The organism is Chromatocurvus halotolerans (assembly GCF_004340525.1).
GTDB classification, from domain to species: Bacteria; Pseudomonadota; Gammaproteobacteria; order Pseudomonadales; family Halieaceae; genus Chromatocurvus; species Chromatocurvus halotolerans.
Genome location: NZ_SLWX01000002.1, coordinates 285415 through 342877 on the forward strand (window position 1 = coordinate 285415; position 57463 = coordinate 342877).

General features: G+C 60.2%; 56 protein-coding genes and 3 tRNA genes (2 of these 59 running past the window's edge). 40 read left to right on the plus strand and 19 right to left on the minus strand.

Annotated elements, in window-relative coordinates; genetic code table 11:
• The 9 genes from ccmI to hisC form a co-directional block, all read left to right on the plus strand.
• On the plus strand, positions 1-345 hold the 3' portion of the coding sequence (ccmI, locus tag EV688_RS03470; RefSeq protein ID WP_117314667.1) for a c-type cytochrome biogenesis protein CcmI. 894 nt of this gene lie to the left of the window's left edge; 345 of the gene's 1239 nt are visible here — the last part of the coding sequence; its start codon lies off the left edge, out of view; the stop codon is at positions 343-345.
• A gap of 159 nt (positions 346-504) precedes the next feature.
• Positions 505-4002: a chromosome segregation protein SMC gene (gene smc / locus EV688_RS03475; protein WP_117314668.1), complete on the plus strand. Its 3498-nt coding sequence runs from the start codon at positions 505-507 to the stop codon at positions 4000-4002.
• 17 nt (positions 4003-4019) lie between these two features.
• The gene (gene zipA, locus EV688_RS03480) at positions 4020-5009 is read left to right on the plus strand and encodes a cell division protein ZipA (protein WP_240624202.1); all 990 of its coding nucleotides are present in this window, start codon (positions 4020-4022) and stop codon (positions 5007-5009) included.
• A 7-nt stretch (positions 5010-5016) separates the two neighbouring features.
• Positions 5017-7065 carry an NAD-dependent DNA ligase LigA gene (ligA, locus tag EV688_RS03485; RefSeq protein ID WP_117314790.1) on the plus strand — a complete coding sequence of 683 codons (2049 nt, stop codon included), beginning with the start codon at positions 5017-5019 and terminating at the stop codon, positions 7063-7065.
• Complete coding sequence (locus tag EV688_RS03490; RefSeq protein ID WP_117314669.1) at positions 7059-7679, plus strand: transglycosylase SLT domain-containing protein; 621 nt, start codon at positions 7059-7061, stop codon at positions 7677-7679. Before ligA ends, EV688_RS03490 begins: the two co-directional genes overlap by 7 nt.
• A gap of 92 nt (positions 7680-7771) precedes the next feature.
• Complete coding sequence (gene phoB / locus EV688_RS03495) at positions 7772-8482, plus strand: phosphate regulon transcriptional regulator PhoB (protein ID WP_117314670.1); 711 nt, start codon at positions 7772-7774, stop codon at positions 8480-8482.
• The gene (gene phoR / locus EV688_RS03500; protein ID WP_117314671.1) at positions 8479-9756 is read left to right on the plus strand and encodes a phosphate regulon sensor histidine kinase PhoR; all 1278 of its coding nucleotides are present in this window, start codon (positions 8479-8481) and stop codon (positions 9754-9756) included. Before phoB ends, phoR begins: the two co-directional genes overlap by 4 nt.
• 140 nt (positions 9757-9896) lie before the next feature.
• A complete protein-coding gene (phoU, locus tag EV688_RS03505; RefSeq protein WP_117314672.1) occupies positions 9897-10640 on the plus strand; it encodes a phosphate signaling complex protein PhoU in 744 nt (247 codons plus the stop codon).
• Positions 10637-11689, plus strand: a complete 1053-nt coding sequence (gene hisC / locus EV688_RS03510; protein ID WP_117314673.1) for a histidinol-phosphate transaminase — start codon at positions 10637-10639, stop codon at positions 11687-11689. The genes phoU and hisC overlap by 4 nt, the downstream gene beginning before the upstream one ends.
• 61 nt (positions 11690-11750) lie before the next feature.
• Here hisC and EV688_RS03515 read toward each other — a convergent pair whose 3' ends face one another.
• A complete protein-coding gene (locus EV688_RS03515; RefSeq protein WP_117314674.1) occupies positions 11751-12872 on the minus strand; it encodes a beta-ketoacyl-ACP synthase III in 1122 nt (373 codons plus the stop codon).
• A gap of 36 nt (positions 12873-12908) precedes the next feature.
• Positions 12909-14198, minus strand: coding sequence for a citrate synthase (gene gltA / locus EV688_RS03520; protein WP_117314675.1), 1290 nt, complete (start codon positions 14196-14198; stop codon positions 12909-12911).
• A 288-nt stretch (positions 14199-14486) separates the two neighbouring features.
• Here gltA and sdhC point away from each other — a divergent pair, with 288 nt between their 5' ends.
• The 12 genes from sdhC to EV688_RS03580 all read left to right on the plus strand — a co-directional run bounded on the left by sdhC (position 14487) and on the right by EV688_RS03580 (position 28828).
• Positions 14487-14861, plus strand: a complete 375-nt coding sequence (gene sdhC, locus EV688_RS03525) for a succinate dehydrogenase, cytochrome b556 subunit (RefSeq protein WP_117314676.1) — start codon at positions 14487-14489, stop codon at positions 14859-14861.
• A 5-nt stretch (positions 14862-14866) separates the two neighbouring features.
• Complete coding sequence (sdhD, locus tag EV688_RS03530) at positions 14867-15217, plus strand: succinate dehydrogenase, hydrophobic membrane anchor protein (RefSeq protein WP_338065915.1); 351 nt, start codon at positions 14867-14869, stop codon at positions 15215-15217.
• A gap of 10 nt (positions 15218-15227) precedes the next feature.
• Entirely contained in the window at positions 15228-17000 is a 1773-nt protein-coding gene (gene sdhA, locus EV688_RS03535; protein WP_117314678.1) for a succinate dehydrogenase flavoprotein subunit, read from the plus strand.
• A gap of 11 nt (positions 17001-17011) precedes the next feature.
• The gene (locus EV688_RS03540) at positions 17012-17719 is read left to right on the plus strand and encodes a succinate dehydrogenase iron-sulfur subunit (protein WP_117314679.1); all 708 of its coding nucleotides are present in this window, start codon (positions 17012-17014) and stop codon (positions 17717-17719) included.
• Positions 17720-17829: 110 nt separating this feature from the next.
• Positions 17830-20685 carry a 2-oxoglutarate dehydrogenase E1 component gene (locus EV688_RS03545; protein WP_205686457.1) on the plus strand — a complete coding sequence of 952 codons (2856 nt, stop codon included), beginning with the start codon at positions 17830-17832 and terminating at the stop codon, positions 20683-20685.
• Positions 20686-20709: 24 nt separating this feature from the next.
• Entirely contained in the window at positions 20710-21969 is a 1260-nt protein-coding gene (gene odhB, locus EV688_RS03550) for a 2-oxoglutarate dehydrogenase complex dihydrolipoyllysine-residue succinyltransferase (RefSeq protein ID WP_117314680.1), read from the plus strand.
• Between the two features lie 21 nt (positions 21970-21990).
• The gene (gene lpdA / locus EV688_RS03555; protein WP_117314681.1) at positions 21991-23427 is read left to right on the plus strand and encodes a dihydrolipoyl dehydrogenase; all 1437 of its coding nucleotides are present in this window, start codon (positions 21991-21993) and stop codon (positions 23425-23427) included.
• Positions 23428-23513: 86 nt separating this feature from the next.
• Positions 23514-24683, plus strand: a complete 1170-nt coding sequence (sucC, locus tag EV688_RS03560) for an ADP-forming succinate--CoA ligase subunit beta (RefSeq protein WP_117314682.1) — start codon at positions 23514-23516, stop codon at positions 24681-24683.
• Entirely contained in the window at positions 24683-25555 is an 873-nt protein-coding gene (gene sucD / locus EV688_RS03565) for a succinate--CoA ligase subunit alpha (RefSeq protein ID WP_117314683.1), read from the plus strand. Before sucC ends, sucD begins: the two co-directional genes overlap by 1 nt.
• 227 nt (positions 25556-25782) lie before the next feature.
• Positions 25783-27708: a molecular chaperone HtpG gene (gene htpG / locus EV688_RS03570; protein WP_117314684.1), complete on the plus strand. Its 1926-nt coding sequence runs from the start codon at positions 25783-25785 to the stop codon at positions 27706-27708.
• 4 nt (positions 27709-27712) lie between these two features.
• Positions 27713-28201, plus strand: coding sequence for a SixA phosphatase family protein (locus EV688_RS03575; protein WP_117314685.1), 489 nt, complete (start codon positions 27713-27715; stop codon positions 28199-28201).
• 132 nt (positions 28202-28333) lie between these two features.
• Complete coding sequence (locus EV688_RS03580) at positions 28334-28828, plus strand: DUF4892 domain-containing protein (RefSeq protein WP_240624203.1); 495 nt, start codon at positions 28334-28336, stop codon at positions 28826-28828.
• 20 nt (positions 28829-28848) lie between these two features.
• Here EV688_RS03580 and folE read toward each other — a convergent pair whose 3' ends face one another.
• A complete protein-coding gene (folE, locus tag EV688_RS03585; RefSeq protein WP_117314687.1) occupies positions 28849-29397 on the minus strand; it encodes a GTP cyclohydrolase I FolE in 549 nt (182 codons plus the stop codon).
• Positions 29398-29491: 94 nt separating this feature from the next.
• Here folE and prmB point away from each other — a divergent pair, with 94 nt between their 5' ends.
• From prmB to EV688_RS03625, 8 genes are all read left to right on the plus strand, one after another.
• Positions 29492-30391 (plus strand): 50S ribosomal protein L3 N(5)-glutamine methyltransferase, encoded by a 900-nt coding sequence (gene prmB, locus EV688_RS03590; protein WP_240624204.1) that lies wholly within the window; start codon positions 29492-29494, stop codon positions 30389-30391.
• A 12-nt stretch (positions 30392-30403) separates the two neighbouring features.
• On the plus strand, positions 30404-31516 hold the full coding sequence (gene aroC / locus EV688_RS03595) for a chorismate synthase (protein ID WP_117314689.1): 1113 nt from the start codon (positions 30404-30406) through the stop codon (positions 31514-31516).
• Positions 31516-31752 (plus strand): hypothetical protein, encoded by a 237-nt coding sequence (locus EV688_RS03600; RefSeq protein ID WP_117314690.1) that lies wholly within the window; start codon positions 31516-31518, stop codon positions 31750-31752. Before aroC ends, EV688_RS03600 begins: the two co-directional genes overlap by 1 nt.
• 211 nt (positions 31753-31963) lie before the next feature.
• Entirely contained in the window at positions 31964-32764 is an 801-nt protein-coding gene (locus tag EV688_RS03605; protein WP_117314691.1) for a class I SAM-dependent methyltransferase, read from the plus strand.
• A gap of 3 nt (positions 32765-32767) precedes the next feature.
• Complete coding sequence (locus EV688_RS03610) at positions 32768-33016, plus strand: YheU family protein (protein WP_117314692.1); 249 nt, start codon at positions 32768-32770, stop codon at positions 33014-33016.
• On the plus strand, positions 33013-33267 hold the full coding sequence (tusA, locus tag EV688_RS03615; RefSeq protein ID WP_117314693.1) for a sulfurtransferase TusA: 255 nt from the start codon (positions 33013-33015) through the stop codon (positions 33265-33267). Before EV688_RS03610 ends, tusA begins: the two co-directional genes overlap by 4 nt.
• A complete protein-coding gene (locus EV688_RS03620) occupies positions 33264-33800 on the plus strand; it encodes an elongation factor P hydroxylase (RefSeq protein ID WP_117314694.1) in 537 nt (178 codons plus the stop codon). The genes tusA and EV688_RS03620 overlap by 4 nt, the downstream gene beginning before the upstream one ends.
• Positions 33797-34948, plus strand: a complete 1152-nt coding sequence (locus tag EV688_RS03625) for a 4-phosphoerythronate dehydrogenase (protein WP_117314695.1) — start codon at positions 33797-33799, stop codon at positions 34946-34948. Before EV688_RS03620 ends, EV688_RS03625 begins: the two co-directional genes overlap by 4 nt.
• Positions 34949-34980: 32 nt before the next feature.
• Here the strand turns inward: EV688_RS03625 and EV688_RS03630 are convergent.
• The 3 genes from EV688_RS03630 to EV688_RS17530 form a co-directional block, all read right to left on the minus strand.
• A tRNA-Gly gene (locus EV688_RS03630) sits at positions 34981-35056 on the minus strand.
• 130 nt (positions 35057-35186) lie between these two features.
• Positions 35187-35262: transfer RNA gene (locus EV688_RS03640), tRNA-Glu, on the minus strand.
• A gap of 51 nt (positions 35263-35313) precedes the next feature.
• Positions 35314-35631 (minus strand): PA2817 family protein, encoded by a 318-nt coding sequence (locus tag EV688_RS17530; RefSeq protein ID WP_205686458.1) that lies wholly within the window; start codon positions 35629-35631, stop codon positions 35314-35316.
• Positions 35632-35720: 89 nt separating this feature from the next.
• On the opposite strand from EV688_RS17530, the gene EV688_RS03650 reads away from it, so the two are divergent.
• The 6 genes from EV688_RS03650 (at position 35721) to EV688_RS03675 (ending at position 39601) form a co-directional block, all read left to right on the plus strand.
• Positions 35721-36638 (plus strand): ABC transporter ATP-binding protein, encoded by a 918-nt coding sequence (locus tag EV688_RS03650; protein ID WP_117314792.1) that lies wholly within the window; start codon positions 35721-35723, stop codon positions 36636-36638.
• On the plus strand, positions 36635-37408 hold the full coding sequence (locus EV688_RS03655; protein WP_117314696.1) for an ABC transporter permease: 774 nt from the start codon (positions 36635-36637) through the stop codon (positions 37406-37408). The genes EV688_RS03650 and EV688_RS03655 overlap by 4 nt, the downstream gene beginning before the upstream one ends.
• 1 nt (position 37409) lies before the next feature.
• Complete coding sequence (queF, locus tag EV688_RS03660; RefSeq protein WP_205686459.1) at positions 37410-38246, plus strand: NADPH-dependent 7-cyano-7-deazaguanine reductase QueF; 837 nt, start codon at positions 37410-37412, stop codon at positions 38244-38246.
• A 39-nt stretch (positions 38247-38285) separates the two neighbouring features.
• Positions 38286-38373, plus strand: a tRNA-Ser gene (locus tag EV688_RS03665).
• 284 nt (positions 38374-38657) lie between these two features.
• On the plus strand, positions 38658-38909 hold the full coding sequence (locus tag EV688_RS03670; protein ID WP_117314697.1) for a hypothetical protein: 252 nt from the start codon (positions 38658-38660) through the stop codon (positions 38907-38909).
• Positions 38906-39601: a helix-turn-helix domain-containing protein gene (locus tag EV688_RS03675; protein ID WP_117314698.1), complete on the plus strand. Its 696-nt coding sequence runs from the start codon at positions 38906-38908 to the stop codon at positions 39599-39601. The genes EV688_RS03670 and EV688_RS03675 overlap by 4 nt, the downstream gene beginning before the upstream one ends.
• Positions 39602-39752: 151 nt before the next feature.
• On the opposite strand, the gene EV688_RS03680 is transcribed toward EV688_RS03675, so the two are convergent.
• The gene (locus EV688_RS03680; protein WP_117314699.1) at positions 39753-40013 is read right to left on the minus strand and encodes a hypothetical protein; all 261 of its coding nucleotides are present in this window, start codon (positions 40011-40013) and stop codon (positions 39753-39755) included.
• A gap of 1179 nt (positions 40014-41192) precedes the next feature.
• Between EV688_RS03680 and EV688_RS03685 the strand changes: the two genes are divergently transcribed.
• The 4 genes from EV688_RS03685 (at position 41193) to EV688_RS03700 (ending at position 43663) form a co-directional block, all read left to right on the plus strand.
• Positions 41193-41792: an RNA polymerase sigma factor gene (locus EV688_RS03685; RefSeq protein WP_131917540.1), complete on the plus strand. Its 600-nt coding sequence runs from the start codon at positions 41193-41195 to the stop codon at positions 41790-41792.
• Positions 41786-42598 (plus strand): peroxidase-related enzyme, encoded by an 813-nt coding sequence (locus EV688_RS03690; protein ID WP_117314702.1) that lies wholly within the window; start codon positions 41786-41788, stop codon positions 42596-42598. Before EV688_RS03685 ends, EV688_RS03690 begins: the two co-directional genes overlap by 7 nt.
• Positions 42599-42661: 63 nt before the next feature.
• Complete coding sequence (locus EV688_RS03695; protein WP_117314703.1) at positions 42662-43054, plus strand: hypothetical protein; 393 nt, start codon at positions 42662-42664, stop codon at positions 43052-43054.
• A 39-nt stretch (positions 43055-43093) separates the two neighbouring features.
• Positions 43094-43663, plus strand: coding sequence for a carboxymuconolactone decarboxylase family protein (locus EV688_RS03700; protein WP_117314704.1), 570 nt, complete (start codon positions 43094-43096; stop codon positions 43661-43663).
• A 51-nt stretch (positions 43664-43714) separates the two neighbouring features.
• Here EV688_RS03700 and EV688_RS03705 read toward each other — a convergent pair whose 3' ends face one another.
• The 6 genes from EV688_RS03705 to EV688_RS03730 all read right to left on the minus strand — a co-directional run bounded on the left by EV688_RS03705 (position 43715) and on the right by EV688_RS03730 (position 51408).
• Positions 43715-44350, minus strand: a complete 636-nt coding sequence (locus EV688_RS03705; protein WP_117314705.1) for an ATP-binding cassette domain-containing protein — start codon at positions 44348-44350, stop codon at positions 43715-43717.
• Positions 44343-45971, minus strand: coding sequence for an ABC transporter permease (locus EV688_RS03710; protein WP_205686460.1), 1629 nt, complete (start codon positions 45969-45971; stop codon positions 44343-44345). Before EV688_RS03710 ends, EV688_RS03705 begins: the two co-directional genes overlap by 8 nt.
• A gap of 79 nt (positions 45972-46050) precedes the next feature.
• Positions 46051-47250, minus strand: a complete 1200-nt coding sequence (locus tag EV688_RS03715; RefSeq protein ID WP_117314706.1) for an ABC transporter substrate-binding protein — start codon at positions 47248-47250, stop codon at positions 46051-46053.
• Positions 47251-47262: 12 nt separating this feature from the next.
• A complete protein-coding gene (locus EV688_RS03720) occupies positions 47263-47871 on the minus strand; it encodes a CDP-alcohol phosphatidyltransferase family protein (protein WP_117314707.1) in 609 nt (202 codons plus the stop codon).
• Between the two features lie 72 nt (positions 47872-47943).
• A complete protein-coding gene (locus EV688_RS03725; RefSeq protein WP_117314708.1) occupies positions 47944-48891 on the minus strand; it encodes a DUF3179 domain-containing protein in 948 nt (315 codons plus the stop codon).
• Positions 48892-49125: 234 nt separating this feature from the next.
• Positions 49126-51408 carry a TonB-dependent receptor gene (locus EV688_RS03730; protein WP_117314709.1) on the minus strand — a complete coding sequence of 761 codons (2283 nt, stop codon included), beginning with the start codon at positions 51406-51408 and terminating at the stop codon, positions 49126-49128.
• A gap of 252 nt (positions 51409-51660) precedes the next feature.
• Between EV688_RS03730 and EV688_RS03735 the strand changes: the two genes are divergently transcribed.
• Entirely contained in the window at positions 51661-51891 is a 231-nt protein-coding gene (locus EV688_RS03735) for a hypothetical protein (protein ID WP_131917541.1), read from the plus strand.
• 352 nt (positions 51892-52243) lie between these two features.
• On the opposite strand, the gene EV688_RS03740 is transcribed toward EV688_RS03735, so the two are convergent.
• The 6 genes from EV688_RS03740 to EV688_RS03765 form a co-directional block, all read right to left on the minus strand.
• Complete coding sequence (locus tag EV688_RS03740) at positions 52244-53623, minus strand: esterase/lipase family protein (protein ID WP_117314711.1); 1380 nt, start codon at positions 53621-53623, stop codon at positions 52244-52246.
• Between the two features lie 2 nt (positions 53624-53625).
• Positions 53626-54432 (minus strand): DUF547 domain-containing protein, encoded by an 807-nt coding sequence (locus EV688_RS03745; RefSeq protein ID WP_117314712.1) that lies wholly within the window; start codon positions 54430-54432, stop codon positions 53626-53628.
• The gene (locus EV688_RS03750; RefSeq protein ID WP_117314713.1) at positions 54429-55676 is read right to left on the minus strand and encodes a cation:proton antiporter; all 1248 of its coding nucleotides are present in this window, start codon (positions 55674-55676) and stop codon (positions 54429-54431) included. Before EV688_RS03750 ends, EV688_RS03745 begins: the two co-directional genes overlap by 4 nt.
• A gap of 93 nt (positions 55677-55769) precedes the next feature.
• The gene (locus EV688_RS03755; RefSeq protein ID WP_131917542.1) at positions 55770-56207 is read right to left on the minus strand and encodes a YHS domain-containing (seleno)protein; all 438 of its coding nucleotides are present in this window, start codon (positions 56205-56207) and stop codon (positions 55770-55772) included.
• A gap of 133 nt (positions 56208-56340) precedes the next feature.
• Positions 56341-57231 (minus strand): MBL fold metallo-hydrolase, encoded by an 891-nt coding sequence (locus tag EV688_RS03760; RefSeq protein ID WP_117314715.1) that lies wholly within the window; start codon positions 57229-57231, stop codon positions 56341-56343.
• Positions 57232-57238: 7 nt separating this feature from the next.
• A protein-coding gene (locus EV688_RS03765; RefSeq protein ID WP_117314716.1) for an HvfX family Cu-binding RiPP maturation protein crosses the window boundary here: on the minus strand, positions 57239-57463 show its final stretch. 426 nt of this gene lie beyond the right edge of the window; 225 of the gene's 651 nt are visible here — the last part of the coding sequence; its start codon lies off the right edge, out of view; it ends in the stop codon at positions 57239-57241.

Below are 57463 nucleotides of genomic sequence, written 5' to 3' on the forward strand. Positions count from 1 at the left end.
GGTGTGGCGTTGCTGGTGCGCATCGAGCGACCCGGCGGTGGTGAAATCGCGGATTCAGACACGGTGTTCGTCCTCGCCCGGGGGGCGGAATCCCAGTCGCGCATGCCGATTGCCGTGCAGCGTTTACGCGGCGCTGATCTGCCTGCGACGGTGCGGCTTGATGACAGCAACTCCATGGCCGGCCAGACCCTGGCCGACGCCGGCAGTCTGCGTGTGTTCGTTCAGGTATCGCCCAACGGCGCGCCGGGTGCGGAAAACGCCAGCTTTACCGGCGTGTCAGAGCCGGTGACGGCTGGCGACGACGGCGCCGTCATTGCTATCGAGCTGTCACCGACCGGGCGCTGATCAACGCTCGACACCGGGTCGACTGGCCCGGCTTTCTTCCGCGCTGGCGTAGTGCTCCCCGGTGAAACGGGATACACTACGCCCTGCGCGCGTCACCTCTCGCATTCGACGCATAAATGCAATGAAAAACAATGAGTTGGGAAGTATAGCTAACGTCCTATGCGATTGAAGTCCATCAAGCTCGCCGGCTTTAAATCCTTTGTCGATCCGACGACTGTCAGCCTGCCCAGCAATATGTGTGCAGTTGTCGGCCCCAACGGTTGCGGCAAATCCAACGTGATCGACGCCGTGCGCTGGGTGATGGGCGAGAGTTCCGCCAAGAATCTCCGCGGCGAGTCCATGACCGACGTCATTTTCAACGGCTCGGTGAATCGACAGCCGGTGGGGCAGGCATCCATCGAGCTGGTGTTTGACAACAGCGACGGTGGCGTTGGCGGCGAATACGCCAGCTACGCCGAGATTTCCACGCGACGCCTGGTCACCCGTGAAGGGCAGTCCGAGTATTTCCTCAACGGGACACGCTGCCGTCGCCGTGATATCACCGATATTTTCCTTGGCACGGGCCTGGGTCCACGCAGCTATGCCATTATCGAGCAGGGCATGATTTCGCGCCTGATCGAGTCCAAGCCCGAGGAGCTGCGGGTCTTCATCGAGGAGGCCGCGGGCATTTCCAAGTACAAGGAGCGCCGTCGCGAGACCGAATCACGCATGCGCCGGACGCTGGAGAACCTCGAGCGCCTTACGGATCTGCGTGATGAACTGGAACGCCAGCTACAGCATCTGCAGCGGCAGGCGCAGGCGGCCGAAAAATACCGCGAGTATCGGGCAGAGGAGCGGCGTCTCAAGGCCGAGCTTCAGGCACTGGAATGGCGCAAGCTGACAGAACAGCTGCAGGACAGCGCGCATCGCGTGGGTGAGCTTGAAGTCCAGCTGGAGGCGGTGCTCGCGGAGCATCAGCAGCTGGCTACCGCCATCGAGCAGCATCGTCAGACCCAGGTGGAGCGCAGCGATGTCCTCAATGAGGTGCAGGGCCGCTATTATGCGCTGGGCGCGGAGGTTTCCCGCATCGAGCAGAGCATTCAGCACCAGCAGGAGCGAAGCCGCCAGCTGCGCGAGGATCGAGCGCAGACGGCGATCAATCTCGAGCAGGCGCTTTCGCACCTCGCCGAGGACCGCACTCGCCTGGAAGCCTGGGAAGAGGAGCTGGCGGCGCTGGTGCCGGAGTCGGAACTGCTCGCGGCAAAGGACGAGGAATCAGCCGAGGCTCTGGCCGTCGCCGAAGAGGGCATGCAGACCTGGCAGCAGCGCTGGGACGAGTTCAACCAGCGTGCCGCGGAGCCGCGTCAGCGCGCGGAAGTCCAGCAGTCCCGGATCCAGCATCTGGAGCACGCGCTCAAGCGCCTGCAGAGCCGCGTTGAGCAGCTTGCTGCAGAACAGCAGAATCTGGCCCCGCAGGAAGGCGACGACGATCCGGGCCTGATGCGTGAAGAGCTGGCAGAGGCCGAACTGATTATCGGTGAATACGAGGAGCAGGCCGAAACCCTTGCCGAGAGTGTCGCGCAGACCCGTGAGCAGAGCACGGCGCAGGCAAGCCAGCTCGACGAGGCACGATCCGAACTGCAGCAGCTGCGCGGCCGCTGCGCCTCGCTGGAGGCGCTGCAGCAGGCGGCGGTCGAGGACAGCAGTGACGGGTTTTCCGCCTGGCTGTCCCGAAACGGTCTGCAGGATGCTCCCCGTCTGCTGTCACGCATGACCGTCGAGGACGCGTGGCAGCCCGCCGTGGAGACCGTGCTGGGCAATTACCTGCAGGCTGTCTGCGTGGACAGTATCCAGTCACTGGCGGGTGCGACGGCGGGCTTCGAGCAGGGCTCCCTTGCGCTGGTGGAAAGTGGTGATGACAGGGCTGGCCCTGCAGGCAGCCTGGCATCCCGGGTCAGCAGCAGTGGCTGGCTCGGGAGCCTGTTGCTGCATGTCCGCACCGCGGCGGATGCTGATGCCGCGCACGCGATGCGCGGATCACTTGCAGCGCATGAATCCGTCATCACGCCGGATGGCCTGTGGATGGGTGCCAACTGGTTGTCCCTGTCCCGGGGCGACGATCCGGCGAGTGGCGTGCTGCGACGACAGCAGGAGCTCGAGACCCTTACCGCTTCCATTGACGCGCTGGAAGCACGCGCGCGATCGCTGACCGAGGGCCTCGCATCGCAGGAGGAGGCGCTGCGCCTGGTGGAGACGCAGCGTCAGGATGTGCAGCGCGAACTTCAGGCGGCGACGCGTCGCAGTGCCGATATCGCCGCGCGACTGAAGGCTCAGGAGGCGCGCCAGGAACAGATACAGGCCCGGCGCGACGGTATCGCTCGCGATATCAATGATGCACGTGCGCAGTTTGCCGCCGAGCAGGCTTCCCTGGCCGAGGCCCGGCAGATTCTGGCCGAGGCGATCGAGCAGCTTGAGGCGGATTCCGGCGAGCGCGAGACACTGCTGTCGGCGCGCGATACCACCAGAACGCAGCTCGACCATGCCCGGCAGCAGGCGCGCCACGACCGCGATGCCGCGAATCAGGCTGCCATGCGTCGGCGTGGACTGCAGACCCAGATCGAAACCATCCGCAGCTCTATCGACCGTACCGAGGCCCAGGTTGCACAACTGAGTGAGAGGCAGGCGCAGCTCGATGCCGGGCTGGGTGAGTCTGAGTCACCGGTCCAGGCGCTGCGTGAGGAGCTGGAGCGGCAGCTCGAGCTCCGGCTGGCCTCTGAGGCGGATCTCGGCACGGCGCGGCAGCAGGTGACAGAAGTCGAGCACCAGCTGCGCGAGTCCGAGCAGCAGCGGGCGGCTATCGAGCAGCGTGCCGCCAGTGCCCGGGCGACCCTCGAGCAGGAGCGCCTGCAGCGTCAGACACTGCAGGTGCAGCAGCAGGTTGTGGAGCGCCAGCTTGGCGAGCTGGAGCGCACGCCGCAGGAGGTTCTCGAGAGCACGCCGACAGATGCCAGCAGCGACCTGTGGCAACAGCAGCTGGAGAAAGTGGCTGCGAGAATCGTGCGGCTGGGATCGATCAACCTTGCGGCGATCGATGAATACAGCCAGCAATCGGAGCGCAAGCAGTACCTTGATGCACAGAATGAAGACCTGGTCAGCGCGCTGGATACGCTGGAATCGGCAATACGCAAGATTGACCGGGAAACCCGCAGTCGCTTTCAGGACACCTTCGAGAAGGTGAACGCCGGTTTGCAGGATCTGTTTCCCCGGGTTTTCGGGGGCGGCAGCGCGTCCCTGGAAATGACCGGTGATGACCTGCTCGACACCGGTATTTCCATCATGGCGAGGCCGCCGGGCAAGAAGAACAGCACCATCCATCTGCTCTCCGGCGGCGAAAAGGCCCTGACGGCGATCGCCCTGGTGTTCTCGATATTCCAGCTCAACCCGGCACCTTTCTGTATGCTCGATGAGGTTGACGCGCCACTGGATGATGCCAACACAGGGCGTTATGCTCGGATGGTGAAGGAGATGTCGGACAAGGTGCAGTTCATTTTCATCACGCACAACAAGATCACCATGGAAATGGCGGACCAGCTACTGGGTGTCACCATGCACGAACCCGGCGTGTCGCGCCTTGTCTCCGTGGATGTTGAAGAAGCCGCTGAACTGGCGGCGAGCTGACACGAACCGGACGCGGAATGATGGATCTAACAATTCGGGACTGGATGGTCATCATCGGCGTTGTGCTCATCGCCGCGGTACTTGTGGATGCCTGGCGCCGCGTCCGCAGTGAGCGAAGCGAGCGGGTCCGGGTAAAGATTGCACGCACCGATGACGAACCCGATGGCGAGCCAAATGAGCACCCCTCAGTTCAGCGCGAACTGCCCAACGGTGGTGCCCGCGTCGTTCGACGCGAGGATCTCATGCGGGCAGCACGCGAGCACTCCGAAGAGGTGGCGCGGGCAGATGTCGAGGAACCCCGCGAAGCTGATGGGAAAGAGCGCAGCACTGCGGGCCCCGCCTCTCGGCGGCGAAGCGCCGCGGGCGAGGCCGACGCCAGGAAAGTCCCCCCTGTCAGCGCAAAAGTGTCGCGCCCTGAGCCGGAGCCGGCGGCACAACAGGCTCATGACGATGGTCTGGTCAGCGGCCTGCGCGGTGACCGGCAGGAGCCGGCGAACCTCGACTGGCTTGAGGACCTGCCTCCGGAGTCGGCAGATGACGAGCCCGATGATGAAGGTCGCCTGCCGAGGGATCCCGATCCCGAGGTGTTCATGCTGCACGTTGTCGCCAATAACCCCGCCGGCTTCAGGGGTGAGGACATCATGCACATTCTCCTCGCCTGTGACCTGCGCTTTGGCGACATGGACTTCTTCCATCGGCACGAGCAGGCGGCGGGCCGCGGCCCGATACAGTTCAGCGTGGCGAACATGATGCAGCCCGGGGTATTTGATATCGATCGCATGGCCGAGCTCAATACGCAGGGGCTACTGTTCTTCGTCACGCTGCCGGGCCCGGAAGACATGATGAAGGCTTTCGACTACATGCTGGAAACGGCGCAGGCCGTGGCGCGCAATCTCGGTGGCAGCGTGCTGGACGAAAGCCGCAGTGTGGTCACCCCCCAGACCCTGGAACACAGCCGTCAGCAGATCCGCGAACTTGAAAGGCGGATGCTGGCGCGCGGCCGCTGATTCCGCAGTGAGTCGCGCTACCGAGGCCCCGGCGCGGGCAGAGGCCCTTCGCCAACGGCTGGAGCAATGGAACCACGAGTATTACGTTCTCGATCAGCCAACCGTCACCGACGCTGAATACGATGGGGCCCTGCGGGAACTGCAGGAGCTGGAAGCCGACCACCCGGAACTGCAGCGTCCCGATTCCCCCACCCAGCGCGTCGGGGGCGCGCCGCTTACCGCGTTTGCCGAAGTGCGCCATGACATGCCCATGCTGTCGCTGGAAAACGCCTTCGATGACGAGGAGCTCGCGCGCTTTCACGCCCGGGTGATCGAACGACTCGGGGCAGACGACCCCGACATCGAGTATGTCTGTGAACCCAAGCTGGATGGCGTCGCGGTCAGCGTGCTGTATGAGAATGGCAGCCTCGTTCGTGCGGCAACCCGTGGCGATGGCAGCACCGGTGAAGACATCACGCTGAACGTGCGTACCGTACGCTCCGTTCCCCTGCGTCTGCGCGGGGACGGATACCCGGGAAGACTCGAGGTGAGGGGGGAGATCTACATGCTGCACAGCAGCTTCGAGTCGCTCAACGCATTGGCCCGGGCGCGCGGGGACAAGCCCTTTGTCAATCCGCGCAACGCCGCGGCGGGCAGCCTGCGACAGCTCGACCCGAGAGTAACGGCAACCCGACCGCTGCAGATGTGCTGTTATGGCGTCGGGCATGTGGACAATGGCGCGCTGCCCGATACCCACGAAAAAATCATGCGCAGGCTGGCCGACTGGGGTCTTCGCGTCAGTACGGAGTCTGCCACCGTCAGGGGCATCGAGGGCTGTCTGGCCTATTATCGCGAACTTGCGGCGCGCCGCGATGGCCTGCCCTACGACATTGACGGCATTGTCTACAAGGTCAACGATCTGGCACTTCGTGACACACTGGGCTTTGTTTCCCGGGCGCCGCGCTGGGCCATTGCCCGCAAGTTTCCTGCCCAGGAAGCGATCACGCGCCTGCTGGACGTGGAATTCCAGGTGGGCCGTACCGGCGCTATCACGCCGGTTGCGCGGCTGGCGCCTGTCTTTGTCGGCGGGGTGACCGTGAGCAACGCCACACTTCACAACTTCAATGAAATCACTCGCCTCAATGTGCAGATAGGCGATATTGTCATCGTCCGTCGCGCGGGGGATGTGATACCCCAGGTGGTATCGGTGCGCGAGAAGGCGCCTGAGGGTGCCGGTGTTGAAGTGGTTCTGCCGGATGCCTGTCCTGCCTGTGAGTCTCCGGTGGAGCGAGAGGAGGGTGGCGCGATTTTGCGTTGCCTTGGCGGGCTGGTGTGCCCGGCACAGCGCAAGGCCGCAATCCGACATTTCGCCTCGCGGCGGGCCATGGATATTGACGGTCTGGGTGAGCGCCTCGTCGATCAGCTGGTCGATGCCGGCCTGCTGAATACCGTCGCCGACCTGTATGGCCTGCGCCGGGAACAGCTGCTCGCGCTGGACCGCATGGGGGAAAAGAGCGCTGACAATCTGCTCGCTGCTCTCGAGGCCAGCAAGGCCACCACGCTGGCGCGGTTTCTGTTTGCTCTGGGTGTGCGTGAGGTGGGCGAGGCCACCGCGAGAAGTCTGGCAAGCCATTTTGGTAACTGGCAGGACCTGTCAGCGGCCGACGAGGAGCGCCTTAGGGAGGTGGACGACGTTGGTCCTGTGGTGGCAGATCACCTGCGGCAGTTTTTTGATTCGCCGTCCGCCATGATGGTGGTTTCGCAGCTTCGACAGGCGGGTGTGCACTGGCCTGAACACGCGGCAGTCAGCCGTGCGGACGCGGCTGAGGCGGGCCCTCTCTCGGGGCAGACATGGGTTGTCACCGGCAAGCTGGAACGCCTGACCCGCGATGAGGCCACCGCTGCTTTGCAGTCGCTGGGCGCCCGTGTCTCGGGCAGCGTGTCGGCGAAGACCTCGGTGCTGGTGGCCGGTCCGGGGGCAGGCAGCAAGTTGGCACGTGCCGAGACGCTCGGGGTGATGGTGATTGATGAGTCTGCCCTGCTGTCCCGGCTGCGCGATGAGGGGGTGGCTTGCTGACTGCCGCCCCCGTAAGGTGTGTCCTGTTTCTCCTCACGCTCAGCGTCACTGGCTGTACCACGGCCCCGCCGCGTGATCTCGACAATGTCTGTGCCATATTTCGTGAGAAGAAAGGCTGGTATGCCGACGCGCGTGACGCGCAAAAGACCTGGGGTGGCGATATCGCCATCTCCATGGCCTTCATGCACCAGGAATCCCGCTTCGTTGCCCGCGCGAAGCCGCCGCGCCGGAAAATCCTCTGGGTCATCCCCGGCCCGCGTCCCTCCGATTCCTATGGCTACAGTCAGGCTCTGGGGTCTACCTGGGAAGCCTACAAACGCAGTGCGGGCAGGTACCGCGCGAATCGCGCTCACTTTGACGACGCCGTGGATTTCGTTGGCTGGTATAATCATCAGTCGTTTGTGCGCAGCAGAATTCCGAAAACGGATGCCTATCGCCTCTATCTGGCGTATCACGAAGGACACGGTGGCTACAATCGCGGTACCTACCGCAACAAGAGCTGGCTGCAGTCCGTCGCGAGGAAAGTCGCCGATCGCGCAGCGATGTATCGTGGCCAGCTGGCGTCCTGCGAGTCTTCACTGCGCAGGCGGCGCGGCCTGTTCGGCTGGTTTTAGCGGATAATCCCTGCCGTTTCGCGGTAATGTCATGCTATTGTCACAAACTGTCTGCAACATCTGCCACTTTGGGGCTGTCGGACGAATTGCGCATGACTGAACGAACGGTTTTGGTGGTTGACGATGAGTTTGCTATTCGCGACATGCTGCGAATGGCGCTGGAAATTGTCGATTTCAAGTGCCTCGAAGCGGACAATATCCTCGATGCCCATGCGATTGTTGTGGACCAGCGCCCCGACATCATCCTGCTCGACTGGATGCTGCCCGGCGGCAGCGGTCTGGAGCTGCTGCGCCGGCTCAAGCGGGAAGAGGCAACCCGGGAACTGCCGGTCATCATGCTGACTGCAAAAACCGCGGAGGATAACGTGATTCAGGGCCTCGACGTGGGGGCCGACGATTACATCACCAAGCCGTTTGCGCCGCGCGAACTCATCGCGCGTATCCGGGCGCTGCTGCGGCGCTCGTCGAGTGCCGAGAATACGGATCGCATGCAGGTGTCACTGCTGGTTCTCGACGGCAAGAGCCGTCGTGTCTATCTCGACGAGGCACCGCTGGACATGGGCCCCACGGAATTCAATCTGCTGCAGTTTTTCATGTCGCACCCGGAGCGGGCCTACACAAGAAACCAGCTTCTGGACCAGGTCTGGGGTGCCAATGTGTATGTCGAAGAGCGCACGGTAGACGTGCATATCAGACGCCTGCGAAAGGCGCTGCAGACGAGCGATATGGACTACAGCGGGCTCATACAGACGGTTCGCGGCACCGGCTATCGCTTTTCGTCGAGGGGGGCTCCCACCGGGTGAATCTCGATCGTAGCTGGCGCAGTGAACTTCGCAAGCTGCTGCTGCTGTTGCTGGGCTCCGTGCTTGTCGGCTGGGTGCTGGGGTTCCCGCTGGCGTCTCTGGCCGTAGGCTTCGGCCTCGTCAGCCTGTTCTGGCTGCTGCAGATCTGGCGAATGCGCCGCTGGCTCGAACACCCGGATCAGCTGCCGCCGGAAAGCTCCGGGCTGTGGGGCGTGATCTATTCAACGATTTATCGCCTGCAGAGGGAGAACCGCGAGGCCAGGCTGCGACTGCAGTCGACAGTGGATTACCTGCAGGAGTCCTTTGCCTCGATGCGCGATGGCGTCGTGATTCTCACCCACCGCGGTGCCATTGAATGGAGCAACACCGCGGCGCACCGGCTGCTGCAGCTTGAATACCCGCGGGATCGTGGCCAGCTCATTCTCAACCTCGTCAGGCTCCCGGAATTTCACGATTACTTCCTCGCCCGGGACTTCCACGAGCCACTGCAGGTGCGGATGAAAGGCGGCAGAGTCAGGCACCTGCAGATGGAGATCACGCCCTTCGCCGACGGTGATTTCCTCCTGTTCGTCCGGGATATCACGCGATTGCAGGAGACCGAGCAGATGCGCCGGGATTTCGTCGGCAACGTGTCGCATGAGCTCCGGACACCGCTGACCGTGTTCAAGGGGTATCTGGACACAATGCTCGACAATCGCGATCGCATCGACGAGCGTTTCCACCGGCCCCTGCTGCAGATGGATCTGCAGATACGGCGCATGGAAAGTCTGCTGCACGATCTGCTGTGGCTGTCCCGGATCGAGAGTGAGCGCAGCCAGAAAAAGACAGTCAAGGTCGATATGGTGTCCCTGCTGGAAGAACTGCAGGAGGAATTGTCGCAATCCCACCCGCAGCGCAGCGTTGCGCTGGAAATCGCGTGCCGGGATGCCGTCTACGGTGATTATCAGGAACTGCACAGCGCGGTCTCCAATCTGGTGTTGAACGCGATAAAGTACAGTCCGGACGACACCGTCGTTACGGTGCGCTGGGCAAACGATGGCGATAGCGTGACACTTTCGGTGAGTGATCGTGGCGTCGGCATCCAGGAGGCCCACATTCCCAGGCTCACCGAGCGTTTCTACCGGGTGGATGAAAGCCGTTCGTCGCAGACAGGCGGAACCGGGCTCGGTCTTGCCATCGTCAAGCACGTCGCGGCGTCACATGGCGCTGCCCTGGATATCCAGAGCCAACCGGGCAAGGGCAGTACCTTCTCTCTGTCGTTTTCGGCGTTTTGAGAGGCGGACGCGATAATTCCGCTGAATCCCGGTGCCGTGCATTGGGTAAATTCCGGAAAGGGTATAGACTGATCGATGGCTTGGTGGATTTATCAGAAAAAGGTGGTCACAGGTCGGAGACGACCGGGGGAAAAGGCGCGGTGCAGAGAGACTCGTTCAAACAACACATCTCGGGCCAGTTCAATGCTGAGCTCGAGGCGGTCAAGAATCATCTGCTGGAGATGGGTGGACGCGTAGAGTCCCAGGTCGCCCTTGCCGTAGAGGCGCTCCTGGCGCGCGACAGCGGGCAGGCAGCCGATGTGATCGCGGGCGACGAAGAAGTCAACATCATGCAGGTCAAGATAGACGAGGAGTGCTCGCACATTCTCGCCAGGCGCCAGCCCGCGGCAAGTGACCTCAGGCTGGTGATCGCAGTGGCCAAGGTCACCACGGATCTGGAGCGTATCGGTGACGAGGCGACCAAGATTGCACGGCAGGCCATCACGCTCTCCGAGCAGGCGCAGTCGCGCAGTGGCTCTGCGGAGGTCCGTCAGATCGGACGCCACGTGGGGCTCATGCTTCGCAGCGCGCTGGATTCCTTTGCCCGGCAGGATGAAATCACCGCCGTGGACGTTGTGGTGGATGACGATACCGTGGATTCCGAGTATGCCTCGGCGATGCGCAGCCTTGTGACTTTCATGATGGAGGATCCGCACAACATCGGTCCGGTGCTGAATGAGATGTGGGCACTGCGTGCCCTCGAGCGCGTTGGTGATCACGCCAGCAATGTGGCAGAGCAGGTGATCTATCTGGCCCGGGGTCTGGATGTGCGTCACATGGAGCCCACCGAGTTGAGAGCCCACATTCAGGGCAACCGCAACCCGGAGGATCGGGACACGGAATGAGCCGCTTCTGGAGTGACACTGCGCGCAGGCTTGTGCCCTACGTGCCGGGCGAGCAGCCGCGCGAAACCCTGATCAAGTTGAACACCAATGAGTGCCCTTATCCGCCGTCGCCCCGGGTCATGCGGGCAATACAGGAGGTTGGTGGTGACGAACTGCGGCGCTATCCGAATCCCGAGTCCGATGCCTTGCGGTGTGCTGTCGCGGACTATCACCGAATTGAACCTTCCCAGGTGTTTCCCGGCAATGGCTCTGACGAGGTTCTGGCGCACATTTTTCAGGGCTTGCTGAAGCAGCAGCGACCCCTGGTGTTTCCCGATATCACCTACAGCTTCTATCCCGTATGGTGCGCGCTTTACGACATCGACTACGAGACTCTGCCGTTGACAGAGGATTTCCGTATCGATGTCGGTGCGATTCCGCGGGACAACGGTGGAATCATCTTCCCGAACCCGAATGCCCCGACGGGCTGCCCACTGCCGCTGGCGGAAATCCGTCGCGTCCTGCTCGGTCACCCCGACTCGGTCGTTGTCGTTGATGAAGCCTATGTCGATTTCGGCGCGGAATCCGCCATCCCGCTGATTCGGGATTTCCCGAACCTGGTTGTGGTGCAGACCCTGTCCAAAGCACGATCCCTGGCGGGACTGCGCGTCGGCTTTGCCTTCGCCCAGGCGGAGCTCGTCGAGGCCCTGCTGCGGGTCAAGAATTCCTTCAATTCCTACCCCCTGGATGTCTTCGCCCAGCGCGGCGCTGTGGCCGCATACCAGGATGAGGCCTATTTTCAGGAGTGTCGGGCCCGAGTCATCGCGTCGCGGGAGCAGCTGGCACTTGCCCTGTCAGACCTCGGCTACGACGTACTGCCGTCGGCCGCAAACTTTCTCCTGGTATCTCCGCCGGGGGGTGATGCGGCCGCGCTGTTCGGCCGGCTGCGTGAGCGCGGCATCCTTGTGAGACATTTCTCCCGGCCACGAATAGATCGCTTTCTGCGTATCAGCATTGGCTCGGAAGAGGAGTGCGCAACGCTTCTTGGCGTGCTGAAAGAATTGTCCTGATGGCTTGTTCGCCATCCCGCGAGTGCGTCCCTGGTGGGCCACGCGGTAAGTACGGTAGGGCTCAGCGCCGCTGCAGAATAACGCTGCCAATACTGTAGCCGGCCCCGAAGGAGCACAGTACGCCGGTATCCCCGGGCTCAAAATCAGCATGGTACTTGTGCAGTGCGATGATCGACCCTGCCGAGCTGGTATTGGCGTATTCGTCAAGTATGACCGGAGCCTGTTGCTCGTCGGGATCGTGTCCCAGGACCCGTCGCGCGATCAGCTGATTCATGTTCAGGTTGGCCTGGTGCAGCCAGAGGCGCTTCACTGCGGCTGTCGGTATGGACAATCGTTCGAGCTGCTCGCTGATCTGGGCCACCACGGCGGGGCAGACTTCCTTGAACACCTTGCGGCCTTCCTGCACGAACAGTTTGTCACGGTTGCCGATGCCGCTTTCGTCGGCCCGGTTCAGGAAGCCGAAGTTGTTGCGGATGTTGTTGGAGAAAAGGGTTTGCAGCCGGCTGTCCAGCAGCGTGAACTGCATGGTCGATCGGGCGTGGTCTGCGCGCTGCAGAACAACGGCTGTGCACACATCACCAAAAATGAAGTGTGAATCGCGATCGCGGAAATTCAGATGTCCGGTGCATATCTCCGGGTTGACCATCAGGATGCAGTCCGCGCTGCCGCTGCGGATGCTGTCTGCGGCCTGCTGAATTCCGAAGGTGGCCGAAGAGCAGGCCACATTCATGTCGAAAGCGTGGCCGGCAATGCCCAGGGCCGCCTGCACTTCGACGGCAATGGCGGGATAGGGGCGCTGCATGTTGGATGCGGCCACAATCACGCCATTGATGTCGTCGGGTCCGATACCCGCGCTCGCCATGGCATCACGGGCAGCCGAGACGGCCATCTCACACATAATGGAGGGTTCGTCATTGCCGCGCTCCGGGATGTCCGGCGTCATTCGCTCCGGGTCGAGTATCCCGGATTTGTTGATGACGTAGCGTGACTTGATACCCGATGCCTTCTCGATGAAGGCTACCGAACTGTGCGCCTGCGGCGTGATTTCCCCGCGGGCAATCTGATCGGCATTCTCCGCGTTGAAGCGGTCCGCCCAGGCGTTGAACGCTGTCACCAGCTCCGCGTTGGAGATGGATTCGGCAGGGGTGTACAACCCGGTCCCCGAAATGACTACATCTTTCATGATGCGCTGCTGTCCAGGCCGCCTCGAATCAGGATGTCAGCGCTGCTCCAGCGGAACATAGTCGCGCTTGGGGTGACCCGTGTAGAGCTGCCGCGGTCGACCGATGCGATAACTCCCGGATATCATTTCATTCCAGTGGGCGATCCAGCCCACGGTGCGACCCACTGCGAAGATCACTGTGAACATGCTGGTGGGGATGCCGATGGCCTTGAGGATAATCCCGGAGTAGAAGTCGACGTTCGGATACAGCTTCTTGTCGATGAAATAGTCGTCCTCGAGTGCAATCTGCTCCAGCCGTTTGGCGATAGCCAGCAGGGGATCGTTCTCGATTCCCAGTTCCGCCAGGACCTCGTCGGCTGCCTCTTTCATCACCTTGGCCCGGGGGTCGAAATTCTTGTAGACCCGGTGGCCAAAGCCCATGAGCCTGAACGGATCATTCTTGTCCTTGGCGCGGGCCACGAATTCGTCAATTCGCGAAACATCACCGATTTCCTCGAGCATATCGAGGACTGCCTCGTTGGCGCCTCCGTGTGAGGGACCCCAGAGTGCCGCGATGCCGGCAGCGATGCAGGCAAAGGGGTTGGCGCCGGAGGATCCCGCCAGCCGGACGGTGGAGGTGGATGCGTTCTGCTCGTGATCGGCATGCAGCAGGAAGATACGGTCCATGGCCTTGGCCAGTACAGGGGATATGTTGCTCGGCGCACAGGGGGTGCCGAACATCATGTGCAGAAAGTTCTCCGCGTAGGCAAGGCTGTTGTCCGGATACATGAAGGGCTGGCCGATAGAGAACTTGTAGCTCATGGCGGCAAGGGTGGGCATTTTTGCAATCAGGCGGAACGCCGCTACCTGTCGGTGATGCTCATCCGAGATATCGAGCGAATCGTGATAGAACGCCGACAGGGCGCCAACTACGCCGCACATGATGGCCATGGGATGCGCGTCGCGCCGGAAACCGTTGAAGAAGGTGCGGATCTGTTCGTGCACCATTGTATGGTTGTGCACGGTGCTGACAAATTTCTCGCGCTGTTCGGGTGACGGCAGCTCGCCGTATAAAAGCAGGTAGCAGGTTTCGAGGTAGTTGGAGTTCTCCGCCAGCTGGTCAATGGGATAACCGCGATGCAGCAACATGCCGGCGGCACCATCGATATACGTGATCTGGGACTCGCAGGCCGCGGTGGAAACAAAGCCGGGGTCATAGGTGAACAGGCCCTTTGCCGTGAGAGCACCGACATCGATGACCTGCGGCCCCACGGTGCCCGAGTACACCGGCAGATCGATCGCTTCGTCGATGCCGTCTACTTTGAGGGTGGCTTTCATGTCGGTCATAGGGGGGGTCCTGATCGTCTCCAGCGTTGGGTGCCCAACTATAGAGAGTAACGTCGTTTTGTCAACGCGCTGTGACGCAGCGGATTTCGACGCCGATCCGCAAAAGAAAGGGTTTTCGCAGGCGTTTTAAGCCGGCTTTGCCACGTTCGCCGGGATTTTCCTGCGCGGGGCAACGATGCTGCGAATTGTCATGAATGCGGCGTGGGACTATAATGCGGCGCGCTTTCAGCGGTTCATGCAGACATTGCCGTGACCGCCTCTTTTCACCCGTCAAAATGGACTCTCGCTGTGAAGGATAACCGCCCCGTCAACCTTGACATCGGTTCCATGCGTCTTCCGATTACCGCATGGGCCTCAATCACTCACCGCGCTTCCGGCGTGTTCCTGTTTGTCGCCAGCGTACTGATGCTGTGGGCACTGGACCGGAGCCTGCGATCACCGGAGAGTTTTGCCCGTCTTGCGGAGGTGCTCTCGGGTGGCGCCGTCAGGCTGGTGCTCTGGCTGGTCGCCACCGGCCTGCTCTATCACTCGATTGCCGGTGTGCGCCACCTCATCATGGATGCCGGGATCGGTGAATCCATGGCCGGGGGGGTGCTTGGGGCCCGCCTGGTGATCGCATCCACGTTTGTCCTGTCGCTGATTCTGGGGGTCTGGTTATGGTGAAGGTCGTGACGAGTTTCGGCCGTTCCGGAGTTTCCGACTGGTTGGTGCAGCGCGTCAGTGCCGTTATCCTTCTGGCCTATTTCCTGTTCGTTGCCTGGGTATTGCTCGCAGGCGTGTCATACACGGAATGGAAAGGCCTGTTTGAGGCGACCTGGATGCGTGTCTTCAGCCTGATGGCGCTGCTGTCGCTGGGAGCGCATGCGTGGATTGGAATGTGGTCGGTTCTTACTGACTACCTCACAGAGCGCATGCTTGGCAGCAAGGGTAACGTGCTGCGCATTCTAGCCCAGTTACTTACGACACTGGCGCTGTTTGTCTACGTCGTCTGGGGTGTCCAGATTCTCTGGGGTTACTAGGACTCGATTTATGTCAACGATACGAACCATTTCATTTGACGGCGTGATTGTCGGCGGCGGCGGCGCTGGCATGCGTGCCGCGCTCCAGCTCGCCCAGTCCGGCTACAAGACGGCAGTGATCACAAAGGTGTTCCCCACCCGCTCGCACACGGTGTCTGCACAGGGCGGCATCACCTGCGCCATCGCCAGTGACGATCCGAATGATGACTGGCGCTGGCACATGTATGACACCGTCAAGGGCTCCGACTATATCGGCGACCAGGACGCAATCGAGTACATGACCAGCGTTGGCCCGGAAGCCATATTCGAGCTAGAGCACATGGGGCTGCCGTTCTCCCGTACCGAAGAAGGGCGCATTTATCAGCGGCCATTCGGTGGCCAGTCGAAGAATTTTGGTGAGGGCGGCCAGGCGGCGCGTACCTGTGCCGCAGCGGATCGCACGGGGCATGCCCTGCTGCATACGCTCTACCAGAACAATATGAAGAACAACACGGTCTTCTTTAACGAGTGGTTTGCCACAGACCTGGTGAAAAACAGCGATGGTGCTGTTGTCGGTGTAATGGCCATCTGCATTGAGACTGGTGAGACGGTGTACGTCAAATCCCGGGCAACCGTATTTGCGACCGGCGGTGCAGGGCGGATATACGCGTCCACGACCAACGCCCATATCAATACCGGCGACGGCATCGGCATGGCCCTGCGCGCCGGCTTCCCTGTCCAGGACATGGAAATGTGGCAGTTCCACCCGACCGGTATTTATGGGGCCGGCACGCTGGTGACCGAGGGCTGCCGCGGCGAGGGTGGCTATCTGATCAACAAGGATGGCGAGCGCTTTATGGAACGTTATGCGCCCAACGCCAAGGACCTTGCGGGTCGAGACGTGGTGGCACGTTCCATGGTTCTCGAAATCCTTGAGGGGCGCGGCTGCGGTCCGGAAGGCGACCACGTGTTCCTGAAGCTCGATCATCTGGGAGAGGAGGTGCTGGAAAGCCGACTCCCGGGTATCTGTGAGCTGTCGCGCACCTTCGCGCATGCGGATCCGGTGAAAGAGCCCATTCCGGTGGTACCTACCTGCCACTACATGATGGGGGGTATCCCGACCAACGTGAATGGCCAGGCCATCACGGTGGATGCCGACGGCAATGACCATATCATCCCGGGTCTCTACGCCTGCGGGGAGGTGGCCTGTGTGTCGGTTCACGGTGCCAACCGCCTCGGCGGCAACTCGCTGCTCGACCTCGTGGTCTTTGGCCGCGCTTCCGGGCTGTTCATCGAGAATGCCCTGCGCGAGGGGATCGAGATGCGCGATGCCTCCGCCGATGATATCGACCAGGCGAACCAGATGCTGGCGCGCCTGAACGCGTCCAGCGGCGGTGAAAAGGTCTCAGACCTGCGCAAGGAGCTTCAGAACACCATGCAGAATTATTTCGGCGTGTTCCGCACGGGTGAATTCATGCAGGAGGGTGTGCGCAAGCTTGATGACCTGCGTGGACGCATCGCCAATGTCCATCTTGAGGACAAGTCGCAGGCGTTCAACACCGCCAGAATCGAGTGCCTGGAACTGCAGAACCTGTTTGAGGTGGCCGAGGCAACCGCGATTGCCGCAGAGGCGCGCAATGAAAGCCGTGGCGCTCACGCCCGGGATGACTTCAAGGAGCGCGACGACGTCAACTGGTTGTGCCACTCCATGTATTACCCGGGCGACAAGCGCGTTGGCAAGCGCGATGTCAATTTCACGCCGAAAACAGTCGCTACTTTTGAGCCCAAGGCTCGGACTTACTAAGAGGCAGATCCATGTTGCAAGTCAGTATCTATCGCTACAACCCGGAGACTGATGCAGAGCCGCGCATGCAGGATTTCCAGGTCGACACCGGTGGCAAGGATGTCATGGTTCTCGATGTTCTTGAACAGATCAAGGCGCAGCAGGACAGCACGGTGACCTATCGGCGCTCCTGTCGCGAGGGCGTGTGCGGTTCTGATGGCCTGAATATCAACGGCAAGAACGGCCTCGGCTGCATCACGCCACTGTCGGAAACTGTTCGGGACAACAAACTTGTCATTCGGCCGCTGCCGGGGCTGCCCGTGGTCCGAGACCTGGTTGTCGACATGAGCCTGTTCTATGCCCAGTACGAGAAAGTACAGCCTTATCTGCAGAACAATACGCCTGCACCGGCGATTGAGCGACTGCAGTCCCCGGAGGATCGGGAAAAGCTGGACGGTCTGTACGAGTGTATTCTGTGCGCCTGCTGTTCAAGCAGCTGTCCATCGTTCTGGTGGAATCCGGATCGCTTCATCGGCCCGGCAGGGCTGTTGCAGTCCTACCGCTTCCTCGCCGACAGTCGGGATACGGCCACCGAGGAGCGGCTGTCCCGGCTGGATGATCCGTTCAGTGTTTTCCGCTGCCACGGCATCCAGAATTGCGTCAATGTGTGCCCGAAGGGGCTGAATCCTACGCGGGCCATCGGTCACATACGCAACATGCTGTTATCGCGCGCCGCCTGAAGGCGCGCTTTCCCTTCTAACGACCGCAAGTTGCTGGCATAATATGTGCGCGGCAGCGTGCGCCCCCGCGCGCTGCAAACCCGGCACAATCGACTCATCGGAAGGTCAGGATGCAGCAGAGCACAATGGAGCGCCTCTGGCGTTCGTCCCACATCGCCGGCGGTAATGCTGCCTACGTTGAAGACCTCTACGAAGCCTATCTGAAAGACCCCAACGCGGTGCCCGAGCAGTGGCGCGATTATTTTGACAAGCTGCCGCTTGTGGAGTCGAGCGTATCGCAGCTTAATGATATCCCCCATTCCGCCGTGCGTGACCGCTTTGCTCGCATCAGCAAGATGCGTGTGCGAACAGAGGCAACCGTGGCCCATGACTCGCAGGCCACGGAGCACGAGCGCAAACAGGTGCGCGTGGTCCAGCTTATCTCGGCCTATCGCCAGCGCGGACATCAGAAGGCAAAGCTCGATCCCCTGGGTCTCGCCGCACGTGAGCATGTGGCAGATCTGGAGCTGGGCTTTCACTCACTCTCCGAAGCGGATCTCGACACGGTCTTCCAGGTCGGCAGTCTGCATATCGGCAGCGAGGATGCCACGCTTGGCGAAATCGTCAATGCACTGGAGCGCACCTACTGCCACACGGTGGGTGCCGAATTCATGCACATCGTGGACACCGGACAGCGCCACTGGATCATGACCCGCATGGAGTCCGTGCGCTCGGCACCTGCCTACGGCCCCGATGTTCAGCGGCAGCTCCTGCGCCGGCTGATCAAGGCAGAGGGTCTGGAGAAGTCATTGGCGTCCAAGTATCCCGGCACCAAGCGCTTCGGTCTGGAGGGTGGTGAAAGCCTGATTCCGATGATGGCTGAAATGGTGCAGCGCATCGGATCCTACGGTGCGAAGGAAATCGTTATCGGTCTCGCCCACCGCGGTCGTCTCAATGTCCTGGTCAATATTTTCGGCAAGAAGCCACTCGAGCTGTTTGCCGAGTTCGAGGGGCGCGCGCGCTATGAGAGCTCCGGCGACGTCAAGTATCACCAGGGCTTTTCCTCCAACGTCATGACGCCCGGCGGCGAGGTGCACCTGGCGCTGGCGTTCAACCCGTCCCACCTGGAGATTGTCGCGCCGGTGGTGGAAGGTTCGGTCCGCGCCAGGCAGGATCGTCGCCAGGATCCGCTCGGGGATTCTGTCGTGCCGATCGTGGTGCATGGCGATGCGGCGTTCGCCGGTCAGGGCGTGGTCATGGAGACCTTCCAGATGTCCCAGACCCGCGCCTACAAGACCGGCGGCACGGTCCATATCGTTCTCAATAACCAGGTGGGCTTTACCACACACAAACGCGAGGATGCGCGTTCCACGGAGTACTGTACCGACGTCGCGAAAATGGTCCAGTCGCCGATATTCCATGTCAACGCAGACGACCCTGAAGCCGTGCTGTTCGTCACCCAGCTGGCAATCGACTTTCGCAACGAGTTCAAGCGCGATGTGGTGATCGACCTTATCTGTTACCGCCGCCGCGGTCATAATGAAGCGGATGAGCCCTCGGTCACGCAGCCGCTCATGTACGAAGCGATCCGCAAGCACAAGAGCACCCGGGATCTGTACGCCGAGCATCTGATTGCGGCGGGTGTGGTTACGGCAGAAGAAGACGCCTCTCTGGTCGAGGGCTACCGCGAATCGCTCGACCGCGGTGAGCCGCTGGTCAGTTCGCTGGTCACGGAACCGAACAAGGAGCTGTTCGTCGACTGGACCCCGTATCTTGGCCATCCCTGGACGCTGGAGTGCGACACCGGTATTGACCTGCAACATCTGCAAGCCCTCGCCCAGCGGACCAACCAGGCGCCGGAGAGCTTCCCGCTGCAGCGCCAGGTGGGGAAAATTCTCGAGGACCGCCGCAAGATGGCGGCGGGCGCGATGCCGCTCAACTGGGGTTTCGCGGAGACGCTTGCCTACGCGACTCTGCTTGAGGCCGGTTACCCCGTGCGACTGACGGGTCAGGACGTGGGCCGCGGTACCTTCTCCCACCGCCACGCGGTGCTGCACAACCAGAAGGAGGAGGGTACCTACATACCGCTCCAGCATATCAGCGAATCCCAGGGCAAGTTTGATATCTACGATTCCCTGCTTTCTGAAGAGGCGGTGGTCGCCTTCGAATACGGCTATGCAACAACAGCTCCGACTGGCCTCGTCATCTGGGAGGCGCAGTTTGGCGACTTCGCCAATGGCGCCCAGGTGGTGATTGACCAGTTCATTACCTCGGGCGAGCACAAGTGGAGCAGACTGTGCGGCCTTACTATGCTCCTGCCGCATGGCTACGAGGGCCAGGGGCCGGAGCACTCCTCGGCCCGGCTGGAACGCTTCATGCAGCTTTGTGCCGAGCACAACATACAGGTGTGCGTGCCCACCACCCCGGCGCAGGTTTACCACATGCTGCGCCGCCAGACGATCCGGCCGCTGCGCAAGCCGCTGGTTGTCATGTCACCGAAGAGCCTGCTGCGACACAAGGAAGCGGTATCGACGCTGGAGGACCTGGCGGGTGGCCGCTACTACAACGTCCTCGATGAGACTGACGATCTCGACAAGTCGGCGGTAAAGCGCATTGTCATGTGTGCCGGCAAGGTGTTCTACGATCTGCGCGCCCAGCGGCGTGAGCGCGGTATCGAGGACATCGCCATCATTCGTCTCGAGCAGCTCTATCCCTTCCCGGAGTCGGAGCTGCTGGAGGTGCTGAAACAGTACCCAAACCTTCAGGATGCCGTGTGGTGCCAGGAAGAGCCGATGAACCAGGGCGCCTGGTATTCGAGTCAGCACCATATGCGCCGAGCCATGTACGCACACCTGAAGCGCGTCTATCTGGGCTATGTCGGACGCGATGCCTCGGCCGCGCCTGCGGCGGGCTACATGGCGCTGCATCTCGAGCAGCAGGAGCGATTCATCAACGAAGCCCTCACGCTACCAGCGTCAGTGGCGTGATCCCGGTATTTTTAAGGAACCGAAATGGCAATCGAAATCAAGGCACCCGCTTTTCCTGAATCTGTCGCAGACGGTGAGGTGGCCACTTGGCACAAACAGGAAGGCGATGCGGTCAGCCGCGATGAACTGCTGGTGGAAATCGAAACCGACAAGGTCGTCATGGAGGTTGTTGCGCCCGAGGACGGTGTGCTCGTAAGCATTGATGCGCCGGAGGGCACCACGATCGACAGCGGAGCCCTTCTCGGCACGCTGAAAGCGGGTGCAGCATCCAAAAAACCGGATACAGACAGCGGCAGTGACAGCAGCGGGGCCGGGAAGCCACAGCAGGCCGCCGCGGCAAGCGAGTCAGCCGGGGAGCCGGCCTCTGCGTCCCAGGCAATGGGCCCCGCCGCGCGACAGCTGGTTGACGAGCATCAGCTCGACCCGAAAAAAATTGCCGGTTCCGGCAAGGGTGGGCGCATTACCAAGGAAGATGTGGTCGCACACATGCGCGACGCAGAAACGTCCGCGGCTTCTGCAGCACCGGCAAAGGCGGCATCTGTGCCGGCGGAAATGGATCTCCCCTCCGGCCATAGCGCAGAGCGTGTGGAGAAGCGGGTTCCCATGACGCGCATGCGGGCGCGCATCGCCGAACGCCTGCTTGAAGCGAGCCAGCAGACTGCCATGCTGACCACGTTCAACGAGGTCAACATGGCGCCGGTCATGGCGCTGCGCAACCGCTACAAAGAGCAGTTTGAGAAGACCCACAACGGCACGCGGCTGGGCTTTATGGGCTTTTTCGTCAAGGCCGCCTGCGAGGCGCTGAAGCGTTTTCCCGAGGTGAACGCCTCTATCGACGGCAATGACGTGGTGTATCACGGCTACCAGGATATCGGGGTCGCCGTGTCCACGCCCGGCGGGCTGGTGGTGCCGGTGCTGCGCGACGCCGACTTCATGAGCCTCGCGGACATTGAGGCCGCGGTTTCCGATCTCGGCAAGCGCGCTCGGGACAACAAGCTGAGCATTGATGACATGACCGGGGGAACCTTTACCGTCACCAATGGCGGCGTGTTTGGTTCGCTCCTGTCCACCCCCATCCTGAATCCGCCGCAGACCGGAATTCTTGGCATGCACAAGATACAGGAGCGCCCCATGGCGGTTGACGGCCAGGTCGTGATTCAGCCGATGATGTATCTCGCGCTCTCCTACGACCATCGGCTGATCGATGGCAAGACGGCAGTGCAGTTCCTCGTGGCGGTGAAGGACCTTATTGAGGATCCGGCGCGCATACTGCTCCAACTTTAAACGCAGGCACAGGAATTCATCATGTCAGAGAAATACGATGTCGTAGTGATTGGCGCGGGCCCCGCGGGCTACGTCGGCGCGATACGCGCAGCACAGCTGGGGCTTAAGACCGCGGTGGTCGAACTGTGGACCGGCGACAAGAACAAGTCGATTCTGGGTGGCACCTGCCTGAATACCGGGTGTATCCCTTCCAAGGCCCTGCTCGACAGCAGCCAGAAATTTGCCGATGCGCGTGATCGCCTGTCGACCCACGGTATCGGCATAAAATCACCGACCATTGATGTGGCGGCGATGCAGAAGCGCAAGCAGACCATCGTTGAGCAGCTGACAGGCGGTATTGCCGGGCTGTTCAAACACAATGGCGTTACGGTTATCGAAGGGCGGGGCAAGGTTCTCGCCGGCGCCAAGGTGGAAGTCACCGACAGCAAGGGCAAAGTGAAAGTGGTCGACGCCACGGATGTGATTATCGCAGCCGGTTCCGAGCCTGTGAAAATCCCGCCGGCCCCGGTGGATGACAAGTACATCGTCGATTCCACCGGCGCCCTCGAATTCACCGAGGTTCCCGGCCGTCTGGGCGTGATCGGTGCCGGCGTTATCGGGCTGGAGCTGGGTAGCGTCTGGGGCCGTCTGGGTTCCGAAGTCATTCTGCTCGAGGCGCTGGATACCTTTCTGCCCATGATGGATGCGCAGATCAGCAAGGAATCCGCCAAGATCTTCAAGAAGCAGGACCTGGATATCCGGCTCGGATCCCGGGTCACGGCTACCGAGATCAAGAATGACAAGGTCGAGGTCACGTATGAGTCAGCCGACGGGACGCAGACCGAAGTGTTCGACAAGCTGATCGTTTCCGTGGGCCGCCGACCGCGCAGCGAGGAGCTGCTCGCCAGCGACAGCGGCGTGACGCTGGACGAGCGTGGCTTTATTTACGTCAATGACTTCTGCGCGACCGAGGCGCCGCATGTCTATGCGGTCGGCGACGTGGTGCGTGGACCGATGCTGGCCCATAAGGGCTCGGAAGAGGGTGTGATGGTTGCCGAGCGGATAGCCGGCAAGAAAGTCCAGGTCAATTATGACTGCATTCCCTCCATTATCTACACACATCCGGAAATTGCCGCGGTAGGCAGGACAGAGCAGGAGCTCAAGACAGACGGCGTTGACTACAAGGTGGGTGTATTTCCGTTTGCTGCCAGCGGTCGGGCACTGGCGGCGGACGACAGCGAGGGCATGGTCAAGATCATCGCCGATGCAGAGACAGATCGGATTCTGGGTTGTCATGTCGTTGGGCCATCCGCTGCAGATCTTGTGCAGCAGGTCGTGATTGCGATGGAGTTCGGCTCCAGTGCGGAGGATCTGGCGCTGATGGTGTTCGGGCATCCGACGCTGAGTGAGGCGGTGCATGAAGCCGCACTCGCAGTAGACGGTCACGCCATTCACGTGGCGAACCGCAAGCGCAAGTAAATGCCTCCCGGTAGCGTGCTGAAAACAAGAACAAATCCACGCCCGGGACTGGCGACATTTCCTACAATACATGAACGGAAACCAACATGAATCTTCATGAGTATCAGGGTAAGCAGTTATTTGCCGAGTACGGCCTTCCGGTATCCCAGGGCTACGCGGTGGATTCCCCCCGGGAGGCCGAGGAAGCAGCCGATCTGATCGGCGGTGACATGTGGGTGGTCAAGGCCCAGGTTCACGCCGGCGGTCGGGGCAAGGCGGGCGGCGTCAAGCTGGTCAAGAGCAAGCAGGAAATTGCCGACTTTGCGTCGCATTGGCTGGGCCGGAATCTGGTGACCTACCAGACCGACGAGGGCGGCCAGCCGGTGTCGAAAATTCTGGTGGAGACCTGCACCGACATCGCGGAAGAGCTGTATCTCGGTGCGGTTGTCGATCGTTCCTCGCGACGCATTGTGTTCATGGCGTCCACCGAAGGTGGCGTCGAAATTGAAAAGGTGGCTGAGGAAACACCCGAAAAGATCCTGCGCGTGGCGATTGACCCTCTCGTGGGTGCGCAGCCTTACCAGGGCCGCGAGATGGCGTTCAAGCTGGGGCTCTCCGGCGAGCAGATCAAGCAGTTCGTGAAGATCTTTCTGGGTCTGGCCCGGCTGTTCAAGGAAAAAGACCTGGCGCTCATAGAAATCAACCCGCTGGTAATTACCGATCAGGGCAATCTGCACTGCCTGGACGCCAAAATCGGCGTTGACGGCAATGCACTGTATCGCCAGAACGCCCTGCGCGACATGCACGATCCCAGCCAGGAGGACTCACGCGAAGCGCACGCCGCGCAATGGGAGCTCAACTATGTGGCGCTGGATGGCAACATCGGCTGCATGGTCAATGGTGCCGGTCTGGCGATGGGCACCATGGATATCGTCAAGCTGCACGGTGGCGCACCGGCAAACTTCCTCGACGTCGGCGGTGGTGCAACCAAGGAGCGCGTCTCCGAGGCGTTCAAGATCATTCTCTCTGACAGCAACGTCAAGGCGGTGCTTATCAACATTTTTGGCGGGATCGTGCGCTGTGATCTTATCGCCGAGGGCGTGATCGGTGCCGTTCAGGAAATTGGGGTTGAAGTGCCCGTGGTGGTCCGCCTCGAGGGCAACAACGCCGAGCTCGGCCGCAAGGTCCTGGCCGACAGTGGACTCAACATTATCGCAGCAACAAGCCTGACAGATGCCGCCCAGCAGGCGGTCAAGGCCGCCGGAGGAAACGCCTGATGAGTATTCTGATTGACAAGGAAACCCGCGTCATCTGCCAGGGCTTTACCGGCTCCCAGGGCACCTTCCATTCCGAGCAGGCTATCGAGTACGGCACAAAGATGGTCGGTGGCGTCACGCCAGGCAAGGGCGGCCAGGAGCACCTGGGCCTGCCGGTCTTCAACACGGTGGCAGAGGCCGTTGAGTCGACCGGCGCCGAGGCCTCGGTGATCTATGTGCCCGCGCCCTTCTGCAAGGATTCCATTCTTGAAGCTGCCAATTCGGGCATTCGCCTCGTGGTGTGCATCACCGAAGGCATCCCGACGCTCGACATGCTGGAGGCCAAGGTCAAGTGCGATGAACTGGGTGTTCGCCTGATCGGCCCGAATTGTCCCGGCGTTATCACGCCAGGTGAGTGCAAGATCGGCATCATGCCGGGACATATCCATCTGCCCGGCAAGGTTGGCATCGTATCGCGTTCCGGCACCCTCACCTATGAGGCGGTAAAGCAGACCACGGACGCCGGCTTTGGTCAGTCAACCTGCGTCGGCATTGGTGGCGATCCGATCCCGGGATCCAGCTTCATTGATATCCTGGCGATGTTCGAGCAGGACCCCGGCACCGAGGCGATTGTCATGATCGGTGAAATCGGCGGCACAGCGGAGGAGGAGGCGGCGGCCTACATCAAGGCAAACGTCAGCAAACCGGTGGTGTCGTATATTGCCGGTGTCACCGCCCCCAAGGGCAAGCGGATGGGCCATGCGGGAGCCATTATCTCCGGCGGAAAGGGCACGGCCGATGAAAAGTTTGCGGCCCTGGAGGACGCCGGCGTGAAAACCGTACGTTCCCTGGCGGATATCGGCGCGGGGCTGGCGGACATCACCGGCTGGTGATGCCGCGCGGGCCGCAGGGTCGGCGCGCACGGCCACAGAGCCCCGTCCCTGCGGTCGGGGCTTTTTTGTGTCTGCCGACGGTTACGGCGCGCAGTATCAGGCGGCGACCGACCTTTGGATCCTGGTCGCTACCGGCCGCGTGGCGCGCGGCCCTTGAAATGTCCCTGCTGAGTCCCCACCTCTGGGTGCTGTAATGGCGTATTCGTACCACAGACAGCGAGGACAACATGACCGCGGACGTGAAAAAGGAAACCCTGGGGTTTCAGACAGAAGCCAAGCAACTCCTGCACCTGATGATTCACTCCCTGTACAGCAACCGGGAGATCTTTCTGCGGGAGCTTATCTCCAACGCCTCTGATGCAATCGACAAGCTGCGCTTTGCCGCGCTTGCAGACGACAAGATCCTCGAGGGACAGAGCGACTACCAGATACGCGTAGAGGTGGACAAGGAAGCCGCGACTGTCACGATCACCGATAACGGTATCGGTATGAACCGGGAAGAAGTGATCGATAATCTCGGTACCATTGCAAAATCCGGCACCGCCGCGTTTCTGGCATCGCTGACCGGCGACCAGAAAAAGGATTCACAGCTGATCGGACAGTTTGGCGTGGGATTCTATTCAGCGTTCATCGTGGCAGAGCGCGTGGAAGTGCACACCCGCAAAGCCGGCGAGCCGAAGGAAGCCGGCGTTCTGTGGGAGTCTCAGGGGGAATCGGAGTTTTCCATTGGCGAACTGCCTCGGGACGAGCGCGGAACCAGCATTCGCCTGTTCCTCAAGTCTGACTGCACCGAATTTGCGGACGACTGGCGCGTACGCAGCGTTATCAAGAAGTATTCGGATCATATCTCGGTGCCGGTTCTGATGCTCAAGCAGGAAGCGCCGGGTGAGCACGACGAGTCCGATGACGAAGCGAAGCCGGAAGCCCCGACCTGGGAGACGGTGAACGAGGCCACGGCCCTGTGGACCCGCAGCCGCTCGGACATCAGCGACGACGAATACAAGGCGTTTTATCAGCACGTGTCACACGACTTCGATGAGCCGCTGACCTGGAGTCACAATCGTGTCGAGGGCAAGCTGGAGTACACCAGTCTGCTGTATGTGCCGGGCCGGGCGCCGTTTGATCTCTGGAACCGTGATGCGTCAAAGGGCCTGAAGCTTTACGTTCAGCGAACCTTCATCATGGATGAGGCGGAGCAGTTCCTGCCGCTGTACCTGCGTTTCATTCGCGGCGTGGTGGATTCCAATGATCTGCCGCTTAACGTGTCGCGGGAAATCCTGCAGCAGCATCCCTCCGTGGACAGCATGCGCAGCGCCCTGACCAAACGTGCCCTGGATATGCTGGCGAAGCTCGCGAAATCTGACGCGGACAAGTACGCCACGTTCTGGCGGGAGTTTGGTCAGGTGCTGAAGGAAGGCCCGGCTGAGGATTTTGCCAACAAGGAGAAGATTGCCCGGCTTCTGCGTTTTGCCACAACGCACATGGACAGTGAAACGCAGGATCAGTCGCTCGATGACTATTTGGGCCGTCTTCAGGAAGGGCAGGACAAGATCTACTATGTGGTGGCCGAGAACTTCAACACGGCACGGCGCAGCCCCCATCTGGAGGTATTCCGCAAGCGTGGTATCGAGGTGCTTCTGCTGTCAGACCGTGTGGACGACTGGCTGATGAGCCATCTGCAGGAGTTCGAGGGCAAGAAGTTCCAGGATGTGGCGCGCGGCGAACTGGATATGGAAGACGCCTCTGAGGAAGAAAAGGCAGAGCGTGAGAAGCTGCAGGAGGAAAGTCAGGCGCTGGTGGAGCGAATGAAGCAATCGCTTTCGGACGAGGTTGCTGATGTGAGGGCGACGGCGCGCCTGACAGATTCTCCTGCCTGCCTTGTGGTCGGCGAGTTCGATATGGGCGCCCAGATGCGACGCATCATGGAAGCCGCAGGCCAGCCGGTACCCGAGAGCAAGCCGACGCTGGAAATCAATCCGGGACATCCGCTGATCAGCCTGCTGGATCGGGAGCAGGACGAAGAGCGCTTTGCCGATCTGGCGCACGTTGTGTTCGAACAGGCGCTGCTCGCCGAGGGCGGGCAGTTGAAGGATCCTGCGGCCTATGTCGAGCGCCTCAACAAGCTGCTGCTGAAAATGTCCGCGGCGGGATAGGCGCTTGCTGCTCACGATATGGCGTCATGGTGAGGCCGGCCCAGGATCGCCAGACCAATCGCGCACCCTGACGGAACAGGGGACGCTGGATATAGAGCGTGGCGGCCCGGCATTTGTTGCCGGACTGCAGCGTGCCGGTCTGCCGCTTCCCTCGCTGGTGCTGTTCAGCCGCTGGCTGCGAACCACGCAGACAGCGGAAGGCCTTTGCCGCGCGTTGCCGGGCGTTGCCTCCGACAGGCTGGAGGCGCTGATCCCCGACAGCGACGCTGCCGGCGTCGATGATGCGCTGGTTGATCATGCGGGTATGCAAGCGCATATCGTGCTGGTGTCCCATCAGCCACTGGTCACTGCGCTGATCGATCGCTGCCTGGGAACCCGGGGGGAGGTGCCGGCACTCGCACCCGGTGCCTACGCAGTGCTATCGACACCGCTGGTTGCACCCGGGTGTGCCACGCTGCTGTGGTGGTCGGCGCCACCGGACTATCAGGTTTGAACAGGCGCCCGTTTGCGTCAAACTAACACCGCCGGATACCGGGTGTAACAGGAGTTCATAGTGCCGTTTGGTAGCGTTAAACATGCGATGGTTTGCCTCGCGACCGGGTTGTCGTTGATGGCAGGAGCAGGCGTGGCGCATTCCCAGGAAGATCCCCTGACCCTGTTTGAATGGATCGATACATCCCCCTATGCGGAGCGGGTCAATCAGGTTGATGAGCCGGTTCGTGCCCACCTGATCGGTCTTGGGCGTATCAAGAAGGTGCGCGGAGACTGGAGCCCAGAAAAAGTCGAGCGAGTCAATGGCAGGCTGGTGTCGTCAACCTGGCGGATTACGGATGGAGAGAGTTCTGCCGATATGTTCGACGAAGCCGTTGCTGGCATTGAGGCGCGGGATGATGCCCGCGCGCTGTTTGCCTGCAGCGGTCGCGCCTGTGGTGCCAGTGTGCAGTGGGCCAACATGGTGTTTGGCCAGCGCATTCTTTACGGCACGGAAGCGTCGCAGCATTACAGCGTGTATGCGCTGGGGGCCGAGGGTGAGTCAGGCTATCGGGTTGCCGTGTATGCCGCTGCGCGAACGTCCAAGCGGCAGTATCTGCATACGGAGATTGTCATCCTCGAACCGTGACTCACTGACCGGGAGCCCGGTCAGACCCTCATCTGCAGCAGTGCCAGAAACTCGTCACGGGTTTTCTGATCGTGGCGGAAGTTGCCCAGCATGGACGAGGTCTTCATGACCGAATTCTGCTTTTCGACGCCACGCATCATCATGCACATGTGTCGCGCCTCGATAATCACGCCCACGCCTGCGGCGTTGGTAACCGACATGAGGGTCTCTGCAATCTGTGTTGTCAGTGATTCCTGTATCTGCAGGCGGCGGGCAAACACGTCGACGATACGCGCGACTTTGGACAGGCCAATAACCTGTCCCGTGGGAATATAGGCGACGTGGCATTTTCCGATAAACGGCAGCAGGTGGTGCTCGCACAGGGAATACAGCTCAATGTCCTGCACCAGAACCATCTCGCTGGACTCCGATGGAAACAGCGCGCCATTGACGACTTCGTCCACCGACTGCCGGTAGCCATGAGTCAGGAACTCAAATGCCTTTGCTGCGCGCTCTGGTGTATCGGCGAGACCGGGCCGGGAGAGATCTTCCCCGACTGCCTTGATAATCCCTGCCCAGTGTTCCCGCATAAAAAAATCTCCCGAAGACCCGTGAGCAAAATGATACCATGATGTGATGAATCATGACCTGCAACAACGGTTTGAATTGGACGGGGCGGCGTGTGTGATCGATGCCATAAGGACCTGTGCTGGCGCCCTCGATTCTGCCAGTGTTTGCTGTGGTCATGGCACTGACAATACTTGGGACGAATCCGTTCAGCTGGTCCTCCATGCCCTGGGCCTGCCCCCCGATTCACCCGCGAGTATCGGTGGACAGACGCTCACTCCCGCTGATCGCCGACGTATTGGCGGCCTGCTGCAGCGGCGGATTGATGAACGGATACCCTTGCCCTATCTTACCGGGGAGGCCTGGTTTGCAGGACTGCGGTTCACCTGTGATCATCGTGCCCTGGTGCCTCGCTCGCCAATCGCGGAGCTGGTGCTGTCGGGCTTCCAGCCCTGGTACGCCGGCAGCGAGCCCACATCGATACTCGACCTGTGTTGCGGTGGCGGCGCGATCGGGATCGCCAGTGCCGTCTGTTTTCCAGAGGCCCGCGTGGTGCTCAGTGATATTGATGCAGACGCCCTGGCGCTGGCCGCGGAGAACGTGCGCCAGCATGAAGTGGCTGACAGAGTGCAATGTGTCCAGGGTAATCTTTTCGCGGGTCTGTCGGGCGAGCGCTTCGATATCATTCTCTGTAATCCGCCCTACGTCGATGCCGACGATCTTGCGGCGATGCCCCCGGAATATCGTCGGGAGCCTCCGATCGGGCTCGGTGCGGGGGACGACGGGCTGGACCTGGCGCGGCAGGTTCTCGACGCCGCGGCTGCGCATCTGAATCCCGACGGGCTGCTGCTGCTGGAAGTCGGTAACAGCTGGCTTGCACTTGAGGCCGCGTTTCCGCACGTGGCGTTCACCTGGGTGGAGCTCGAGTCGGGTGGCCACGGCGTACTGGCGATGCAGGCGCAGGAGCTGCGACAGTCAGCGCCATTGCTCGCGTATACTGGCCCAGAGGCTAGTTAATAGAGGCACTGCATGTCTGGAAATACCTTTGGCAAGCTGTTTAGCGTTACCACCTTCGGGGAGAGCCATGGTCCCGCCCTGGGCTGCGTCGTGGATGGCTGTCCTCCCGGCATGGCGCTGGACAGTTCCGACCTGCAGTCTGACCTCGACCGGCGCAAGCCCGGAACGTCGCGTTTCACCACCCAGCGACGGGAACAGGATGAGGTTCGCATTCTGTCAGGGGTGTTTGACGGCCGGACCACGGGCACTCCGATTGGCCTGCTGATCGAAAACACCGATCAGCGCTCGAAAGACTACTCGGATATCCGCGATACCTTCCGGCCGGCACATGCGGACTATACCTATCAGCAGAAGTACGGGTTTCGCGACTATCGTGGCGGTGGTCGTTCATCGGCGCGGGAAACGGCGATGCGTGTTGCCGCGGGAGCCATTGCGAAGAAGTATCTTGCGGAGCACTGCGGCATTCGCGTGCGCGGCTATCTGAAGCAGCTCGGCCCCATTGTTGCAAAGAGACTCGACTGGGACAGCGTGGAGGGCAACCCGTTTTTCTGTCCCGACCCGGATCGGGTGGCGGATATGGAGGCCTACATGGCGGCGCTCAACAAGCGCGGCGATTCTGTTGGCGCGCGCATCAATGTCGTGGCGACCGGCATGATGCCCGGCCTCGGCGAGCCGGTATTCGACCGCCTGGATGCTGATATTGCCGCCGCCATGATGAGCATCAACGCGGTCAAGGGTGTGGAAATAGGAGCTGGATTTGCCAGCGTCGAACAGCAGGGCAGCGAGCACCGGGATGAAATGACGCCGCAGGGCTTTCTCAGCAATCATGCCGGCGGCGTCCTGGGCGGCATCTCCAGTGGCCAGGATATTCTGGTCAGCCTCGCGCTCAAGCCCACATCGAGTATCCGACTGCCGGGCGCCAGTGTCGATACCGCTGGCAATCCCATCGAGGTGGTCACGCGAGGCCGCCACGATCCCTGTGTCGGGATTCGGGCGACACCCATTGCAGAGGCCATGCTGGCACTGGTCCTGATTGACCACCTGATGCGCCATCGGGCACAGAATGCGGGTGTCGACTCGAAAACCCCTGTGTTGCCTGCCTCACCGGCGGGGAGTTCGACCTGATGCTTTTCCGTCGCAAGCGGCGCAGCCATGGGCGTACCGTGTTTCTCGGTCTCTGCGCCATGGGCATATTGCTGTGGGCCTCGGTGTACCGTTTCAACGTACCGGCGGACGTGCTGAAGGAGTACTTTCTCGCAACGCTGGCCGCGATGGGCCTCGTCGTGCTGCTGGCCGCTCTCTGTGCGTTGCTCTTCCTGGGTATCCGGCAGCTCCTGCGTCGACGGCGCGAACAGGATTGAGTACCACCATCACAGGCGGTGTACGGTGGGGTAGACAGTGTCCCGCGCTGTCATACGGCATCCGTATGGACCTCGTGCCGGCGGCGGCCCGGAACGATCATTCGGGACGAAAGTCGAACGTCTGCAGGAATTGCAGTGCTGCCGCTCCACATTGAACGCGCAAGAACGTATATTCAGGCGTGGAATTCATCAACTTCACAAGGTGTCCGTTATGTTGAAAACAGGTTTGATTGCCCTATCACTTGCGCTGGCCGTGCCCGCGCAGGCCGCACTCGACTGGGATGCCGCCTTGAGCGGAGAGCATCGCAGCGAGAAAAACGCCGCGCGTGACGAGTATCGGCATCCCCGTGAAACCCTCGAGTTTTTCGGGCTGCGTGAAGGCATGACCGTAGTGGAGCTTTCACCGGGCGGTGGCTGGTACACCGAGGTGCTCGCGCCGCTGATGGCGGACAACGGGCGCTATTATGCGGCTCACGGCAGCGTCAACGGGGGGGCCTACGCGCGTCGCTCGCTGGGTTCCTACCTGGTCAAGCTGGGCGAGGATGACGATACCTACGGTCGCGTCATGGTATCGGAACTCAGCCCGCCCAACGCCATGGCAATAGCCCCCGAGGGTAGCGCAGACCTGGTTCTGGCATTTCGCAATATCCACACCTGGATGCGTGCCGGCGTGCTCGACGAGGTTCTGGAAAGCGTCTTTGCGGCACTCAAGCCCGGCGGCGTGTTTGGCGTCGTCCAGCACCGGGGTCCCGAGGGCAACAGTATTGACGACATGAAGAACACCGCCTATGTTACTGAAGATTATGTGATTTCTGCAGTCGAGGCGGCCGGGTTCACCCTTGCCGATCGCTCCGAAGTCAACGCGAATCCAAAGGATACAGCGGACTACGAAAACGGCGTATGGACACTGCCACCATCACTGACCCTGGGTGACGAAGACCGTGAGCGTTATCTGGCGATCGGTGAAAGTGATCGTATGACCCTGAAGTTCACCAAGCCTGCGGCGGAGTAGTTGTTGGCCGACTTTGTGCGCGTGCCCCCGGAGCGTCTCCCGCCGGAGACGCTGACGGCATTGCTGGAAGAGTATGCGAGCCGCGACGGCACCGACTACGGGCACTACGATATCAGCCTGGAGGAGAAGCGTGACCAACTGCTGTCACGTCTCTCCGCCGGCGATCTACAGCTACTCTACGACGTGGACAGCGAGCATTGGGATCTGGTGCACAGGGACCGCGCCCGTGAATTGCTGGCAGACGACAAATGAACCGACCCCTGCAAGAAACCCACGACCACCTGCTGGATGCTACCGGTCTACTGTGTCCCGAACCCGTGATGCTGATGCACAATCGCATGCGGGATTTGTCGGTGGACGATATTCTTCTGGTGCTGGCCACGGATCCGTCTACCCGGCGCGATATTCCGGATTTCTGCCGCTTTCTCGGTCACGAACTGCTGGACGAGGAAGAAGTTGATGGCACCTATCGCTATCGGGTGCGCAAGCAAGGAAACGCGTGAACGCCGCCCGGCTGGAATTCCTGTTCGATAACGTATTTGCCACCACCTGCAATACGGTTCTGCGCGGTGGTGCGAAGGAGCCACTGTATGAGCCTGCGTGCGCCGATGCTCCCGCGCAGATCAACTACCGCGACGACTTCGTCTCCAGCGCTCTGCATGAAGTCGCGCACTGGTGCATTGCCGGCGCGGCCCGACGCAGGCAGGTGGACTACGGCTACTGGTACTCGCCGGACGGACGCTCTCGTCAGGAACAGTGGGACTTTGAGCGTGTGGAGGCCCGGCCACAGGCACTTGAGTGGGTATTTTCCCAGTGCTGCGGTGTTCCGTTTGCCCTCAGCCTGGATAATCTCTCCGGTGACGTTGACCCGGCGGACCGGCTGCGCTTTGCCGGTGAGGTCGTACGCCAGGCCGAGACCTTTCTCGCCGTCGGCCTGCCGCCGCGCGCGGACCGTTTCTGTGCCGCAGTGCGAAAAGACATCGGGCAAACTGAACCACGGGAAAGCATGGCGTTCAGCTTGCAGCGTATTCTGTGAGAATTGTTGCCGATGAGAATATTCCCGGTCTCGAGGGCCTCGCCGCAAGCGTCTCTGCAGACCTGCGGCGCCTTCCAGGGCGCAGCATCACTGCGACTGAGGTGCATAATGCCGATGCACTGCTGATTCGCTCCGTGACACGGGTTGACGCGGGCCTGATCGACAGTGCCCCCCGACTGCGCTTTGTCGGTACCGCAACCAGCGGCCATGATCACATTGATCGGCAACGGCTGATGGATCGTGGTATTGCCTTTGCCCATGCTCCCGGCTCGAACGCACGATCGGTGATCGAGTATGTGCTGGCCGCCATCGCCGAGACCGACGACTTTCTCGAACGCCTGTTTGCCGGTGGTCGGGTGGGTATTGTTGGCTACGGAAACATCGGGCAGCGCCTCGGGCGCTGCCTCGACGGCCTGGGCATTGACTGGAGCGTCAGCGATCCGTGGAAGGAGCCGGCGGGAATACCGAACGCGGCACCGCTTGCGCACGTCCTGTCAGCCGATGTCGTTACCCTGCACACCGAGCTTACAGAGGCGATGCCCTTTCCGAGTTGTCACCTGCTGAACCGGCGCACCCTTGCGTGTCTCTCCAGCCGCACACTGCTGATCAACGCCAGCCGAGGCGCGGTCGTGGATAATATAGCGCTACGCGGGCGGCTGGATGCCGTGGATGCGCCGCTTGCCGTGCTGGATGTCTGGGAGAACGAGCCGATGCCCGATACGGATCTGCTGGCGAGGCTGCGCTTTGGCAGTGCGCACATTGCGGGCTACAGCTGGGATGGCAAGCTGCTGGCGACGCGTATGTTGCTGGCGGAAATGGCCGCTGCGCTGTCGATCACGCCGCCGGTATCTCAGTCAGAAGCGGCGCCGGCCCTGGACGTTGCTGCCGGGCACACGGATAGCGCAGGGTTTGTCCGTGCGCTGCTGTCCCAGCGCTATCGTGTTGCGGAGGATGACAGGCTTTTGCGCGAGGCAATGCATGCGGCGCAATCCGCAGAGTCGAAGGGCCGGGCGTTTGACTCGCTGCGTCGCTCTTACCGGCAGCGCAGGGAGCTCGCCGGCAGTGCGGTCGATGGGCGGCGATTCAATAACAACCAGCGCCGACTGGTGACATCGCTTGGGGTGATCATCGAGGATGGGGCTGGATAGACGTGCGGTTAGAGACGGGTGAGTGCGGATGATGGAGCGGGAAACCGGGTTCGAACCGGCGACCTCAACCTTGGCAAGGTTGCGCTCTACCAACTGAGCTATTCCCGCTGAACTGCGTTGTTGCCTATGTCTGCGTGGTCGCCGGTACCCGGCGAGGCTGGGCGCCCCCCCCACAACCTTGGCAAGGTTGCGCTCTACCAACTGAGCTATTCCCGCTGACGTGTTCCCGCGAAAAGAGTGGCGTCCCCTAGGGGGTTCGAACCCCTGTTACCGCCGTGAAAGGGCGGTGTCCTAGGCCACTAGACGAAGGGGACGCAAAGGTCTCTTTCAAGAGCGGCGCATTGTAGAAAAGGCGTCGGGTCTGGTCAAGCGTTATCGGCGAAACGTTGTTCAAATTCTGCAATTTCTTCATCCGGCATGTAATGCAGGCATTCCCCGCCGAAAAACCACAGCAGCTCTCGTGGAAAAGTGGGCGCAAAGTCCGGGTAGGTAGTGAACAGTCGCGACACCAGGGCCGGACCCTCGAGATACCTGTCGCGTTCCCCGCCGGCGATCGCGGCAAAATCCATCGCCAGCTCCCGCAGGCTGTCGTTCGCGGGTAGCTCCCGTGTCCTGGTGGTGAAATCGTCAGCAAAGCTGGACAGCAGGCCCAGGCAGTATTCTCTGTAGTCGCTATCGTTCATAGGCTCCTCGTTGTCAGTGGCGGGCACTGTCGTTACCCCGTGGCTTTGCGGGTACAATGATGCCCTTTGCAGTCTACAAAGGATTTTCCATGGTCGCGGCGCTCAACATCGAAAACCTGCGCAAAGTCTACGGTGATGGTTTTGAAGCCCTGAAGGGAATCAGCATGGAAGTGAAGCAGGGCGACTTCTTCGCGCTGCTCGGCCCCAACGGTGCTGGCAAGTCCACCACCATCGGCATCATCTGCTCCCTGGTCAGCAAAAGCGCCGGTAGCGTATCGGTTTACGGCGTTGACATCGACAAGGATTTCCCCGGCGCGAAAAAGAACCTCGGCGTTGTGCCGCAGGAATTCAATTTCAACATGTTCGAGAAAGTCGGCGATATCCTGGTGAATCAGGCTGGTTATTACGGGCTGCCCCGCGCACTGGCCGCTGAGCGTGCCGAGAAATACCTGCGGGAACTCGGCCTGTGGGAAAAACGCGACTCGCCGTCCCGGATGCTCTCCGGCGGCATGAAGCGGCGCCTGATGATCGCCCGCGCCCTGGTCCATGAGCCGCGACTGCTGATCCTGGACGAGCCCACGGCGGGTGTGGATATCGAGATGCGCCGCAGCATGTGGGACTTCCTTAAGAAGATCAACGAGGCAGGAACCACCATTATTCTCACGACGCATTACCTGGAGGAAGCCGAGGCGCTATGCCGGAATATCGCCATCATCAATAATGGGGATATAGTCGAGCATACGTCCATCAGGGACCTGCTGCGGCGCCTGCATCGCGAGGTTTTCATTTTTGATACTGCCGAGGCCTTGCCCGAGCTTGTCGAAGTCGAGGGTTTCTATGTGCGGCGGGTGGACGACAGCACACTTGAAATCGAAGTCGAGAAGGGACAGCACATCAACGACGTTTTTGCCGGTCTCGATCTGGCGGGTATTCGTGTAACCAGCATGCGCAATCGGGCTAACAGGTTAGAGGAGATGTTTGTCAATCTGGTGGAGGCGGCGGCATGAGTTACGCCGAGCAGTTTGTCGCCCTGATGACGCTTCTGCGCAAGGAAGTGCGGCGCTTCCTGCGTATCTGGCCGCAGACCCTGCTGCCATCGGCTATCACCATGTCCCTTTATTTTGTCATTTTCGGGTCACTGATCGGTGCGCGCATCGGCGAGATGGGTGGTTTCGACTACATGGAATTTGTCGTTCCCGGCCTGATCATGATGGCGATTGTCACCAACTCCTACGCCAACGTGGTGTCTTCTTTTTTCGGGTCCAAGTTCAACCACAGCATTGAAGAACTGTTGGTGTCGCCCACTCCCAACTACATCATTTTGCTCGGCTTCATACTGGGTGGCATCACGCGGGGGCTGCTGGTGGCGTTCATCGTTACCTGCGTGTCGATGTTCTTCACGCGTTTGCCGATCTACAGTGTGGGGATTGTGATTGGCGTGGTTATCTTCACCTCCACGCTGTTCGCGCTGGCGGGTTTTATCAACGGGGTGTTTGCCAACAACTTTGACGATATCAGTATCGTGCCGACCTTCGTGCTGACGCCGCTTACCTATCTTGGTGGCGTTTTCTATTCTCTCGATATGCTGTCCGACTTCTGGGCCGGTGTCTCCCAGCTGAATCCGCTGGTGTATGTCGTCAACGCTTTTCGTTACGGCGTGCTTGGGGTGTCCGATGTCAGCGTCGGTTTTGCGTTTCTGATGATCGGTGGCTTTACGGTAATCGCGTTCTTCTACAGCCTGCACCTGCTCAATAGCGGGAAACGGCTGAGACAGTAGCGTGTCGGGCACACCGGAAGCGCGAGGGGAGCTGCTGCTCGGAAGACAGGTCGAGTACACGGATGTGTACACGCCGCAGCTGTTGCAGCCGATCCCGAGGCAGCAGGGCCGAGCGGCTCTTGGCCTGGAGAGTGGTGCCCTGAGTTTCTACGGCGAGGATGTCTGGCACGCTTACGAGCTGTCCTGGCTCGATCCCGGCGGCAGGCCCCGCGTTGCAGCGGCTCGGCTGGTCATTCCCGCGTTTTCCCCCAACCTTGTGGAGTCGAAGTCGCTCAAGCTGTATCTGAACTCGGTCAATAATACGGTGTTTCGCGATGAAACCGCTCTGCAAAGGACGCTGGCAGACGATATTTCGGCGGCAGTCGGCGCTGCTGTAGAACTGGAGCTGCTGTCCTGCGACGATCCAAACCTTGCGGGCATCCAGGCGCCGGGGGAATGCATCGATGGTGCTGCGTTCTCAGCGCCGGAGGGTGAGCCCAGCGCGAGCCTGTTGCTGCGCTCTACCCCGGAGAGCATCGTCACGCAGGTACTGCATTCACATCTGCTGCGGTCCCTGTGCCCGGTGACGGCGCAGCCGGACTGGGCGACATTGGTCGTCAAATACACGGGTCCTCTGCTGGACCCGGCGTCACTGCTTCAGTATGTCGTGGCGTTCAGGCGCCACCAGGAATTCCACGAGCAGTGCGTGGAGCGGATTTTCTGCGATATCCGCGCTGCACTGTCGCCGGAGGCACTTTCTGTGCACGCGCTGTATACCCGTCGCGGTGGTCTCGATATCTGCCCCTGGCGCAGCACCGAAGGCGGCGCCGCCCCACGTTTTCGGCTCAATCGGCAATAGACGCGGACACCCCATGTTGTGCTATGATTCGCGCCCTACGGTGAGGTGGCCGAGTGGTCGAAGGCGCACGCCTGGAAAGTGTGTAACGGGCAACCGTTCGAGAGTTCGAATCTCTCCCTCACCGCCATTACTTCAATAAAATCAATAAGTTACAATATATAAAATTTCCAGCCTACCAAACTGCCTACCAATAAATAAATAGTACTTTCGCTGATTCGCGCAAAAAAATGATCTTTGTTGGAGCCACTGGCCCACCGACAACTTTTTGAACCGGCGAAACCAGACCAGGTTACGTTAGTCCTGCAGTAATGCCCGAAACTGTGCCCGGGCTGGACTCGGTTATCACGGGTTCACTAAGGCGTCGCGAGGTTACCTTCTGCCTACGCTCATGAGAGCCAATCAGGAAAGGCCATGGAAGGCAAACACAACTCCGCGCAGGGTGACTTCGCGGCACAACTCACGGAGCGTTTCGGCCTCCTGCTTACGCAAAAGCAGCTTGCTGAACTGCTCGGACGCAGTACCGGTGGACTGCGCTACAGCCTGTGCTCTCCAAGCGATGCCCGCACTCGGGCCCTCAAGGCCTGCGGCTGCCGGATCGGCCGGCGCGTCTACTACCCCGCGATCGAGGTCGCCCGCATCATCAGCGTCGCGGACGACGAGTGACGCAGACCATCCGGCGGGCTGCGCGGCGCCACCAGTACGTTATTGTCGATCCGCGCGCCGTTGAGGACGTCCGCCTGTCCTGGGCGGCGCGCGGACTGCTGGCGTACCTGCTGTCGCGACCCAATGACTGGCGCGTGCTTGTAAACGACCTGAAGAAGCGCGGCGACCTCAGACGTGACGGCATCTATAAACTGTTGCGGGAACTGCGCACCGCCGGCTACGTGTCCTTCGAACCCACGCGGGATTGCCGCGGGCGCACGCGCGGAGGAACCTACATTGTCTCAGAAGTACCGCATACGGCTTTGCCGGAAGCGGTCACGCCGGATACGGCATCGCCGCGTCCGGCAGATCCGGGAGCATTACCTACTACAGACTTTCACTCATTAACTACTACAATAACTACACCGACTACCACACAGCGACAGGTCAAAGAAGGCGCGATGGGCGAGTGCCTGCAATTCCCCGACTGGTTGCAGGAAGACATTAAGATCAAAGCGCTGCGTCTGCTCAGCGGTTTTGATTCGGCGGCTGCTCAGCTCGTCATCGACGAGTGGACAGGTGCCTGGGCGGCGGGTGAGATCCGGGTATCAGAACTTGGTTACCTGAACGCGCTGGTAAAGTGCTGTCGGGACGGGACCATGAGCCCGCGTCATGCAGTGCAGGGCCATTCCCTGGTTGACAATGATCGCTAGTTTTCTGCACTGCCAATGAAGAGATCGTCTTCAACATAGCGGCAACGGCAGAGGGTCTGTCAGCCGACCACGCTGCGGCGACTGCGCCCTTGCCGGTCTGTTTGACCTGAATTCCTGGAAATACGGTTCGAGGAGAGCGCCTCGTTCCTGTCTAACCGGCTTCCTCCAGGTTGACCACTCTCAATCGCAGCGCGTTGGCAATGACACTATCCGCCAGCGCCGCGGGAATCATGCCCGCTGGCATATACTGGCTGAATACGACCTCGGAGCCCAGCACGGCGGCAACACGCGATGCGCCGCTCAGGAACCCGCGGCGCGACAGCGAATTACTCCGCCTGCCAAGGAGTTGCCAGTCTGCGCGCTCCGGATCGCTCGCGTACAATTCGTGCAGGCCGACGGTCTTGCGCAGCATACGGTTCCTCCCTCCGACAACACGAGCATAGGGAAGCACATGCCGGAAGTCGACCGGGACCCGATCTTGAATCAATGGGGCGGCTCGTTAAGCCGACTAGATTCACTCCTCAGTGCAGTTGTTCAGTTGGTGGTTCTGGTTTCTCAAGGTGTAAGCACGCTCTGGTAAGTGTTTCTGACCATCCGGTGGGCCGCAGCCAACCAGATCCGAAATCCGGCCTGGGTCTCGGGACACCACTCCCGTTCAACCTGAAAGTGCCTGAACTCAGGCAACACCGGCTCTCCCCTGTTGGGGATGGTTCCGGCGCAAACCAACTGACCCTCTATGGGCCGCATTGACGCTGCATCACCTCCTTATGGATGTGCTGGGTTAAAGAAAGGACTTGCGGTTAGGCATTACCTCCGTTGAGTAAGACGAAAAAAGCTTCGTCGTGTTGATGGGAATCGCATCGATACCATTGCGGCCATCGGTGTGTGCTAGGTTGGAGCCATGGGCGGGTGCCCGGGTTAGAAGTCGACCTTGGGGTCGGTGCGTTGAATGTGGACCGGAATCTTTCGACCCCCGCGCTAATTCTGGTCCGAGAGCGCATGCCCGTTTCGACGTGCTGTCGAGGGTGGGCGACCCTTTGCCACTGAGCCGCAGTGGCCACGGGTTGTTCGGACGTTGTGGCAAGCAGAATAGTTGCAGATCACTCGCCCGTCACTTCGAAATTCCGCCCGCAGGCCGCGCGGTTACTGGCGTTGCCGCCCGTGTCACTACCCCGCTTCGCTCGCTAGTGACACGGGCGGCGTACCGGCGGAGCAGGACCAGCGCCAGGATGCCCTGGCACAGGCCGTGGCAAAGGCTGGTCGCGTGGTGCGCGCTACGACATTTGACAGCTGGTGGGGGACCGATCGTGACGCGTCCGGTGCTTATTACAGTGTAATCAGCACCGGGTACGCGCCGATCGGTGCCTTCTCCCCGGATGTTTGCGGTGCAGTCCTGAGCAGGCATATCAGGCTGCTCGGATTCTTGTTGATTCTCGCTCGCTCGATCGTCTCCTGGCTTCTCGACCGCCGGGAGCGGTGCAATCTAAAGTGTGTACACACCTGGTTGCTCGCATTGTGGCCCGCTGAACTCAATGGTAGCGTGACGCATCTTCTTTTTGAGCAATGAAAGGATGGTGCCTTGCAGGACGACATGTCTCAAGCCGCGCTGGTTGACGCTATGCGCGCAGGCGACGAAGCTGCTTTTTCGCAAGCCGTTCGCTGCTATACCCCGTCCATGCTGGCGGCAGTCTGGGGGCTCTGTGATCCAGCGACCGCCGAGGACGTCGTTCAGGAGAGCTGGCTTCGGGTCATCGAAGCCATACACGGCTTTGAGGCAAGGGCGACGCTGAAAACCTGGCTCTGCAGCATTGCCGTAAACGAGGCACGGCAGCGATTGCGGAAATCCCGGCGCGAGATTCCCATGGACCTCGATTCCGCCTCCGCATCGCCAATGGAGGAGCGATTTACCTCCGGCGGCGCCTGGCTTGTACCACCCACAGCATGGGCAGAGCACGCTGTTGAAAGCCTGCTCGAGCGCGATAGTCTTCAGCAGTGTCTGGAGAAGCACATCGCTGCACTGAGCGAGGACCAGCGCAGTGTGCTGGCCCTGCGCGACATTCAGCAAATGCCGGTCGAGGATATCTGTAACATTCTGCAGTTGAGCCACTCTAATCTTCGTGTGTTGCTGCATCGTGCACGACACAGAATATTTGCCATGGTCGATCATTTTATGGAGACGGGAGAATGCTGAATTGTCGCGACGTGGCGGAACGTCTTGATGCACTGCAGGAATCGGATGACGCTGTACTGGATATCGCTTCCTTGGAAACTCATTTGACCGGCTGCGCGGCCTGCCGCGCCCTGGCGTCGAATTTACAGAGTACTCGCGAGTTGCTGCAGCGCACGACGCCGCCCGCTGCGGTGGCAGACGACGCTATGCTGCGGCGCATCGAATCAGCGGTTTTTGATCGCCTCGATAGTCAAGCAAAGAATCCGACGCGACCGCGCCTGCACCTGATACAGGGTTCGGGAGGCCGCGAGGAAGAGGGCGGTAGTGACGAAGTCGAGGCAATCTTCGATGAGATTAGAACGGCCATGGGCTCCGTGTCCAATATGTTCCGGGCCTACGCGAGACACCCCGCCATACTCTCCGCCACCTGGGAGCGTGTCAAAAGCGTCATGCTGCAAGGGACACTACCTTCGACCCTGAAGGAAGCGATCGCCGTCGTCATCTCTCACGATAATCACTGCAATTACTGCGTCGAGCATCACTCGAGAAACCTCGCGTCTCTCGGTATGGACCGAGCAGAAATAGCGCGATTGCTTGCAGACCCGCTGGCGGGCAACTTCACGCCGAAAGAACGCGCCCTTCTTGTACTTGCTCGGCAGGCCAACGGCGATCCCCACGGCGCTTCAGTCGAGACCCTGAACCTTGCGCGCAGGACGGGTGCGAATGACCTTGAAATCATCGAGGCGCTCGCCGTCATGGAGTTGTTCACCTCGCTTAACCGGTTCCTCAATACGCTGGACATTCCTCTGGAGGCGGCTGCAGGCTGAAAAGCCGCATCGACGGGAGCGCGAGCAGCACATCAGACACTAACGCATAAAAGGGATTTTCGTATGTCAGACACGCGTATCGCCAATGCACTGTTCACACTCCGCCTTGGCGTCTTCATCGTCATGCTTATGTGGACGCTGGACAAGTTCGTAAACCCGCAGCACAGCGCTGCGGTGTTTGATAATTTCTACGGCCTGAGCAATATGGGCACAGGACTGTTTATGGTGCTCGGTGCGTTGCAGCTCGTGTTGGTGCTGGCTTTTATCGCCGGTTTCAAGAAACGCTTCACCTACGGCGCCGTTTTTCTGCTGCATGCGGTATCGACGCTTTCTTCCTGGCAGCAGTATCTGGATGGCTTCAACAATCTGTTGTTTTTTGCTGCCTGGCCCATGCTGGCGGCCTGCTACGCGCTGTATATCCTGCGGGACATGGATACGCGATGGACTCTCGATTAAGCACCTTGGACTGAATCTCTCACTTTCCGGAGAAAAGATATGTCGCGATTTCCCTCATTGCCGTCCCCACCGCAGCTCAGTGATGCCCTGAAACAGTTTGGGCGCGGAATCTGGCCGCTGATGACCTTCCATGACGAGGTGCTGCGGGGCCAGTCAGATTGGAGTGTCGCCGACCGCGAACTGATGGCGGCCTACGTTTCCGCTGTCAACGCATGCGGCTTCTGCCATGGTGCCCATAGGCAGATCGCAGAGATACAGGGCATTGACCCCGCGCTGTTCGACGACGTTATTGCGGATCCGGAATCAGCAGCGCTAGCGCCTGACCTGGCGGCGGTGCTGACCTACATCGGTAAGCTCACACGGGAGCCTGCGAGGATCACCGATGCCGACGCGGCGGCGGTCTTCGCCGCAGGTGTCAGCGAGCAGGGTCTGTTTGACGCGATCACTATCTGCGCGCTGTTCAACTTCATGAATCGGATCGTGGAAGGTGTCGGTGTGACAGGCACGGCATCGGCCCTTGAAGCGACGCGCGCGCGTCATGAGGAGGTGCGCGACAGCGCGGAGCCCTACCAGGCTTTTGCGCGCTCATTGGGATTTTCTGCCGAGTGAGATGGCATCGTGCTACCAGACGGCTGTGCCGCTGGGCCGTCCGGGAAACGCTCACTGACCCAAAGTCAAAATCACACCACCCGCAGTCTGCGCGTCATCTGCATCATGCGTCACCATCAACACAGGCAAATGCCTGGCCCGTGCGCGGTCAAACACCAGATCGCGGACCTGCGTCCGGCGCGATGCATCCAGCCGCGAAAAGGGTTCATCCAGCAACAACGCAGATGGCTCCGACAGAAGCATCCGCATGAGGGATACACGCGCCTTCTGCCCGCCAGAGAGCGTGGCCGGATCGCGGTCTGCAAAACCGCTCAGACCCACCTCTGCCAGGGCGTTCGCGATTCTTGCCTTTCGCTCCCCGGCGGTACCGCCGGGCTGCATGCCAAAGGCCAGGTTGGCGCCGACGGACAGATGTGGAAACAGCAGGTCATCCTGAAACAGGATACCCACCCGCCGCTGGTGCGGGGGGGCATGAGTAATGTCGCGACCATCGAGCCAGGCCTCCCCCGTCGCGCTGAACACAGGTGCCAGTGTCCCGGTGATGAACGCCAGCAAGGTCGATTTTCCGATTCCAGAAGGTCCCATGACCGTCAGTACCTCACCGGGTCTGATGTCATGCGACAGTGACAGGAGTGTCTTGCCCCCTTTCGCAATCACCACCTGTCTGAGCGACAGCCCCTTATCCATGCTGCAGTCCCTTTCTGTTGCGCCAGACCAGCGTAGGCAGGAGCAGCGCTAGCGCGAAGGGTACCAGGGCCGCGCCCGTCTGCATCAGACCATAGACCGCAATTGCCCGGCGGTCCCCACCGGACGCCAGGGACACCGCCTCGGTCGTCAGCGTTGCCACGCGGCCACCCCCGATCAGCAATGTCGGCAGATATTGCCCGACAGATACGGCCAGGCCGACCGCCAGGGCAGTCAGGATCGGGCGTAACAGCATCGGCAAGCGAACGCGCCACAGTACCCCGTCCGGGCTGGCTAGCAGAGCCGTCGCAATCGTGCTCATCCGCTTGTCCCAGGCCCGAAATGGATCTGCCAGTGAAAGAAAGACATAGGGCAACACAAATACCAGATGCGCGAGAATGACCGGCAGCCGCCCTACATCAGCGCCTAATGCAAGCATCAAGGTCTGCAATCCGGGCAGGAATGCCGTCTGCGGAATCAACAGGGGCAGGTACAGTAGCCACACCGTGCGCCGGGTTAACGACAGGTCATAGCGGTATTCCGCCTCCAGGCAGCCTATGGTCAGAATCAATGCGGCAGAGGTCACAACGCCAGCGATCAGGGCAGTCTCGCCTAGCGCATCAAGGGTACCGGGACCGAAGCGCGCCCAGTTGTACAGCGTAAATGCATCAGGAAAAGCGTCCGGGAACCCCCAGAAACCCGCAAAAGACCAGATTGCGAGAACTGCCAGCCCCAACAGCACAAGCAGCGCCGAACCGCCCCCTGCCATCAGGCTCACCCGCGCGATGACAGTGTCCCAACCGCCGCGGCTCCCACGGGCGATCCAGCGCTGGCCAAGCGCAGCGGCAAGCACCTCACCCATGCGCCAGAACAGCAGCGCACCGAGCACAAGACCCAGCTGCAAAAGCGCCCCCGCCGCCGCTACCAGACGCATCGCAAGATCAGGGTCTGACATCCACTTGACGATCTGCACCGACAGGGACGGTGGTGTGTTTGGACCCAGGATGATGGCCACATCAACAACCGACATCGAATAAGCCAGTACCACGTAAACCGGTGGCCTGATCTGGGCATAAATGCGCGGAAACACGGTCTTGAGCCAGCCGGTGACACGCCCATAGCCCAGTGCCTGAGCAACAGTGACACTCCGCTGCGACTCGGCCTGACCCAGTGCGGCCAGGGTGAGAAGCAGCAGAAATGGAATTTCCTTCATGATGAGTCCGGCGGTCATGGTCAGGCCCCATGTGTCCTGCACGATTAACAGATCGGGTGGACGGACCCATCCGGTCACGACCGGAGAGGCGAGCCGGGCCAGCCACCCCGAGGGTGCGATCAGGAACGCAAGGCCAAAGGCGGCCGCCGCATGGGGCACTGACAGGAGCGGTGAGAGCAAGCGTTCCAGCGTGCGAAACGCCCAGGTTCCGGACCAGCCGGCGGTCACCAGCATGACGATGAGGAGCGAGATCGACGTGGCAAGCAAGCCTGTCGAGATGGACAGCATCATCGCGCGCGGTAGTCCGCCCCACTCAAACAGGTCGTAAAACGCTGTCAGCGTTGGGCCCGTCAGACCGGCCACCGGAAGATGACCGAAGGCGGGCAGCAGCGTGCCTAACAAGCCAGCCACGACCGGCCCCAGCATCGCAAGCAGGGTCAAGGCAGGCAGGATCGGCAGAAGACGGTGCTTCAAAAACAACCCGGCATGCTTACTCGGCTACCCCGTAGCGGCTTATCCAGTGATCCGCAATACCGGTCATCCAGCTCGGGTGTGGCTCTGCCTGCACCTGACCCAGTTCCGCGGGCGACAGGGTCGCTACGCCCAGGTCCAGTGCGTCAAACGCCGCACGATCCTCTGCCGATAGCGCATCCATATCCAACACGGTGCCGTAGCCCAGAACCTGCGGGTTCTGGGCGCGCAGCTGCGCCTCGGGCGAGATCAGGAAGTTGGCGACAACCATGGCACCGGCTTTTGAACCCGAGTTGTAGGGTATCGCCACGAATGACGCATTGCCGATGGTGCCATTGTCCAGTACGAAGGTGCGGGCGGTTGGCGGCAACTGATAATTGGCAATTGCCGCGGTTGCCTCGGCCGGGCTGAAGGAAATTGCAAGATCCACTTCGCCGTCAGCCATCAGCTGTAACTGCGCCGGGCCTGTGGCGGGATAAGCCCGGCCCCCCCGCCAGAGTGTTGGCGTCAGGTCACTCAGAAAGGCCCAGAGCGGGGCGGTAACCGCTTCAAAGTTGTCATCGGTTGCGGGATCGGCGAGCACGGATGGGTCGTCCAGCAGATCGACCAACGCCTGCTTGAGGAACGTTGTCCCCAGAAAATCCGGTGGCTGCGGGTAGGTGAAACGACCAGGGTTGGCAGTAGACCACGCGAGGATCTCATCCATCGATCCCAGCGGTTCCGCGAGATCGGCAGTGTCGTGAATGAACACAACCTGCGCCATGGCCCAGGGGCTTTCATAGCCTTCGGTGGGTATGGTGAAGTCTGTCCGCACAGTCTTGCCATCGACATCGACAAAAGCCCAGTTTGGCAGTTGCTCGGCATAGGGGCCGAACAGCAGGTTAGCCTTTTTCATCGCGGCAAAGTTAGCACCGTTGATCCAGACCAGGTCGATCGCACCGTCTTCGTCCACGCCCGCCTGCTTCTCCGCCAGTACACGGGTGACGGCATCGGCGGTATCAGCCAGCTTCACATGCTCCAGTGTGACACCGTAGTCTTCCCTTACACGGCGACTGACCCATGCAATAAAGTCATTCGTGTTGGTTGAGCCACCCCAGGCATTCCAATAGACGGTCTGACCATCGGCCCTGCCGGTGACCGCATCCCATTTGCCAGCGTCAGGGTCGGCAAGCGCAGGCAGCGTGGCCAGAAGTGCAGCCACTACAGCAAGATATTTCACAGGCGTGCTCCTCTACGTCGTGAATATACGTTTTGCGGCATAAATTCTCAGTATAGCCGTCGCAAAGCAAAGGACACCAAAGACCCATGCCAGCGGTGAAAAATAGGCGGGCAGCAAACACAGTGCCACAAGGAACAGGATGGTCTCGGTGCCTTCCAGAAGGCCGTCGGAATAGAAAAGGGTTTTCTGGCCCTGGGCGTCGGTCATCTGCCCATGCTTTTCAGCCAGAATGGCATAGCCCAGAAAACTCGTCCCATTGAAATAGAACGATGCCAGCAGAAAAGCGCCTGCAGCGCCGTTGCTCGCCGGATCGTGAATCACAAAGGCCGCCGGGATCGCTCCGTAGAACAGAAAGTCCACGGCGATATCCAGATAGCCGCCGAAATCGGTTTTTCGCGTCGCCCGGGCCACCGCGCCATCCAGACCATCCGCAAGTCGACTGGCCAGCAATGGGACAAGCGCCCACCCGGGTACGCCCATCGCGATCAACAGGGCAGACAGCAGCCCCAGAGCCAGACCGGTCACGGTTACGCTGTCCGCTGTAAAGCCGCTCGCCGCCAGAGCGCGACCCATACGGTTCAACGGTGGATCGATCAGCTGACGGGCGTAACGGTCAAGCATTTCTGTTGCTCCAGGGCTTTGAACCTAATGCGTGCGCCGTAGTGTGCGGATATCCTGTTGCACGGGGTTGAATCAATTGTCCTGCCCAGCGGTATACACCTGGGTTTCCGGAAAGAACGCGTACCAGGCAAACCAGAACCCCGTTGTCGTCGGGTAATCACTGCCGGCCTCCGAGACAGCCCATGCGCTCTGGGAAGCTTCATCCCAGTGGATCTCCAGGCGTTCTCCGTTGACGGTATCGATGAAGCGCGCCTGCCCGTTGCGGGTGAGTTCCTCGAAGGGGTAGGCTTTGTGGGTCCCGTCCACGGAGACACCCATCACCAGCGCCTTGCGTTGGTAGGTACCGGGGGCATTGTTGGCGACTTCGAAGAACAGACGAGGCGATTTCTCGTAACCCCGGTAGGGGCTGCGCCCGTAGTCCCGACGAAACCCGGTGTCACGACTCAGTACTTCTGTTTCGGGGTGCTCGCTCTGCCATTGTTCCCAGCTCGTGTGCCTGGCCGACAGCTGCGGCAGGCTGGTGCCAACGAGCGGGCCACTGATCGCCTCACCGAGAATCTGTGACCAGAGCGACATCGTATTGCGATCATAGAGGAGCATGTCGCTGTTATAAAGGAGCCCGGATACGCCGAAGATCAGTGCCTCATTCTCTACGTTGGTCGCAAAAACCATTCCCGTTCCGCACAGGGGACAATAACTGACGGTGAAGTGCTGGTTTCCGATCTTGTCGTTGACCAGTTCGTGCCAGTTGAGGATCGCAATGGGGTAGGCCCGGGGGCGACCGTTGATAACAACGCCCATGACTCGGTCGTCGCTGTCAACAAACCGTGCCTCTTTGGCAGGAATGAAAATCGGTTCGTTGATGGCAGGAATGCCATCCCGCGGCGGCCCGCCCGATTTGATCTCGTTCGGAGGGATTGTCGCGCCCTCCAGGTCAAAGCCGTTTTTGGTAATCGCGTATGCCGATTGCAGGATGAGAAGCAACAATATTATCAGTACAAGTGGTCGCTTCGTTTGCATTGCGCTCTCCTCAATAAGACTCACCTATTCTGGATGCAGAGCGAGACTTCTTGTTACAATTTCTTAGTGGCCCGGCTTAGGGGTGACTCGTTGCCGGCCGCGACCAGACAGTTTGCGTAAGCGTCGGTTATATTCCTGTGCGAATATGGGTGATTGCCGCAACTGCGGGTGCATGATTTACAGTGCGCCTTCCGTATCCGGTTTTAGGCCACAGTCGTCAGGGGCGATCACACATCAAAACATCACTCTCGCCTCAACGCCCCAGGTTCGGGGTTCACTCACAAATCCGGAGAAATTGTTAAAATCAATGCCTCCTTTTACCGAGCGATCGTCAAAGATGTTACGGCCAAATATGGCGAACTCATACGTCGTTCCGCTGGGTACAAACGCGGCCCGAACCCCAACTACCGTTTCATCATCGCCGCGGAACTCGACGCTGTCGTAGAGGAAGAAGTTTACCCTGCTGCGGTAGGACACATCGCCAGATAGTGACATTTTTCCCCAATCTCCGGGCAGCAGAGCTTCGTAGAGCAGGCTGGCATTGGCAATATGTTCCGGTGCCTGAGGAAGCGAATTTCCATCAATTAGGGCATTACCCGTCTCCGGGTTAACAGGATCCAGAATCGTACATTCGACGGCGCACACCGCGACCTCGAGACCTGGATCTTCAATTTCCGTGTGGTTCAAGCTGTATCCAGCCTGTAGCAATATACCTTCAATCAGCTGCATCGATAGATCAATCTCAACGCCATAACCATTCACCGAATCCGCGTTGAGTAGTTGGTTGAAATTGCCGGCGCCACCGACCGCTGTCAGTTGCTGGTCGTCCGTCCGGAAGTAGAACGTGGTTGCGTTTAGCCGCGCTCGTCCGCCAATGAATTCGGAGCGAAGACCAAACTCAACTGAGTCGATAATCTCGGTACCCGCTACAGTGACAGAGTCGCCAAAGACAATACGGCCTTGAAGATTGGGCGCCCTGAAGCTGCGGGCATAGCGACCATAAATGCTGTGTTGCTTGGTGAGAGCATAGCGCACACTCATATCGCCAGACAGGACGGTGTCATCGATATCTCGCCGCACGGGGCCGAGGGCAGGCGCTCCAAAGGGGGCGACCAGGCGAGACGCGACGAGCTCTTTTTCCTCGCCCGATAGACGCAACCCTGCATTGATTTCAAGTGGTTGTGTAATCTGCCATCGGGTCGAAGCAAAAATTGCCCAGGCTTGAGTTTCCTGATCCTGAATCGCAAGCCCATTGAGTAAGCCGTCTGACAGCGTATCGAAACTCAGATTCTCAATTTCCAGGTTTTCGTAGAAGACGAACACGCCCAGAGTCGCGCCCACGTCTCGTGACACGCTAGTGGCCAAGCGTAATTCCTGTGTAATTTGTTTGTGTCCGGTAATGTTGTCTGCTGTTTCCGCTGAAAACGGAATTGATCCCGGGCCTACCGGCGGCGCAAAGTCCGCGCCAAAGCCGCCGTCGACGTCACCACGGGCGTTTGCTCTCACTGTTTCATACGCGGAGATGGAAGTGAGCGTGCCCACAGGGAGTTGCCAGTCCAACTTGAGGCTGGTGCCAAAATTATCCACCTCGAGTATTTGAGTGGCGTCCTGGGCTGTCTCGGTAAGACGAAAGTCATTCACCAGATCATCTGTTCCGGGTTCGATGATGTTGGCTCTGAACAGTCTGGAACCCCCATCGAGTTGACGACCATGAATATTCAGTAGCGCTGAGAAATTATGGGCTGGCTGATACAGAACCTGTACGCGGGCCGCGTACTCCTCGAATTCTTCAAATCCGTCCTCACCACCGGGGAATCGGTTATCTACAAAATCGTCGCGCCGTTGATAGAGGCCAGATGCCCTGATGCTGATCACCTCGCTGTCCAACGGTGCGTTGAATGCTCCTTCGATATCCACGGTGTTGAAACGCCCGAAAGCGCCTCGCAGGTAGCCTTCCCGGTCTGACGAGGGCTTTGCCGACTCAAACCTTATGACCCCTGCGGGTGTATTGCGCCCGTACAGCGTGCCTTGTGGGCCTCTCACGATCTCGATGCGGTCGGTATCAAAAACAGGAAAACCCTTCAAAATAGAATTTTCCAGAACAACATCGTCGTAGACCAGAGAAACCGGCTGCCCTGCGTTCAGATCAAAGTCCGTGTTTCCGAGGCCGCGAATGTAGAAGCGGGGGAATGTTCGCCCCGAGGACGACTCTGCATAAACACTTGGAGAGCGGGCCGCCAGGAACAGCACATCCTGCGCAGACGCCCTTATCATAGCCAGCTCACGCCCTCTTAGAACGTCAATAGATAACGTAACGTCCTGCAGCGATTGCTCCTGCTTCTGCGCGGTGACGATAACTTCCTCAAGAGCCTGAGGGCCCGACTGGGCAAGCAGGATGCCTGACTTTGCGGCCAGCACTATTAAAATCACGAGAACAGGGGAGCGGTGTCTGTTCTTGAAAGGCCTTTCGCGCTCGCGTCTTTTAGTTCGATCATTCAATATACTTTGTAATCTCACGAACCTCTCCTAAGCACTCGCCTATCGAGCCGCTGTCAGATGCTTTTGATTTGGATGCGGCACCACCGCAGTTGTTACAGGGTCTAACCTATTCGGCTTCCGGGCTTTTGTATGAGCGGGCATTTTATACGCGCTGGTATATTGCCTGAAGAATTTCGGTAACGGACCATCACGAGCCGCATATATACAGGATCGTCTTGTGTATGACGCACCTTCAATTATTTGTGTTCGGTAAGCGAAGCAGGGCGACTCGTGAAAAAGAAACTGCTAATGGCTGCTGCGCTCGGGGAGCTGCTTGCCGCGCTTTTCATCCTTGAACTGGATGAATACCTGATACTAGCGTGGTCCAGCGACAGCCTCGAATTCTTTGCCGGGCAGCTGGCACGATATCCGGTTTTTGTGCCCGCGGCTTATTTTGTCATCTACGTGATCGTCACAGCGCCGTATTTACCGGGCGCCGCTCTCATGACCCTTGCTCGCTGAGCACTCTTCGGCCTCTGACAGGGACTTCTACTGGTTTCTTTTGTTTTACCCCATTGGCGCGACACTCGCTTGTATTGTCGCGCGCTTTCTGCCGCGAGACGTAGTTTAGCGTCGATTCGGCGAACGCCTAAAAGCCATTGGCCCGGGTATTGAGCGTGATGGCGCCTTTCACCTGTTTACGCATCGCTGGGTGCCAATTTCCCGTTTTTTAATCAATCTGGCGATGAGGTTGACCCGACTGCGGACCTGGACCTTATATTGGGTAAGCCAGATGGCTCACGTAGGGCGTTACCGCCAGCCTAGAGTGCCAGCGAGCCCAGCATTCACATTCGATTGGTAGCAACGTTCTCCATCAGTCGACCCGCAGCAGTGCATGTAGCAGGTTGTCCTGAAAGGTGATATTGCCTGTCAGCACTTCATGTCGCTCGCAGAAGAAGAACACGTTGCGGGGTGCAAAGTGCAGGTATTTGTGCCTTGGAGCGGTTGGGTCCAGCTCCTCACGCCCGAGCAAGGATGCTTTTGTTACCGTGCCGTCGCCGGGTTCCAGCATGAGTCTCGAATAATCAATTCCCGCGGTAGGGTGTTGTATATTCTCCGGCCACAGTCTCAGCACGGATTCTCCCTTTACCTCCTCGACGACGAGATTCGCCGGCGTCAGGCTGCAATCCCCGCCGAATACGAGTGATTCGGCTGATTCGGCGGCGGTTTCCAGGCTGAGTGACCAGGTGAAGCGGCGCGCACGCTCAAGCTGTTTGTCGAAGTATTCGCGCAATGTGGCGATACGTATCTCTGCGGCAGTTGTCCCGTAGCGACGTATCAGTCTTTCCTTCACCGCGGGATCCCAGGGCCCCATTCTGAAGCGCTGCCAGATAGCCGCATCAAACTGGTCCCGCTGTAGCGGATCCCCGGATAAGGTGTACAGCCAGTTATCCAGGGCATGCGGGAAGAGCTGGTAGATCGCAGGCATTGTCATCAGGACCTCTGGTGGTGACCGGCGCAGACCAAGATGCTCACCGTTGATCAGTGAGCGAATGGCACCGATAGAACCGAGGTTTGGGGTGCCGACCAGAACCAGCCGGCGCAGGCGACTGGCCCCTGGATCGTCTGCGTCAAACTGGTTGTTGTTCAGTACGTCTGCGGTCCCATAGCGACTGTAGTAGCGTGCGATCAACCCACCCATGGAATGGCCGATAATATCCACCCGGAGGTCAGGGCTCGCGTGGTCGCTGCGAATCGTCCGGATGAGTCGGTCCAGTTCGCGAGCGCTTTGCACGGCGTCCTGGCGCCAGTCGTAGGTCATGACGTAGTAGCGCGGCGCGCTGTCATCGGGCGCGACTCCCGCGGCGCCGCGCCGGTATCCGCCGGGCCCCTCAAGTAGCTTGATGATGCGGCTGTAATATTCACGTCCAGCCGCCTTGTCAAAGAGCGCGCCCGGTTCCAGACTGCCGGGGTGCGGCTGAAGCGTGTCCTCGTCGATGGGCATCGCCAGGTCCTGGTATCGGGATACCAGCAGTTTTCCGATACTCCCCGGCCATGCCTCGGTGCCATCCTCGCGTTTCAGTCGCGAACCGAGGACCCCCGGAATCAGAATAAGCGGCGGCTGCTCTGCCTGGCCCTTCGCCGATTCATAGAGTCGCGCAAGGTCAGGCTTGTCCGGGCTGCCGATGCAGCCGGCCAGTGTAAGCAGCAACAGACTCTGAATGAGCGGCCGCTGTATTGAACGGGAACGCATAACTACTCGTCCGGGGGCCTGCTGTCATTCAGGCGCCAGTCATAGTCTGTGTAGCGGATCTCCACGCTGCCCGCGTGCAGCGCTTCTGTCTGATCCGCAGACAGTTTCAGTGCATCTGCATAGCGGACTAGGAAACCCGCGAGCGAGTGGGTACCTCGCCACCCTGTCTCGAAGTCTTCCCGGTACCATTTGAAGATTGGCGAAACATACAGCCTGCCGTCGCGCCACCGGTTGCGACTTCGATCCTTGAGAAAATCCCGTGTCTGCGCTTCCAGCTGTGCGTCCAGTTTGTCCGCGACGTACGCCTCTGACCGGAGCGCGGGACAGCCGATGCTCGCGCAGTTCACGGCAAAATGAATCCGCGGTTCGTCAGATTCACCTGAGCCGCGAATCATTTTATGCTCGATTTCGTCCAGCGTGCGTTTCTCGCCCAGGAGTGGGGCAATGGACTTTTTCCAGGGGGAGCCGAACCAGCCACCAATGTCTCTTATGGACGCGATATCGGGATACTCGCCGAGGATCAGCTCGACTGTCCAGGCGTTGTAGGCGTTGATCAGGAAGGCGAGGCGTTCCGACTCGCGCCATGCTGCGAATGTCTCCGCCTCCACATCAGAGAGCCGATCCAGATAGCTGCGCAGTCTGCCCCGCTGCCCCTGAACACCGGCGTAGTCGATGGTGGTGCTGTCGCCGTTTTCCGTGGCCGACACGAAGCGGCCCAGCAGCCGATTCCATTCGCTGTGATCGAAGGCGCCTGCACCGGAGGTGAACGTCAGGCATGTGAGCAGTGTGGCCAACCGTAGTAGTTTCATGAACGCTCTCTGCGAGGGGTTGCTGGCTGACCGGCGAGGCCGAGACGTCTTATCAGCCACCCTGTGGTTGTACCCTGAATCAGGCTGCTGAAAAGGACGACGCTGAATACCATTGCCTGCACGGTATACCAGTAGGGCAGTTCCGTGGGCAGTGACAGAACCAGTGCGATAGCGATCGCGCCGCGCAATCCCCCCCATATCAACAGTGGCCGCCAGGCATTGGGTACAGCCTGCTTTGCCCCAAGGACAGTCGCGGGCCATGTTGACCCGTAAACGGCAATGCCTCGACTGACAAGGGCGACGGGAACAGCAAGAAGCGCTGCGAGCCACTGATCAAGGAACATCGACGGCACGATGACCAGTCCCATGAGCATGTAGGTGAAGGCTATCCATGTTCCACCCAGCCAGTTCCAGGTGACGTCCAGGTCGGCAGCGGGAACGGCGTCGTGCTGTGAGAACAGCCAGCGCATGCACATGCCCGTTGCAACCACGGAGATAATGCCCGAAACGTGCAGGAGCGACTCGGCGATGAAAAAGCTGCTGAAAGCTGCAAATACCAGCAAACCGTGCGTCGTCGTCGCGCTGGACAGGTAGCGGATCAGGAAGTGGAGCAATAGCCCCAGGGTTGCACCGACAAGTGGCGCGATCAGGAGATTTCGCAGCACCAGGGCACCGGTTGACACGACGTTCAGCGTTCCGTCCGCGTCAAGCGCGCAGGCGAGAACCAGTCCGAAAAGTATGGCGGCGGTGGCATCGTTCAGCAGGCTTTCACCTTCAATCAGCGTGGTCACGTCCTCTGCCGCACGCTCGTCCTTCAGGCGAGTCACAACGGCGACGGGGTCGATAGCAGCAAGAATGGCGCCGGCGAGCATGGCTGCCAGCCAGGGAAATCCGGGGTGATCGATAACGAAGTAGGTCAGTAAAGCGGTCGCGAGGGCGCTCAGGGCAACGCCAACGGTCGACAGCGTGATGATCGGCAGTAACCACTGTCGGAGTTCAGTCAGCCTGATGTGCCAGGCGGCTTGAAACAGGAGTGGTGGCAGTAGGATAAAGAAGACGAGATCTTCAATATTGTGCGCCCGAACACCTGTATCAAGTCCGAGAGGCGCCAGGAGCTGTCCCGCTGCGAGACCGGTGAGAAGGCAGGCAAGGGTCATTTCAAGGCGCAGGGTCCTCCCCAGCGCGATGCCCAGGAAAGCCAGCCCGAAGAGTAGAAGCGCGTTGCCGGTAACGCCCGCAATCATGTCAATGGGTCCCGCGAATGATGTCGCCGCGGCACGGTTCTGGTCCTCGGCGGGCGCCCCACGCGCTCTGCAATGTTAAGAATTTGTGTGCCACTAGAAATTGAATAGCTCGAAGCGCCCTTCGGCGCGCTCAAGCAGTTCCTGCTGGTTCTCAGCGTTGTTCCAGTCGCGCAGGGCGTCAAGCTCTTCAGATTTGTGAAACAGGTATAGTCGACCGTCGATCAACTTGAATCGCTCCGGGTCGACGGCCACGTCCCGTCCCAATGCCAGGCTGTAGGGGCAGTGGGCACCCAGCGCCGGGACGTATTTTTCGGGGTTCTGGTTGAAAGTCGCCATCTGCTCACTGGATCTGAGGTAGTAGATTTTACCGTTGTGAATTGCGGCGAAACGTGGATGGCCTTTCTCTGCCCGGTCTTTGGTGAAATAGGAGACAGGGCTGTAGCCCTCGATGGCGATGTCATTTGCATTCACTGGGGCTCCTCCCAATAGCGCTAATGACAGGGCGAGAAACACGTGAATAAAGATCTGCATGTGGAACCTCCAGGCGTGACAGTCAGGAATATGCCCTCGCTTGGATTCAAAGGGAGCGGCTTTGTTACAGGGTTGGCCCCGTGATCGCTGGCGACCGTTACAGTAAATCCCTGATAATCGATTGAAGGGTCTATTAGAGATCGAGACTCAACCCATCGCGAGCAAGCACCACCGGTGCGACCATTCTCTGGAAGCTCTCGGGCGCTTCCTGCTCGCTGCGCTTCATGAAGTGCGATAGCAGAATCCGCTCTGGTGTCAGCTGGTTAGCCAGGGACACCAGTTCACTCGGGATCATATGCAGTCGTCTGGCTGTAGCTCCGGCGTTTTCGGGAACTGCGGCGTGCAGAATCAAAAGGTCCGCGTTGCGTGCGAAGGCCGTAAATGTCTCGGGCGCACCAGACATATCACCCGCATAGACCACGACACAGCCGCCGAGGTCTGCACGCCAGGCCAGGGCTGGTATGGGTCCGTGTCGCACGGGCAGTGAGCTCGCGTGCCACCCCTCGCCGCTCAGGTGCCCCACGCTTTGCGCGGGCATGTCGAGAGTGCTCAGCGTGTAGGCCTCTGTGCCATCCTCAAGGTAGCTGCTGAGATAGCGGAAGGCACCATCCGGGCCGATCAGCCTTTTCATGAACGTGCTCGTGCGAGGCATTCGATCATTGCCCGCGGGGCCGGCAATGACAAGATTAGTATTGCGGTCCGTGAAGAATGAACCCTTGATGAATGCTGGAATGTCTACGGAGTGGTCCGTGTGAAGGTGGCTCAGCAGAATGGCATCAAGGTCAGCGAAGCGCGCGCCTGCGCTGCCAAAGCCGAGGCTACTGCCTGAGCCTGCATCCAACAACAGCCGCGCCGAATCACCCTGCCACAGCAGGTAGGAACTGCTGCTTCTTCCATCATCAATTTCGGGGCCGCCGGAACCCAGGACCTGAACGCGTATGCCAACGCAGTCGCCCGCAGAAGATTCCTGTATCCGTCCGGCAGTCAGCACCAGGATCACGACGAGCCGCAGAATTGTCCCCATCGTGTCTTTACCGGTTACGGAGAAACCGTGCTGCAAACCAGTAGTCCAGACTGACGTAGCGCCCGGCGCCGGTAAAGAACAGCGACAGCAGCATGATGAAATAGGTGGCGGCGAATTCAATGCCGTTGTTCAGCACCACGAAAGTACCCCTGCCGGTCAGCCAGCCATAGTTGCCGTGTTCGCGCAGCAGGCTGCGCGCCGCGTCCAGACGTCGACCGACCTCCTCGCTATT

Excerpts from the sequence above, each read along its gene's own strand:
- EV688_RS03545 (WP_205686457.1), top strand. The coding sequence starts at position 17,830 with ATGCAGCAGAGCACAATGGAGCGCCTCTGGCGTTCGTCCCACATCGCC.
- gltA (WP_117314675.1), bottom strand. The coding sequence starts at position 14,198 with ATGACCGACATGAAAGCCACCCTCAAAGTAGACGGCATCGACGAAGCG.
- EV688_RS03515 (WP_117314674.1), bottom strand. The coding sequence starts at position 12,872 with ATGAAAGATGTAGTCATTTCGGGGACCGGGTTGTACACCCCTGCCGAA.
- smc (WP_117314668.1), top strand. The coding sequence starts at position 505 with ATGCGATTGAAGTCCATCAAGCTCGCCGGCTTTAAATCCTTTGTCGAT.
- sucD (WP_117314683.1), top strand. The coding sequence starts at position 24,683 with ATGAGTATTCTGATTGACAAGGAAACCCGCGTCATCTGCCAGGGCTTT.
- EV688_RS03540 (WP_117314679.1), top strand. The coding sequence starts at position 17,012 with ATGTTGCAAGTCAGTATCTATCGCTACAACCCGGAGACTGATGCAGAG.
- EV688_RS03740 (WP_117314711.1), bottom strand. The coding sequence starts at position 53,623 with ATGCGTTCCCGTTCAATACAGCGGCCGCTCATTCAGAGTCTGTTGCTG.
- sucC (WP_117314682.1), top strand. The coding sequence starts at position 23,514 with ATGAATCTTCATGAGTATCAGGGTAAGCAGTTATTTGCCGAGTACGGC.
- htpG (WP_117314684.1), top strand. The coding sequence starts at position 25,783 with ATGACCGCGGACGTGAAAAAGGAAACCCTGGGGTTTCAGACAGAAGCC.
- phoB (WP_117314670.1), top strand. The coding sequence starts at position 7,772 with ATGACTGAACGAACGGTTTTGGTGGTTGACGATGAGTTTGCTATTCGC.
- EV688_RS03680 (WP_117314699.1), bottom strand. The coding sequence starts at position 40,013 with ATGCTGCGCAAGACCGTCGGCCTGCACGAATTGTACGCGAGCGATCCG.
- EV688_RS03700 (WP_117314704.1), top strand. The coding sequence starts at position 43,094 with ATGTCGCGATTTCCCTCATTGCCGTCCCCACCGCAGCTCAGTGATGCC.
- EV688_RS03705 (WP_117314705.1), bottom strand. The coding sequence starts at position 44,350 with ATGGATAAGGGGCTGTCGCTCAGACAGGTGGTGATTGCGAAAGGGGGC.
- EV688_RS03745 (WP_117314712.1), bottom strand. The coding sequence starts at position 54,432 with ATGAAACTACTACGGTTGGCCACACTGCTCACATGCCTGACGTTCACC.
- EV688_RS17530 (WP_205686458.1), bottom strand. The coding sequence starts at position 35,631 with ATGAACGATAGCGACTACAGAGAATACTGCCTGGGCCTGCTGTCCAGC.
- EV688_RS03725 (WP_117314708.1), bottom strand. The coding sequence starts at position 48,891 with ATGCAAACGAAGCGACCACTTGTACTGATAATATTGTTGCTTCTCATC.
- EV688_RS03605 (WP_117314691.1), top strand. The coding sequence starts at position 31,964 with ATGTTGAAAACAGGTTTGATTGCCCTATCACTTGCGCTGGCCGTGCCC.
- hisC (WP_117314673.1), top strand. The coding sequence starts at position 10,637 with ATGAGCCGCTTCTGGAGTGACACTGCGCGCAGGCTTGTGCCCTACGTG.
- sdhA (WP_117314678.1), top strand. The coding sequence starts at position 15,228 with ATGTCAACGATACGAACCATTTCATTTGACGGCGTGATTGTCGGCGGC.
- EV688_RS03760 (WP_117314715.1), bottom strand. The coding sequence starts at position 57,231 with ATGGGGACAATTCTGCGGCTCGTCGTGATCCTGGTGCTGACTGCCGGA.
- EV688_RS03670 (WP_117314697.1), top strand. The coding sequence starts at position 38,658 with ATGGAAGGCAAACACAACTCCGCGCAGGGTGACTTCGCGGCACAACTC.
- EV688_RS03690 (WP_117314702.1), top strand. The coding sequence starts at position 41,786 with ATGCTGAATTGTCGCGACGTGGCGGAACGTCTTGATGCACTGCAGGAA.
- EV688_RS03685 (WP_131917540.1), top strand. The coding sequence starts at position 41,193 with ATGTCTCAAGCCGCGCTGGTTGACGCTATGCGCGCAGGCGACGAAGCT.
- EV688_RS03750 (WP_117314713.1), bottom strand. The coding sequence starts at position 55,676 with ATGATTGCGGGCGTTACCGGCAACGCGCTTCTACTCTTCGGGCTGGCT.
- tusA (WP_117314693.1), top strand. The coding sequence starts at position 33,013 with ATGAACCGACCCCTGCAAGAAACCCACGACCACCTGCTGGATGCTACC.
- EV688_RS03695 (WP_117314703.1), top strand. The coding sequence starts at position 42,662 with ATGTCAGACACGCGTATCGCCAATGCACTGTTCACACTCCGCCTTGGC.
- zipA (WP_240624202.1), top strand. The coding sequence starts at position 4,020 with ATGATGGATCTAACAATTCGGGACTGGATGGTCATCATCGGCGTTGTG.
- odhB (WP_117314680.1), top strand. The coding sequence starts at position 20,710 with ATGGCAATCGAAATCAAGGCACCCGCTTTTCCTGAATCTGTCGCAGAC.
- lpdA (WP_117314681.1), top strand. The coding sequence starts at position 21,991 with ATGTCAGAGAAATACGATGTCGTAGTGATTGGCGCGGGCCCCGCGGGC.
- EV688_RS03600 (WP_117314690.1), top strand. The coding sequence starts at position 31,516 with ATGCTTTTCCGTCGCAAGCGGCGCAGCCATGGGCGTACCGTGTTTCTC.
- aroC (WP_117314689.1), top strand. The coding sequence starts at position 30,404 with ATGTCTGGAAATACCTTTGGCAAGCTGTTTAGCGTTACCACCTTCGGG.
- EV688_RS03650 (WP_117314792.1), top strand. The coding sequence starts at position 35,721 with ATGGTCGCGGCGCTCAACATCGAAAACCTGCGCAAAGTCTACGGTGAT.
- EV688_RS03720 (WP_117314707.1), bottom strand. The coding sequence starts at position 47,871 with ATGCTTGACCGTTACGCCCGTCAGCTGATCGATCCACCGTTGAACCGT.
- EV688_RS03755 (WP_131917542.1), bottom strand. The coding sequence starts at position 56,207 with ATGCAGATCTTTATTCACGTGTTTCTCGCCCTGTCATTAGCGCTATTG.
- EV688_RS03655 (WP_117314696.1), top strand. The coding sequence starts at position 36,635 with ATGAGTTACGCCGAGCAGTTTGTCGCCCTGATGACGCTTCTGCGCAAG.
- folE (WP_117314687.1), bottom strand. The coding sequence starts at position 29,397 with ATGCGGGAACACTGGGCAGGGATTATCAAGGCAGTCGGGGAAGATCTC.